The sequence below is a fragment of the Kitasatospora sp. NBC_00458 genome, from assembly GCF_036013975.1.
GTDB lineage: Bacteria > Actinomycetota > Actinomycetes > Streptomycetales > Streptomycetaceae > Kitasatospora.
Map to the genome: position 1 here is coordinate 4,842,081 of NZ_CP107904.1, position 53,055 is coordinate 4,895,135.

The 53,055-nt window shown below is 72.6% G+C and carries 71 protein-coding genes and 2 tRNA genes (2 of these 73 running past the window's edge); 14 read left to right on the top strand and 59 right to left on the bottom strand.

Annotation, left to right across the window (positions count from 1 at the left end; all coding sequences use genetic code 11):
* Positions 1-195 carry the 5' portion of a hypothetical protein gene (locus OG550_RS19995; protein WP_327679439.1) on the bottom strand. The gene continues 141 nt to the left of window position 1, outside the view, so 195 of the gene's 336 nt are visible here — the first part of the coding sequence; it begins with the start codon at positions 193-195; the stop codon falls past the left edge of the window.
* 167 nt (positions 196-362) lie between these two features.
* A complete protein-coding gene (locus tag OG550_RS20000; protein ID WP_327679441.1) occupies positions 363-1,520 on the bottom strand; it encodes a hypothetical protein in 1,158 nt (385 codons plus the stop codon).
* 189 nt (positions 1,521-1,709) lie between these two features.
* On the opposite strand from OG550_RS20000, the gene OG550_RS20005 reads away from it, so the two are divergent.
* On the top strand, positions 1,710-2,921 hold the full coding sequence (locus tag OG550_RS20005; RefSeq protein ID WP_327679442.1) for a low temperature requirement protein A: 1,212 nt from the start codon (positions 1,710-1,712) through the stop codon (positions 2,919-2,921).
* A gap of 12 nt (positions 2,922-2,933) precedes the next feature.
* Positions 2,934-3,392: an RICIN domain-containing protein gene (locus OG550_RS20010; protein ID WP_327679444.1), complete on the top strand. Its 459-nt coding sequence runs from the start codon at positions 2,934-2,936 to the stop codon at positions 3,390-3,392.
* Positions 3,393-3,426: 34 nt separating this feature from the next.
* On the opposite strand, the gene OG550_RS20015 is transcribed toward OG550_RS20010, so the two are convergent.
* From OG550_RS20015 to OG550_RS20025, 3 genes are all read right to left on the bottom strand, one after another.
* Complete coding sequence (locus tag OG550_RS20015; protein ID WP_327679446.1) at positions 3,427-4,407, bottom strand: phosphorothioated DNA-binding restriction endonuclease; 981 nt, start codon at positions 4,405-4,407, stop codon at positions 3,427-3,429.
* Between the two features lie 70 nt (positions 4,408-4,477).
* The gene (locus tag OG550_RS20020) at positions 4,478-5,206 is read right to left on the bottom strand and encodes a tyrosine-protein phosphatase (RefSeq protein WP_327679448.1); all 729 of its coding nucleotides are present in this window, start codon (positions 5,204-5,206) and stop codon (positions 4,478-4,480) included.
* Positions 5,207-5,313: 107 nt separating this feature from the next.
* Positions 5,314-6,093, bottom strand: a complete 780-nt coding sequence (locus OG550_RS20025; RefSeq protein ID WP_327679450.1) for an SDR family oxidoreductase — start codon at positions 6,091-6,093, stop codon at positions 5,314-5,316.
* A 287-nt stretch (positions 6,094-6,380) separates the two neighbouring features.
* Between OG550_RS20025 and OG550_RS20030 the strand changes: the two genes are divergently transcribed.
* Both OG550_RS20030 and OG550_RS20035 read left to right on the top strand, forming a co-directional pair.
* The gene (locus tag OG550_RS20030; RefSeq protein WP_327679452.1) at positions 6,381-7,136 is read left to right on the top strand and encodes a nucleotidyltransferase domain-containing protein; all 756 of its coding nucleotides are present in this window, start codon (positions 6,381-6,383) and stop codon (positions 7,134-7,136) included.
* Positions 7,137-7,223: 87 nt separating this feature from the next.
* Positions 7,224-7,299, top strand: a tRNA-Lys gene (locus tag OG550_RS20035).
* 113 nt (positions 7,300-7,412) lie between these two features.
* On the opposite strand, the gene OG550_RS20040 is transcribed toward OG550_RS20035, so the two are convergent.
* From OG550_RS20040 to OG550_RS20050, 3 genes are all read right to left on the bottom strand, one after another.
* The gene (locus OG550_RS20040; protein ID WP_327679454.1) at positions 7,413-7,544 is read right to left on the bottom strand and encodes a hypothetical protein; all 132 of its coding nucleotides are present in this window, start codon (positions 7,542-7,544) and stop codon (positions 7,413-7,415) included.
* 245 nt (positions 7,545-7,789) lie between these two features.
* Positions 7,790-8,017 (bottom strand): hypothetical protein, encoded by a 228-nt coding sequence (locus tag OG550_RS20045; RefSeq protein ID WP_327679456.1) that lies wholly within the window; start codon positions 8,015-8,017, stop codon positions 7,790-7,792.
* Positions 8,014-8,538, bottom strand: a complete 525-nt coding sequence (locus OG550_RS20050; RefSeq protein WP_327679457.1) for a hypothetical protein — start codon at positions 8,536-8,538, stop codon at positions 8,014-8,016. Before OG550_RS20050 ends, OG550_RS20045 begins: the two co-directional genes overlap by 4 nt.
* A 179-nt stretch (positions 8,539-8,717) precedes the next feature.
* Here OG550_RS20050 and OG550_RS20055 point away from each other — a divergent pair, with 179 nt between their 5' ends.
* From OG550_RS20055 to OG550_RS20065, 3 genes are all read left to right on the top strand, one after another.
* On the top strand, positions 8,718-10,034 hold the full coding sequence (locus tag OG550_RS20055; protein WP_327679459.1) for a transcriptional regulator: 1,317 nt from the start codon (positions 8,718-8,720) through the stop codon (positions 10,032-10,034).
* A gap of 52 nt (positions 10,035-10,086) precedes the next feature.
* On the top strand, positions 10,087-10,620 hold the full coding sequence (locus tag OG550_RS20060; RefSeq protein ID WP_327679461.1) for an NUDIX hydrolase: 534 nt from the start codon (positions 10,087-10,089) through the stop codon (positions 10,618-10,620).
* A 64-nt stretch (positions 10,621-10,684) separates the two neighbouring features.
* Complete coding sequence (locus OG550_RS20065) at positions 10,685-11,176, top strand: DUF732 domain-containing protein (RefSeq protein ID WP_327679462.1); 492 nt, start codon at positions 10,685-10,687, stop codon at positions 11,174-11,176.
* Between the two features lie 4 nt (positions 11,177-11,180).
* Here OG550_RS20065 and OG550_RS20070 read toward each other — a convergent pair whose 3' ends face one another.
* The 35 genes from OG550_RS20070 to OG550_RS20240 form a co-directional block, all read right to left on the bottom strand.
* Positions 11,181-11,393: a hypothetical protein gene (locus OG550_RS20070; protein WP_327679464.1), complete on the bottom strand. Its 213-nt coding sequence runs from the start codon at positions 11,391-11,393 to the stop codon at positions 11,181-11,183.
* Between the two features lie 85 nt (positions 11,394-11,478).
* Entirely contained in the window at positions 11,479-11,784 is a 306-nt protein-coding gene (locus tag OG550_RS20075; protein ID WP_327679466.1) for a hypothetical protein, read from the bottom strand.
* Positions 11,781-12,023: a hypothetical protein gene (locus OG550_RS20080; protein ID WP_327679468.1), complete on the bottom strand. Its 243-nt coding sequence runs from the start codon at positions 12,021-12,023 to the stop codon at positions 11,781-11,783. The genes OG550_RS20075 and OG550_RS20080 overlap by 4 nt, the downstream gene beginning before the upstream one ends.
* Positions 12,024-12,038: 15 nt before the next feature.
* On the bottom strand, positions 12,039-13,154 hold the full coding sequence (locus OG550_RS20085; RefSeq protein ID WP_327679470.1) for an N-acetylmuramoyl-L-alanine amidase: 1,116 nt from the start codon (positions 13,152-13,154) through the stop codon (positions 12,039-12,041).
* 63 nt (positions 13,155-13,217) lie between these two features.
* Entirely contained in the window at positions 13,218-13,721 is a 504-nt protein-coding gene (locus tag OG550_RS20090) for a hypothetical protein (RefSeq protein ID WP_327679472.1), read from the bottom strand.
* 9 nt (positions 13,722-13,730) lie between these two features.
* Positions 13,731-16,475 (bottom strand): hypothetical protein, encoded by a 2,745-nt coding sequence (locus OG550_RS20095; RefSeq protein ID WP_327679474.1) that lies wholly within the window; start codon positions 16,473-16,475, stop codon positions 13,731-13,733.
* 19 nt (positions 16,476-16,494) lie between these two features.
* Complete coding sequence (locus OG550_RS20100) at positions 16,495-18,408, bottom strand: phage tail tape measure protein (RefSeq protein ID WP_327679475.1); 1,914 nt, start codon at positions 18,406-18,408, stop codon at positions 16,495-16,497.
* A 164-nt stretch (positions 18,409-18,572) separates the two neighbouring features.
* Positions 18,573-18,977: a hypothetical protein gene (locus OG550_RS20105; RefSeq protein ID WP_327679477.1), complete on the bottom strand. Its 405-nt coding sequence runs from the start codon at positions 18,975-18,977 to the stop codon at positions 18,573-18,575.
* Positions 18,978-18,991: 14 nt separating this feature from the next.
* A complete protein-coding gene (locus tag OG550_RS20110; protein ID WP_327679479.1) occupies positions 18,992-19,492 on the bottom strand; it encodes a hypothetical protein in 501 nt (166 codons plus the stop codon).
* Positions 19,492-19,902, bottom strand: coding sequence for a hypothetical protein (locus tag OG550_RS20115; RefSeq protein WP_327679481.1), 411 nt, complete (start codon positions 19,900-19,902; stop codon positions 19,492-19,494). The genes OG550_RS20110 and OG550_RS20115 overlap by 1 nt, the downstream gene beginning before the upstream one ends.
* Before the next feature lie 15 nt (positions 19,903-19,917).
* Positions 19,918-20,646 carry a hypothetical protein gene (locus OG550_RS20120; RefSeq protein ID WP_327679483.1) on the bottom strand — a complete coding sequence of 243 codons (729 nt, stop codon included), beginning with the start codon at positions 20,644-20,646 and terminating at the stop codon, positions 19,918-19,920.
* Between the two features lies 1 nt (position 20,647).
* Entirely contained in the window at positions 20,648-21,097 is a 450-nt protein-coding gene (locus OG550_RS20125) for a hypothetical protein (protein WP_327679485.1), read from the bottom strand.
* Positions 21,098-21,117: 20 nt separating this feature from the next.
* On the bottom strand, positions 21,118-21,720 hold the full coding sequence (locus tag OG550_RS20130; RefSeq protein ID WP_327679487.1) for a phage gp6-like head-tail connector protein: 603 nt from the start codon (positions 21,718-21,720) through the stop codon (positions 21,118-21,120).
* Complete coding sequence (locus tag OG550_RS20135; RefSeq protein WP_327679489.1) at positions 21,720-22,022, bottom strand: hypothetical protein; 303 nt, start codon at positions 22,020-22,022, stop codon at positions 21,720-21,722. The genes OG550_RS20130 and OG550_RS20135 overlap by 1 nt, the downstream gene beginning before the upstream one ends.
* A gap of 13 nt (positions 22,023-22,035) precedes the next feature.
* Positions 22,036-22,386 (bottom strand): hypothetical protein, encoded by a 351-nt coding sequence (locus OG550_RS20140; RefSeq protein WP_327679491.1) that lies wholly within the window; start codon positions 22,384-22,386, stop codon positions 22,036-22,038.
* 56 nt (positions 22,387-22,442) lie between these two features.
* Positions 22,443-23,861: a hypothetical protein gene (locus OG550_RS20145; protein WP_327679493.1), complete on the bottom strand. Its 1,419-nt coding sequence runs from the start codon at positions 23,859-23,861 to the stop codon at positions 22,443-22,445.
* 121 nt (positions 23,862-23,982) lie between these two features.
* The gene (locus OG550_RS20150) at positions 23,983-24,804 is read right to left on the bottom strand and encodes an HK97 family phage prohead protease (RefSeq protein WP_327679495.1); all 822 of its coding nucleotides are present in this window, start codon (positions 24,802-24,804) and stop codon (positions 23,983-23,985) included.
* The gene (locus tag OG550_RS20155) at positions 24,801-25,985 is read right to left on the bottom strand and encodes a phage portal protein (RefSeq protein ID WP_327679496.1); all 1,185 of its coding nucleotides are present in this window, start codon (positions 25,983-25,985) and stop codon (positions 24,801-24,803) included. Before OG550_RS20155 ends, OG550_RS20150 begins: the two co-directional genes overlap by 4 nt.
* On the bottom strand, positions 25,982-26,161 hold the full coding sequence (locus OG550_RS20160) for a hypothetical protein (protein WP_327679498.1): 180 nt from the start codon (positions 26,159-26,161) through the stop codon (positions 25,982-25,984). Before OG550_RS20160 ends, OG550_RS20155 begins: the two co-directional genes overlap by 4 nt.
* Before the next feature lie 13 nt (positions 26,162-26,174).
* Positions 26,175-27,680: a terminase gene (locus tag OG550_RS20165; protein WP_327679500.1), complete on the bottom strand. Its 1,506-nt coding sequence runs from the start codon at positions 27,678-27,680 to the stop codon at positions 26,175-26,177.
* Positions 27,592-27,867, bottom strand: a complete 276-nt coding sequence (locus OG550_RS20170; protein ID WP_327679502.1) for a hypothetical protein — start codon at positions 27,865-27,867, stop codon at positions 27,592-27,594. The genes OG550_RS20165 and OG550_RS20170 overlap by 89 nt, the downstream gene beginning before the upstream one ends.
* Before the next feature lie 115 nt (positions 27,868-27,982).
* Positions 27,983-28,267, bottom strand: a complete 285-nt coding sequence (locus OG550_RS20175) for a hypothetical protein (RefSeq protein ID WP_327679503.1) — start codon at positions 28,265-28,267, stop codon at positions 27,983-27,985.
* Between the two features lie 71 nt (positions 28,268-28,338).
* Positions 28,339-28,971 carry a hypothetical protein gene (locus OG550_RS20180; RefSeq protein WP_327679505.1) on the bottom strand — a complete coding sequence of 211 codons (633 nt, stop codon included), beginning with the start codon at positions 28,969-28,971 and terminating at the stop codon, positions 28,339-28,341.
* A gap of 1 nt (position 28,972) precedes the next feature.
* On the bottom strand, positions 28,973-29,107 hold the full coding sequence (locus OG550_RS20185) for a hypothetical protein (protein WP_327679507.1): 135 nt from the start codon (positions 29,105-29,107) through the stop codon (positions 28,973-28,975).
* Between the two features lie 8 nt (positions 29,108-29,115).
* Positions 29,116-29,511: a hypothetical protein gene (locus tag OG550_RS20190; protein ID WP_266269543.1), complete on the bottom strand. Its 396-nt coding sequence runs from the start codon at positions 29,509-29,511 to the stop codon at positions 29,116-29,118.
* A gap of 123 nt (positions 29,512-29,634) precedes the next feature.
* Positions 29,635-29,847, bottom strand: coding sequence for a hypothetical protein (locus OG550_RS20195; RefSeq protein ID WP_327679509.1), 213 nt, complete (start codon positions 29,845-29,847; stop codon positions 29,635-29,637).
* Between the two features lie 45 nt (positions 29,848-29,892).
* The gene (locus OG550_RS20200) at positions 29,893-30,168 is read right to left on the bottom strand and encodes a hypothetical protein (protein WP_327679511.1); all 276 of its coding nucleotides are present in this window, start codon (positions 30,166-30,168) and stop codon (positions 29,893-29,895) included.
* 116 nt (positions 30,169-30,284) lie between these two features.
* Positions 30,285-31,298, bottom strand: a complete 1,014-nt coding sequence (locus OG550_RS20205; RefSeq protein WP_327679513.1) for a hypothetical protein — start codon at positions 31,296-31,298, stop codon at positions 30,285-30,287.
* On the bottom strand, positions 31,298-31,822 hold the full coding sequence (locus tag OG550_RS20210; RefSeq protein WP_327679515.1) for a hypothetical protein: 525 nt from the start codon (positions 31,820-31,822) through the stop codon (positions 31,298-31,300). Before OG550_RS20210 ends, OG550_RS20205 begins: the two co-directional genes overlap by 1 nt.
* On the bottom strand, positions 31,822-32,187 hold the full coding sequence (locus OG550_RS20215; RefSeq protein ID WP_327679517.1) for a hypothetical protein: 366 nt from the start codon (positions 32,185-32,187) through the stop codon (positions 31,822-31,824). Before OG550_RS20215 ends, OG550_RS20210 begins: the two co-directional genes overlap by 1 nt.
* Before the next feature lie 2 nt (positions 32,188-32,189).
* Positions 32,190-32,351, bottom strand: a complete 162-nt coding sequence (locus tag OG550_RS20220) for a hypothetical protein (RefSeq protein ID WP_327679519.1) — start codon at positions 32,349-32,351, stop codon at positions 32,190-32,192.
* Between the two features lie 2 nt (positions 32,352-32,353).
* Entirely contained in the window at positions 32,354-32,503 is a 150-nt protein-coding gene (locus OG550_RS20225; RefSeq protein ID WP_327679521.1) for a hypothetical protein, read from the bottom strand.
* 11 nt (positions 32,504-32,514) lie between these two features.
* Positions 32,515-33,543: a hypothetical protein gene (locus tag OG550_RS20230; RefSeq protein ID WP_327679523.1), complete on the bottom strand. Its 1,029-nt coding sequence runs from the start codon at positions 33,541-33,543 to the stop codon at positions 32,515-32,517.
* Between the two features lie 188 nt (positions 33,544-33,731).
* Entirely contained in the window at positions 33,732-34,043 is a 312-nt protein-coding gene (locus OG550_RS20235) for a hypothetical protein (protein ID WP_327679526.1), read from the bottom strand.
* Positions 34,040-34,753 (bottom strand): RNA polymerase sigma factor, encoded by a 714-nt coding sequence (locus tag OG550_RS20240; protein ID WP_327679529.1) that lies wholly within the window; start codon positions 34,751-34,753, stop codon positions 34,040-34,042. Before OG550_RS20240 ends, OG550_RS20235 begins: the two co-directional genes overlap by 4 nt.
* A gap of 155 nt (positions 34,754-34,908) precedes the next feature.
* Between OG550_RS20240 and OG550_RS20245 the strand changes: the two genes are divergently transcribed.
* Positions 34,909-35,100: a hypothetical protein gene (locus OG550_RS20245; RefSeq protein WP_327679531.1), complete on the top strand. Its 192-nt coding sequence runs from the start codon at positions 34,909-34,911 to the stop codon at positions 35,098-35,100.
* 7 nt (positions 35,101-35,107) lie between these two features.
* Here the strand turns inward: OG550_RS20245 and OG550_RS20250 are convergent, their stop codons facing one another.
* The 12 genes from OG550_RS20250 to OG550_RS20305 form a co-directional block, all read right to left on the bottom strand.
* Positions 35,108-35,719, bottom strand: a complete 612-nt coding sequence (locus OG550_RS20250) for a hypothetical protein (protein ID WP_327679533.1) — start codon at positions 35,717-35,719, stop codon at positions 35,108-35,110.
* Between the two features lie 4 nt (positions 35,720-35,723).
* Positions 35,724-35,927 carry a LuxR C-terminal-related transcriptional regulator gene (locus OG550_RS20255; protein ID WP_327679535.1) on the bottom strand — a complete coding sequence of 68 codons (204 nt, stop codon included), beginning with the start codon at positions 35,925-35,927 and terminating at the stop codon, positions 35,724-35,726.
* Entirely contained in the window at positions 35,924-36,370 is a 447-nt protein-coding gene (locus OG550_RS20260) for a hypothetical protein (RefSeq protein ID WP_327679537.1), read from the bottom strand. Before OG550_RS20260 ends, OG550_RS20255 begins: the two co-directional genes overlap by 4 nt.
* A gap of 61 nt (positions 36,371-36,431) precedes the next feature.
* The gene (locus tag OG550_RS20265) at positions 36,432-36,782 is read right to left on the bottom strand and encodes a hypothetical protein (RefSeq protein ID WP_327679539.1); all 351 of its coding nucleotides are present in this window, start codon (positions 36,780-36,782) and stop codon (positions 36,432-36,434) included.
* 56 nt (positions 36,783-36,838) lie between these two features.
* On the bottom strand, positions 36,839-37,033 hold the full coding sequence (locus tag OG550_RS20270; protein ID WP_327679541.1) for a hypothetical protein: 195 nt from the start codon (positions 37,031-37,033) through the stop codon (positions 36,839-36,841).
* 139 nt (positions 37,034-37,172) lie between these two features.
* Positions 37,173-37,406 carry a hypothetical protein gene (locus OG550_RS20275; RefSeq protein ID WP_327679542.1) on the bottom strand — a complete coding sequence of 78 codons (234 nt, stop codon included), beginning with the start codon at positions 37,404-37,406 and terminating at the stop codon, positions 37,173-37,175.
* 10 nt (positions 37,407-37,416) lie between these two features.
* A complete protein-coding gene (locus OG550_RS20280) occupies positions 37,417-38,073 on the bottom strand; it encodes a hypothetical protein (RefSeq protein WP_327679543.1) in 657 nt (218 codons plus the stop codon).
* 235 nt (positions 38,074-38,308) lie between these two features.
* Positions 38,309-38,578 (bottom strand): WhiB family transcriptional regulator, encoded by a 270-nt coding sequence (locus OG550_RS20285; RefSeq protein WP_327679545.1) that lies wholly within the window; start codon positions 38,576-38,578, stop codon positions 38,309-38,311.
* A gap of 66 nt (positions 38,579-38,644) precedes the next feature.
* Entirely contained in the window at positions 38,645-40,264 is a 1,620-nt protein-coding gene (locus OG550_RS20290; RefSeq protein WP_327679547.1) for a DEAD/DEAH box helicase, read from the bottom strand.
* Between the two features lie 360 nt (positions 40,265-40,624).
* On the bottom strand, positions 40,625-43,279 hold the full coding sequence (locus OG550_RS20295; RefSeq protein WP_327679548.1) for a bifunctional DNA primase/polymerase: 2,655 nt from the start codon (positions 43,277-43,279) through the stop codon (positions 40,625-40,627).
* Between the two features lie 73 nt (positions 43,280-43,352).
* A complete protein-coding gene (locus OG550_RS20300; protein ID WP_327679550.1) occupies positions 43,353-43,586 on the bottom strand; it encodes a helix-turn-helix domain-containing protein in 234 nt (77 codons plus the stop codon).
* Positions 43,587-43,621: 35 nt separating this feature from the next.
* A complete protein-coding gene (locus OG550_RS20305; protein WP_327679552.1) occupies positions 43,622-43,876 on the bottom strand; it encodes a helix-turn-helix domain-containing protein in 255 nt (84 codons plus the stop codon).
* 194 nt (positions 43,877-44,070) lie between these two features.
* Between OG550_RS20305 and OG550_RS20310 the strand changes: the two genes are divergently transcribed.
* The 4 genes from OG550_RS20310 to OG550_RS20325 all read left to right on the top strand — a co-directional run bounded on the left by OG550_RS20310 (position 44,071) and on the right by OG550_RS20325 (position 46,873).
* Positions 44,071-44,490, top strand: a complete 420-nt coding sequence (locus tag OG550_RS20310; protein WP_327679554.1) for a helix-turn-helix domain-containing protein — start codon at positions 44,071-44,073, stop codon at positions 44,488-44,490.
* A gap of 35 nt (positions 44,491-44,525) precedes the next feature.
* Complete coding sequence (locus tag OG550_RS20315; RefSeq protein WP_327679556.1) at positions 44,526-44,957, top strand: hypothetical protein; 432 nt, start codon at positions 44,526-44,528, stop codon at positions 44,955-44,957.
* A gap of 254 nt (positions 44,958-45,211) precedes the next feature.
* Positions 45,212-46,609 (top strand): site-specific integrase, encoded by a 1,398-nt coding sequence (locus OG550_RS20320; RefSeq protein ID WP_327679558.1) that lies wholly within the window; start codon positions 45,212-45,214, stop codon positions 46,607-46,609.
* Positions 46,610-46,788: 179 nt separating this feature from the next.
* Positions 46,789-46,873 (top strand) — tRNA-Ser (locus OG550_RS20325).
* A 301-nt stretch (positions 46,874-47,174) separates the two neighbouring features.
* On the opposite strand, the gene OG550_RS20330 is transcribed toward OG550_RS20325, so the two are convergent.
* Both OG550_RS20330 and OG550_RS20335 read right to left on the bottom strand, forming a co-directional pair.
* Positions 47,175-47,873 (bottom strand): permease prefix domain 1-containing protein, encoded by a 699-nt coding sequence (locus tag OG550_RS20330; RefSeq protein ID WP_327679560.1) that lies wholly within the window; start codon positions 47,871-47,873, stop codon positions 47,175-47,177.
* Positions 47,870-48,211, bottom strand: coding sequence for a helix-turn-helix transcriptional regulator (locus tag OG550_RS20335; RefSeq protein WP_327679563.1), 342 nt, complete (start codon positions 48,209-48,211; stop codon positions 47,870-47,872). The genes OG550_RS20330 and OG550_RS20335 overlap by 4 nt, the downstream gene beginning before the upstream one ends.
* Before the next feature lie 86 nt (positions 48,212-48,297).
* Between OG550_RS20335 and OG550_RS20340 the strand changes: the two genes are divergently transcribed.
* Together OG550_RS20340 and OG550_RS20345 are read left to right on the top strand one after the other, a co-directional pair.
* A complete protein-coding gene (locus OG550_RS20340; protein ID WP_327679565.1) occupies positions 48,298-48,855 on the top strand; it encodes a hypothetical protein in 558 nt (185 codons plus the stop codon).
* A gap of 4 nt (positions 48,856-48,859) precedes the next feature.
* Positions 48,860-49,126: a hypothetical protein gene (locus OG550_RS20345; protein WP_327679567.1), complete on the top strand. Its 267-nt coding sequence runs from the start codon at positions 48,860-48,862 to the stop codon at positions 49,124-49,126.
* Between the two features lie 230 nt (positions 49,127-49,356).
* On the opposite strand, the gene OG550_RS20350 is transcribed toward OG550_RS20345, so the two are convergent.
* Complete coding sequence (locus OG550_RS20350) at positions 49,357-50,220, bottom strand: immunity 49 family protein (RefSeq protein WP_327679569.1); 864 nt, start codon at positions 50,218-50,220, stop codon at positions 49,357-49,359.
* Positions 50,217-53,055 carry the 3' portion of a hypothetical protein gene (locus OG550_RS20355; protein ID WP_327679571.1) on the bottom strand. 68 nt of this gene lie beyond the right edge of the window, so only the last 2,839 of its 2,907 coding nucleotides appear in the window; its start codon lies beyond the right edge, outside the window; the stop codon is at positions 50,217-50,219. Before OG550_RS20355 ends, OG550_RS20350 begins: the two co-directional genes overlap by 4 nt.

Genomic DNA, 53,055 nt, shown 5'->3' on the forward strand with positions numbered 1-53,055 from the left:
CAGGGCGGCCGCGGTGGCCGCACCGGAACGCCGGTGCCACTGCGTGGCGGCGCCCGCGCCGGCCACGGCCAGGACGGCGCCGCCCAGTTGGCGCTTGCCGGTCCAGCGGGCCACGCCGTAGCCGCCGACCAGACCGCCCGCCGCGGTCAGCGCGGCCGGCGCGGCGGACGTGAGCGCGTTCGGGATCCTCGCCATCGTCGACTCCACTCCTCAAGCAGACTCCTCGGGCCTCCGACCATAACCCGGCCGCACCGCCCGCCCGCCTTCGGCCGTTCCCCGCCTACCGCCTACCGCCTACCGCCTACCGCCTGCCGCCTGGCCCGGGGCGGCTCCGGACCGGACCGCTGCCCGCCCGCCGTCCGCTACCGGACCGCCTGCCCGAAGCCTTGCGCCGGGGCGGCCGAGGCGAGCCGCGACGCGGCCTCGGCCGGGGCCAGCACCCGCTCCAGCCGGAGCTCCCCGGGCACCTCCTCGACGAACCGCCCGGCCGCCCAGCTCCGTTCGTACGGCTGCGGGTCCAGGACGAGGGTGCGGACACCGTCCACCACCGGGACGTCCTCCGGCATGCCCTCGTTCCAGATCCAGCCGCCGTCCGGTGCGACCAGGTTGAACGCGCCGGTGGCGGTGACCCGGTGCCGCCCGTCCACCCGCCCGGTCCGGCTGAGCGTGACGACCTCCGGGGCCGGCCGGGTGCCGGGCAGGTGGCCGCCGCCGATCAGCACCTCGGCGAGCAGCGTGTGCAGCTGGAAGTTGTCGGTCAGCCCGTCCATCCGGAGCAGGTAGCCGGTGCCGGTCGGGCGGTGCAGGACCAGCAGCGGCTCGTCGTCGAGCGCGGCCGCGAGGTACCGCAGGCCCTTGAGGTCGTGCCGGTCGCCGGAGTACCGGTCGATCAGCCCGGTCAGGACGTCCGTCACGCCGGACTCCCGGGCCGTGCGGCGGACGGCGGCGTGGGTGTAGAGCGCGAACGCGGCCCGCTGCCACAGCGAGAGCGTCCACCAGCCGATCACGGCCCGGTGGGCGTGCCACTCGTCCAGCCGCCCCGGTTCCTCGATCCGGGCGTGGGCGCGGCCGGGGCTGTCCCGGTCCGGGTCGTCCCCGTCCGGGTCGGGCAGGTCGTCCGGGCCGCCGTCGCCGGTCTCCTTCCAGCGCTCCAGGAGCAGCAGCGCGCCGGTCAGCGCCTCGCGCAGCCCGGCCAGGATGTGGTCGGCGCAGGCCACCGGGTCGGCGCCGCGCTCCACGCAGGCGCCCACCATCATCGCCAGGTGGGCGCGCTGGAACGGCGGGGTGTCCGGCAGCAGCGAGGCCAGCCGCGGGCCGACCGCCGCCGACTCCTGCTCCCCGGCCGGTCCGAGCAGTCCGCCGAGCCGCCGCAGCGCCGCGTCGAACCGCTCGCCGCCGCCGGCGTCGTGCAGCGTCGCGACGGCTGTCTCGAACTCGGCCACCGCCCCTGCGAGGGAGGTCGGCTGACGGTCCGACGGCCCGGTGCGGCCGTCCTGCGGGGTATGAGGGTCGAACACCATTCGCGGCAGCATAGAGGCCCGCCCGCGCGGAGCCGTCGTCGGGTCCGGGCCGTCCGCTGGTCCGGGCCGTCTCCCGGCCCGGCCTCGACCGCCGCCCGGCCGACGGCCCCTGGGCGGGCCCGTCCACCGCCCCGTCCGTCCGGTGGAATCCCCCGCGCGGCCCGACGCCGGTGCCCCATACTCTCGCGAGTGACCGCGACCCCAGCCCGTAGCCACCCCGCCGGTGCCCCCGCCGCCACGGCCGCCACGGCCCGCACCGGACCGGCCGCCGCCTTCGCCGCTCCCGGACCGGCCGCCGCCACCGGCGGCGAACCGGCGCTGCGCGCGAGCCCGTTGGAGCTCTTCCTCGACCTCGTCTTCGTCTTCACCGTCACCCAGCTCACCGACAGCCTCGCCCACCACCTCACCCCGGGCGGCCTCACCCAGGTCCTGGTGATGCTGGCGGTGATCTGGTGGATGTACGACGCGTTCATCTGGCTGACCAACGCCATGCCGCCGCGCACCCACGGCCGGCGGAGCCTGCTGCTGCTGGCGATGGCGGGCTTCCTGCTGATCTCGCTCGCCGTCCCGCACGCCTTCGAGGGCAGCGGGGTCGTCTTCGGCTGGGCGTACCTCCTGGTGGTGGCCGTGCACACCGGCATGTTCGCGGTGTCCGGCGTGGCCCTGGAGCCGGTGCTGCGGATGGGCGGGCTCAACCTGGTCAACACCGCGATGGTGGTGACCGGCGGCTACCTCACCGGCTCCGGCCAGCTCGTCCTCTGGGCGGCGGCCTTCGCCCTGCAGTTCGCCATACCCCGGCTGGTCGACCTGCCCAGCTTCCAGCTGCGCGCCGACCACTTCGTCGAGCGGCACGGACTGATCGTGATCATCGCGTTCGGTGAGTCGGTGATCGCCATCGGCGTCGGCGCGGGCACCGCCGACCTGACCGCCCCGCTGGTCGCCGTCGCCGTGCTGAGCCTCGCCGTCTGCGTCGGCCTCTGGTGGGCGTACTTCGGCCACGACGACGACGTGCGCGCCGAGCACCACATGGCCGGGGTGCCCTCGGAGGAGCGCAACCGGCTCGCCATCAGCGTCTACAACCTGGGCCACTACGGGCTGTTGCTCGGCGTGCTGCTGTTCGCCGCCGGGGTGAAGTCCGCCGTCGCCCACCCGGGTGCGCCGGTCACCGCCGCCCAGGCCGGGGCGCTGGCCGGCGGCGTCGCCGTCTTCCTCGTCGCCAACGCCGCCGGCCGCCGCACCTTCGGCCTCGGTCCGAACCTGCCGCGGCTGCTGGCCGCCGCCCTGGTGACGGCCACCGTGCCGCTCGGCACCAGCGCCTCCGCCCTGGTGCAGGTCGGCGCCGTCGTCCTCGTCCTGGCCGCCGCGTTCGCCTGGGAGCACCGGGCTGTCACAGCCCGGTGAGAGACTCCACCCGTGACTGACCACGCGATCACCGACGGCCTCTACCGGATCCGGAACGCCGCCGGCGGCCTGCTGCTGGAGATCGCCGGCGGCAGCCGCCGCAGCGGCGCCAAGGCGGTGCTCGGCGCGGAGGACGGCTCCGACGCGCAACTCTGGCGGCTGAGCGCCGTCCACCCCGGCGGCGCGCTGTTCCACGTCGAGAACGTGGCCGGCGGCAAGCGCCTGGACGTCACCGGGGCCTCCCCGGAGAACGGCGTCCCGGTCCAGCAGTGGTCCGCCAACGCGTTCGGCGCCCAGGAGTGGCTGGTCGAGCACCACCTCGACGACCCCGGCACGTACACCCTCACCAGCTTCGTCAGCGGCAAGGCCCTGACCGCCCCGGACGGCCCGGCCACCGAGCCGCCCACCCCCGTCCACCAGTGGGAGGACACCGACTCGCCCACCCAGTGGTGGCGCCTGGAACGGCAGTAGCCGGCCGTGGCGGCCCGTGGCGGCCCGTGGCCGGTCAGTCGGGGACGAAGCCGCCGTGCTTGAAGACCGACCGGTCGTGCCAGCCCAGGAAGTCGTACGCGCGCGCCGAGAGCGGGCGGTCGGGGAGGGCCACCGGGAGGTCGACGAGGGCCAGCACGGCCCGGCCGGCGGGTGAGTCGGTCCGGTAGTGCGGGGAGACGCGGACGGTCCGGTCCTCCGTCACCCCGAGCACGCCGAAGTCGAACAGGGCGTGGTGCAGGGAGCAGAGGGCGAGCGCGTTGTCGACCACGTCCGGGCCGCCCTGGCTGTGCCACCGGACGTGGGCGGCCTCGATCCCCACGGTGGCGCGGCCGAGCCGGCCGTCGTACCCGCAGACCGCGCAGGCGTGGCCGAACGCCCGCAGGACGTCGGCGGCGAAGCCGGCGGCCCGGACCCGCCGCCGGGTGATCCGGTACGCCGGCCCGTCCGGGTCGGGGAGTTCCAGGTCGGGGAGCTCCGGGCCGGGGAGCTCCAGGTCGGCGACGTCCAGCTCGGGCAGGGCGACGTCCGCCTGTCCGCAGATCGCCGCCTCCAGGGTTGGGGTGAAGTGCCGGTCCAGCAGGAGCCGGACGGCGACGGCGAGGGCCGACGGGTCCTCGGCGAGCAGCCGCTCGACCTCCGGCCGCAGCCGGCCCACCGCCCCGACCCGCCGCAGCGCGGCACCGCTGCCCCCGACGTCGTTCGGGTCGAGCGCCCGCCCGGCGGCGTCCCGCAGCGTCCAGAGGCCGCGTTCCAGGTGGACGAACGGCATGGCGGCACGCTGGACGGCGGTGGCGCGGCCGACGGCGGGCCCGTAGTCGTTGATCAGCCGGCTGACCGGCTCCTCGGCCTCCGCGTACGTCACCTCGCTGGTGCCGAGGCGGGCGTGGCGGCCGAGCAGCCAGAGCAGCAGCAGCGGTTTGTGCGGGGCCCGGACGCCGCCGCTCCGCGCCTGCCTGATGCCGGACAGGGCGGTGAGCAGTTCGCCGCGCCTCACGCCCCTGCCTCCCTCCCCGGCCGCTTCGTCCTCCCCTGTGTCCCGGTCCGACGGGACTTCGCCGACACGCCTAGCCCAAGAGGTTGGACCGGAGGGCGTCGAGGTCCTCGTCGGTGGCGCCGTGGGCGTGCAGGTAGGCGGTGAGGGAGCCGTGGTGGGCGCGGATCCACTCGAAGGACGAGACGAGCAGTTCCTCCGAGATGGGCCGGGAGACGCGCTCGGTGCCGGTCTCGTCGAGGTAGGGGGTGGGCCCGTCGAGGAGGCCGAGCCCGGCGTTGGAGCGCAGGAAGTCGGCGAGGACGTCGGCCTCGGAGGCGCCCAGCAGCTCCTGGACGACGGCGATGGTGAGCCCGGTGCGGTCCTTGCCGACGGCGCAGTGGACGACGGCGGGCAGGGCGCCGGGGGTGCCGAGCCGGCGGATCGCGGCGACCAGCGAGGGGCCGGCGGTCGCGGCCATGAACGGGTACAGCTCCGCCTGGCCCTCCGGCCAGGGCCGGTCGGTGTCCTCCCGGTTGGCGGGCAGGGTGGGGAGGCTGTGCGCCTCGTGGTCCAGCCCGTGCCGCAGGTCGGGCCAGACCTCCAGCTCGAACGGGCTGCGCAGGTCGATCACGGTGCGCAGGCCGAGCGCCTTGAGCCGCTGGGCGCCCTCGGGGGCGAGGGTGTGGAACGAGCCGGAGCGGTAGAGCACTCCGCGCCGGAGCGAGCCGACGCCTCCGGCGTCACGGAAGTTGCGCACCCCGGGGATGTCGATGAAGGCGGACGGCAGGTCGGGTTCACGGTCCGGCAGGTCGTCGGTCATGGCCCTTACCGTACGGGCGCGGACGGCGCAGGGGGAAGGAATCCGGGACACTGCGGTCACCCCCCCCGGCCCGCCGCCCGTCGCGCCGATCGGCGCCGCGGTACCGGTCAGCGGCCGCCGGACACGTCCAGGAAAGCCCCGGTGGTGTACGAGGAGGCCGGCGACAGCAGGAACAGGATCGCCTCGGCGACCTCCTCCGCCTCCCCGCCCCGCCGCATCGGCAGGTTCGGGGCGACCCGGTCGACCCGGCCGGGTTCGCCGCCCAGCGCGTGGATCCCGGTGTGGATCAGCCCCGGGCGGACCGCGTTGACCCGGATGCCCTCGGCGGCCACCTCCAGGGAGAGCCCGCGGGTCATCGTGTCGACGGCGGCCTTGGCGGCCGCGTAGTCCACGTACTCGTTGGGCGAGCCGAGCCGGGCCGCCGCCGAGGAGACGTTGACGATCGCGCCGCCGTGCCCGCCGTGCCGGGTGGACATCCGGCGGACGGCCTGGGCGGCGCACAGGAAGGGGCCGGTGATGTTCGCGGCCCAGATCCGGTTGAGGCGCTCCTCGTCGATGTCCTCCAGCCGGCCCTGCTTCTCCAGTGTCCCGGCGTTGTTCACCAGTGCGGTGAGCGGGCCGAGTTCGGCGTCGACGACGGCGAACAGCCGCTCCACCTCGGCGCTGCGGGTGACGTCGGCCCGGACGGCGAGCGCCGTGCCGCCCTCGGCCCGGACCGCGTCCACCACGGCGGCGGCGGACGCCTCGTCGGAGCGGTAGTTGACGCAGACGCGGTAGCCGCGGCGGCCGGCCAGCAGCGCGGTGGCGGCGCCGATGCCGCGCCCGGCACCGGTGATCAGGACGACGTCGGGGCGGTCGGTCTGCTCGGAAGCGGTAACGGTCGACATGCTCCGCACCCTACCCTTCTCCGCGCCCCGCCCCGCACAGCCGCCGTCGGCGCAGGCCCGGTCCCAACTCGGCGGCGGTGCAGCGATCTTGGACGCCCGGCAGGGGCCGGATCCGGACGGTGCCGCAGGTCCCGTCCGGCCCGGGCCGACCGCGGCCGCTCCGTTCGGGGGCTGCCGCCGCTCCGGTCCCGCTCCGGTCCCGGTCCCGGCCCTGGTCCCGGAAACCGCTCGCCCGGCGGGTCCCCGTCGGGGGAGACTGCGGGCCGGGAGCCGACGAAGGGAACCCCATGTCCGCCACCTCCGACACCGTCCTGCCGTCCGGTACCGCCTTGTCGTCCGCCAGCGCCCTGCCGTCCGGCACCGTCCTGCTGTCCGGCATCGTCGGCTCGACCGCGTACGGGCTGGCCCACGCCGGTTCCGACATCGACCGCCTCGGCCTGTTCGCCGCGCCGACCGAGGGCTTCCACGGCCTGCACCGCCCGGCCGAGTCGCACGTCACCACCGCGCCCGACCGGACCCTGCACGAGGCGGCCAAGTGGTGCCGCCTCGCGCTGAGCTGCAATCCCACCGCCTCCGAACTCGTCTGGCTGCCCGAGGAGCTGTACGAGGTCCGCACCCCGCTGGGCGACGAACTGATCGGCATACGCCGCTCCTTCCTGAGTGCCCGGGCCGTCCGCAACGCCTACCTCGGTTACGCCACCCAGCAGTTCAGGAAGCTGCTGACCCGGGACACCACCGACCCGGCGACCCGGGCCCGGGCCGCCAAGCACGCCCGCCACCTGGTCCGGCTGCTCGAACAGGCCGTCCACCTCCACGAGACCGGCCACAACCTCGTCCGCCTCCCCGATCCGGAGCGCGTGCGCGGCCTCGGCGAACGCATCGCCGACGAACCCGCCGTCGCCGAACGCCTGCTCGCGGACACCGCCGACCGCCTCGACCGCCCCGGCATGCTGCCCGACCGCCCCGACGAGCGCCCCGCCGACGCCTGGCTCCACCGCGTCCGCGCGGCCCACTACACCTCGCCGGTCACGTCGGCCCCCTGACCCCGGCGCGCCTCCGCAATCCACTGGCGGAGCCCCTCCCCCCACCGGGTAGGATCGCCGTGGCCTGCTCCACCCGGCGCGGGCCGCGGGGCGCTAGCTCAATTGGCAGAGCTGCGGACTTTTAATCCGTAGGTTCAGGGTTCGAGCCCCTGGCGCCCCACCACGTGCGACCGCCCCTCTACCTGCTGAGTAGCTAGCAAGCGGAGGGGCGGTCGCTTTCATGTTTGGGTCTGGCGGCGCCTCTGCTGGCTCGCTGCTGGCCCGGAGGACTTGTGCCTACCGGGCGGCGCGCTGCCGGATGTCCTCGCCGAGGCGGCCGACCAGTTCGGCGAGTAGGCGCTGGTACTCCAGTGCTTCGACCTGGCGTCCGTCCCGCAGGCGCGCCCGTACTGTCGCCGCAGTGACCATGACGTCATCGCACGCGTCCGCTGGATCGAAGGTGCGGGTCCTGAGGCTCCATCCGGGAGGCTTCAGCTGAGACGAGTCGGTCATTCCGGTGCTCCTCGGGGGAATCCTGATGCAGGGATTCGGCAGCGTGTAGCGTACACGGCCGATCGAATATGAGTTCGAGATATTGATCCCCCCCCCAGTTGTGCTGATCATTCGCTGCCGCGCGACCCTGGCCAGCGCACCGCCGTACGCCAGCCAGGGAGTCAGTGCCAGATGGTCAGCAGTAGCACGCACAGCAGCACGAGGGCCGCGACCGAGACTGCTGCGGCAGCCGTCAGCTGGGGCGAGTCCCGACGCGGCGGACAGTGCTCCACCACTGCGGTGTACGGGGTGAGGTCGTACAGCCACCGGCCCCGCCCGTACCTGCCGCAGATGGCGCACCTGCCGTACCCGGTCCGAGCGGGCACCGGCTTGCCGCCGGCCAGGCTCACCGGGCGTCCGCGTGGGTCGCGGTCGGTGCCGGTACAGCGGCATGGCCGGCCTTCCCCTGGTAGTCGCCGCGGGCCAGCTCTCTGCCGATCCAGGACTGCGCGCTCGCCGCGATGCCCCACCGCAGGACGTGTCCGTCCTCGCGGACCGGCTCGCCCGTCGTGGTGTCGTGCACCACCCACAGCCCCGGATTCCGTCCCTGCCGGGGCTGCTGCACCACGCGGTACCGCTCGCCGTGCCGCTGCCTGGCAGTCCGACCGTCGCCGCGGCGGACACGGATGATGATCCGCCGGTTCGAGAAGACGACCGGAAAGTCGAGCACCCCGCCATCGAGCGACGCCTCCACCATCTCAGTCGCGCCGGTGCCGAAGAGCAAGCGCACGGCGGCGCACTGCTGCTCCCCGAGGTCCAGCTTCCGGACAGCCTGCCAGACCGCGGTCAGAGCAGCCATCGGCGGCAGCGTTGTCGGGTCCAAGAGGCCGTCGACACTCACGGTCCAGTTCTCGTCCGCGGTCAGGCCCACGTACCCCTCCTCAACTCCATGGCGGCAAGGGCGACCTGGCCGCACTCATGGAGCCAGCGTGCCGACGGCGGCCGACGCAGGGCAGCGTGTGCGCGGGCCGTGTCCGCGCACTCCAGTTCACACCCCGTGTGAACCGCGGTGCCCTACCCTGCTGACACAGCATCAGCAGGAGGTGCCTGGTGGAGCCGAATCCGCTGCTCGACGCACTCATCGATGAGTCTGGCATGTCGCATGCTGGCCTCGCTGCCCGCATCAACGCGTGCGCCGGGTCTGGCTATGACCACACAGCCATCGCCCGGTGGATCAAGGGGCAGGTGCCCCGCGGTGCCGTGCCCGATGCGGTCTGCGCCGTGCTCGGCGAGAAGCTCGGTCGTCCCCTCACCCTCGACGACATCGGGATGGGACGCCCCGGGTCGGCGGCCCCACCAGCGCTCGCCGGGTACCTCGATCGGGCGACAGCCTTATGGAGGTCGGACGGACAGGCGCGCCCAGAGGTGCAGGCTGTCCAGGCGGTCACCGGCACTGCTGCGATTACGCCTGTCTGGGAGTGGGAGAACCCTCCGCATGATCGGGACGTCTCCCGAGCGGGCACCCTGCACGTCGGCGCGTCGGATGTGCAGATGCTGCGGGCTGCCCGCAGCCGGTACGAACAGATGTACCGAGGTGCCGGCGGAGTCGCTACCAAAGCGCGCGTCGTCGCATTCCTCACCGAGCACACCGCCCCGCTTGTACGGGGCACCTACACCGACGCCGTCGGCCGGGACCTACTCCGCGCGGCTGGGGGTCTCGCTGCGGTCGCGGGGATCTGTTCGTACGACGCGGACGCCCAGGGACTGGCCCAGCGCTACTTCCACCAGGCACTCCGGCTTGCCAAGGCCTCTGGAGACCGTGCCTTCGGTGGGTACGTGATAGCCCTGCTCGTCAACCAGGCGCTGTTCCTCAGGGACTACCGCCAGGCCGTCGCCTTTGCCGAGGCCGGCATCCGGTCCGCCGGACCGCACATCAGTCCGGCCCTGGCCACCGACCTGCACGCGATGCAGGCCAAGAGCTACGCGCGCATGGGCGACGTCGTGGCGGCTCATGCGGCGATGAGCCGGGCCGAGAGTGCCGCCAGCCGGATCCGGCGTGACGAGGAGCCGCCGGAGACCGGCTATGTCCAGCCCGGCCTGGTCGAGGCGCAGCTGGCCGAGACCTTGATCAGTCTCGGGGACTGGAGGTCAGCACAGAAGTACGCCGAGGAGGCCGTGCAGACGCAGGCGCACGCCCGCGGCCGGGTTCACCGGCTCGCTACCCTGACCACCGTCGACCTCGGGCGGGGAGATGCCGAACAGGCCGCCGCCCACGCGGTCGGCGCGCTGGGCCTCGCCACCGGAATGGAGAGCCGGCGGCTGCGCGATCGGTTCGTGGCGCTCCGGCGGCAGCTGGCTATTCACCACACCGCGGCGACACGCGATGCAGTCGACCGGATCGACGACGCGCTCTCGGTACCCCTGTGACGGGGCTGGGATACTGCCCCGGACGGCGGCCAGCAGGACAGAGGAGCACAGGGTGTCGGTGTGGCGGAATCTGAGCGAGCGCACAGTCTATGAGAACCCGTGGCTGCGGGTGAATCTCGCGGACGTCGAGCTGCCCGACGGGCGCCACCTCGACCACTATGTCCTCCGTCAGCGCCCGGTTGCCCTCGCCACCGCCGTCAACGAACAGGGCGAGGTGCTGCTGCTCTGGAGGCACCGCTTCATCACCGACAGCTGGGGATGGGAGCTGGCCGCCGGCGTCGTCGAGGACGGCGAGAGCCTAGAGGAGGCCGCCGCGCGGGAGATGCTCGAAGAAACCGGCTGGCGGCCGGGCCCTCTCCAACACCTTCTCACCGTGGAGCCATCGAACGGCCTCGCAGACGGTCGACACCACATCTACTGGGCCGACCGGGCCGAGTACGTCGGGCACCCTGAGGACGATTTCGAGTCTGAGCGGCGCGAGTGGGTGCCGCTGTCCGCCGTCCCGGGCCTTGTGGCCAAGGGCGAGATCCGGTCCGCAAACGCCGTCGCGGGACTCTTGATGCTGCACCAGATCCGAGGATCCTGACTCCTTCGGCGCTGGCACGCCGGTAGGGTCCCGCCATCACACACCCAGCGTCCCAGGGGGGACCATGCGCACCCGTACCACCGGCCTCGCCCTCGCGGCGGCCCTGCTCGTCGCCGGCCTGACCGCGTGCTCCAGCTCGGCACCGAGTACCGACGCGAAGTCCAGCACGCCGGCCGCGACGTCGGCGCCGCCCGCTGCGGCCGTGCCCGAGACCACCGCGCCCGCTCAGGCCCCGGCGCCCGCCGGGACGACGGCGGCCGCGCCCGCATCGGCCGGGCCGGGCGGGCTCCCACCGAAGCCGGACGCCGCCACCCAGGCGAAGTACCTCGCGGCCCTGGCCGCCATCGACCCGGAGATCGTAGACGGCAAGCCGGACCGGGCCGTATCCAGGGGCCGGGACCAGTGCAGCTCCGTGGCACAGGGCAAGGACCAGGCCGCGCTCATCGAGCTGACCAGCAAGCGCTTCACCAGCGCGGGCCACCCCGGGGGCTTCGGGCCTGAGAAGAGCACGAAGATTTTGGAGGCCGTGCGCAAGCACATCTGCCCGGCGCCTTAACCGGCTACATCCCGTCGAGGCCGGCCGCGCGGAGCTTCTCCCACAGTGCGGCCACCGTCTCCACGGTAGGCGCTTCCAGGACCCGCTTGGCCGCATCGTCGACCGCGGCCCGCTCCTCCGGCGGCAGGTCCCGGGCCCGGGCTGAGATCTGGTCGAGGTGCGCGGTGTAGCCCGGCAGCGGGGAGTCCGGCAGTGAGGTCCAGTGGTCGTCGTCCATGCGGCCATGATGGCCCCGCCCGGTGTCCGGTCGGGCCAGAACGCAGCAATGCGCCCCGCCCGGCATGCCGGGCGGGGCGCGTGGCTTATCGGTCCTGGAGGTCTTTGACGGCGTCCTCGATGCGGTCGACCGCGTCCCGAAGCGACTTACCTGAGTTGCGACCCAGCTCGTGCTCGATGGCCGCGATGCGCTCCATCACACCCGGCCGGGCAGGTACGCCCGGACGGGCCGGGGTCCCCTGCCAGTCCTCGGACCAGGCATCCAGGGCAGCGTGCAGACGCCGGACGGTACGCCAGAGCACGGCGAGCAGCGCCAGCACGGCACCGAGCGCGGTGGCCCAGGCCGCGAGCGCGTCGACCTGGAGAACACCAGTCTCGGCGAGGCCGGTCACCGGCGGCTCGCCGGGTCGTGCCGGGCCGGCAGCAGCGAAGCCGTCTCCGGATGGCCGAGGAAGCGTCCAAGGGCGCCCTTGACGACGGAAAGGCCGGCGGGGACGGCCGCGACGGCGGCGGCCTGGACGCTGGACAGCCCGGTGATCCCGCCGACCAGCAGCAGACCGATGGCGCTCTCCAGGTAGGTGGCGGCGGTGCGCTCGGCGAGGTCGACCGCGTAGCGGGGTATGCGGATCATGATGGTGCTCTCCGATCAGTCGGTGACGTTGAAGCGGCCCGGCGCGAGCCGCTCCAGGGAGCGGCGGCCGGGGATCCCGTCCGCCGCGGTGCCGGTGTAGCCGAGGGAGCGCTGGAACGCGGCGTACGCCTGCACCGTCCGGCTGCCGAAGCTGCCTTCCACCCACCGAGGGTCGAGGAACCCGTCGTCGGCCAGGGCCCGCTCGACGACCAACGCCTCGGCGCCGTACGTCTGGTGGCCCTGCGCCGCTCCCGGGTCGGTCCTCGCGGCGGCGATGATGTGGGCGAGGGAGACGGCCGGCGTGCCGGGCAGGTGGCCTAGCAGCAGCTGGAGGGTGACGATGCCGGGCACGCCGTCCGCGGCGTCGCCGGTGTAGCCGAGACTCTGCTGGTAGGCCTGGTAGTTGAGGGTGTCCGGGTCCCGCCAGTCCTGATCCGGACCGACCTGGTACGCCGCTCCGTAGCCCTGCCGGACGAGGGCCTGCCCGACCTCCAGGACCTGCGGGCCGTGCGCTCCGTAGCCGTACTCCAGGCCGTTGATGGTCGTCCGGTAGCGGACCGGGCCCGGTCCGGCGGGCGGGGCGGGCGCCGGCGGCGGGGTGGTGCCGGTCGCGGCCGCGATGATGCTGGGCATCACGACGTCGTGGAACTGCCGGAGCCGGACGGGCCCGGGGCAGGCCGTCCCGCCGTCCGACCACTCCGGGAACATCCGGTGCACCCCGAAGCCGGGCGCGTCCCAGGACGGGCAGACCCGCAGCGGGATGCCGTGCCGCTGGTGGAGCCAGACCCCGAGGGCGATCAGCGCGGCGATCTGGGCGTCGGTCCACGGGTCGGTGGCCTGGTCGTCGCTGGCGGTCTCGACGCTCACGGCGCCGGTGCCGTCGGCGCGCCGGTTGGCGTGCATGTTGGCGTCGGCGCGGGTCTCGGTGCCGACGAACTGCCCGACGCTGCCGTCGTATCCGACACCGAAGTGCGACTCCAGGCGGGTGGAGTCCCGCCAGTACTCGAACATCCGCCGGGGCCTCCACGGCGCGGCGACGCTGTGGAAGATCGCCTGTGTCGGCGTGATCGCGGGCTGCTCGTCCGACTCGGGTTGGAGTTCCATCTTCTCGGCCGGCTCGTACCAGGCCATGGGTGCCTCCTGGGCATGGGAAAGCCCCCGGGCCAGAAGGCGCCGGGGGCGATGGATTGGTCGTCAGGCGATGCGCTGAAGCCGCAGCCAGGACAGGGGGTGGAGGGTCGTGGGAGTCGCGTGGGCCGTGCGCTGCGCCCAGCGAAGGCGCATCAGGCCGCCGCTGCTGGCGGTCACCAGGTGTCCGACGGGGTGTAGGGAGGTCAGGGCGCCGCCGACGCCGTACGTGCCGGCTTCGAGCGGCGTGCCGACCACCGTGCTGTTGGAGGCGTAGGCGGCGGCGCCGCCGGGCGCGGCCCCGTTGATGGCCCAGCGCATCGCGGCACCGCCGGGAATACCCCAGTCGGCCCGCAGGTCGCCGGCGTTGTACTGGCCGGCGTAGAAGACCGCGCCGTCGAGAACGTAGGTCGCGTTGGCCTCGACGGGCAGGAAGAGGTGGGTGTCGTCCACCAGCACGGTCGAGTTGGTGACCGACTGGGCTGCGGCCTTCACGACCACGGCAGGGATCATGCTCGCGAGCCGTGCGGCGGTGATGCGCTCACCGGCTCGCCATTGGGGGTACGGCACGGGGGGCTCCTACAGGGCGAGGATGGCCGGCTGCCACAGCCGCACGTCGGCGTCGGCGGGCAAGGCCTTGACGACGCCGTTGACGTGGCGGGTGACGGTGGCGGTCTGCGGGCTGGTGGTGCCGGACATCGCGGTGACGGTGACGCGCTCGCCCGCGATCGCGAGGTCCAGCGGGTACTCGGCCGGGTCGGTCGTCCACAGCGGCCCGGCGGCCGTGGCGATGGACAGTGAGGTGGCGGTGGAGGAGACACCGGCGCCGAGCGTGCTGCCGTTGGTGTCTGCCCGGCCGACGACCAGGTCGTCGAGGACCGCGACCGCCCACGGCCCGGCCGGGGTGCAGTTGAACTCGATGATCCAGTCGTAGGCGCCGAGGGTCTCGGTGTAGCCCTGGACGAGGAGGTCGACCTCGCCGGGGCCGTCGGCCAGCGGGAGGCCGGTGAGGCGGATGAGGTCGCCGATGTCGACCGCGCTGGCTGCCGCGAGCAGGTGCGGCGCGGCGGCGAGGTCGACGCGCACCACCGGGTAGCGGGCCGCGTCCCACGTGCCGACGTGCAGCCTCCAGGAGGCGATGTCCTCCAGTTGGGTGTCCCGGTAGAGGCCGAGCTCGGGGCTGTCGGAGTACCTCCCCACGCCGCCGGGCGGGGGGAGGACGGACAGGGGGCCGGTGGCCTCGGTCGCTCGCGCGGAGGAGCCGCCGCGCCTGGACACCGTGATGTCGTTGCGGGTGGCCTGGTCGTCGTCCACGGGCTCCAGCGGCGGTGCGATCTCGCCTGCCCCGTAGTCCAGGACCAGGGCCGGGGCCTGGTTGTAGCTCAGGGAAGCCGGGCGGTAGTGCAGGGCCACGGCGTCGCGGCTCTCGGTGAGGTAGCCGCCGTCGACCTCGGCGGCCTCCTCCAGCAGGGCGAGCAGCGGCGCCGGTTGCTGGGGGCCGAGTGCGACCTGGTCCTCGACCCGCCCGACGACGCTGGCCGGCACCCCCTCCTCCGCGCACAGCCGCGCGACCCGCTGAGACGGCCGGTCGCCGTCGAAACCGTTGTCGGCGCCGGCGTAGCGGTCGGTGGCGCCGGCGGGCATCACGCTCAGGTGGCCGAGCTGCATGTCCCCCAGGACCGCCTCGAACTGCGTGTCGATGCTCACCGGCCGGCCGATGCTGCCGGTGAACACGTCGCTCATGAAGCCGACCGCGGCGACATCGGTCGCGCCGATCTGGAACCAGGTCAGGCTCCACGCAACGGTGGGTCCGGCCTGGCTGACCTCCAGGCGGAGCCGGGTCCACGCGCCGACGGCGAAGTCCGGGCTGGCGCCCTTGTTGACGACGACCGTGCCGTCCGAGGCCGTGCCGTAGACGACCATGTACGCCGAGTCGACGCTGATGGTCCAGGTCGTGACGCTGCCGGTACTGGCGATGCGCAGCAGGTCCGGGAAGGACGACGGGGCGGCGAGGGCGGGCAGGTAGTAGACCATCTCGATCCGCCACCCGCCTGCGAGGGCGGCCGAGGCGGGGATGGGCCCGACCAGGGTGGCGTTCTCGGTGACGCGCGGCAGGGGGAGGGATCCGGTGGGGCCGTCGTCCGCGGCGAACTCCAGGCCGGTGGCGCGCAGCGGCTGGACGCCGGGCAGCGGGGAGTAGGCCTGGGTGGATCCGCGGGCGTCCTCAAGGGGCCAGTACGCTACGGCGCCGCTCGCTCCGAGCGAGCGGCGCAGCGGGGAGGCGAGCGGGTCCGCGCCCTGGCCCAGCCGGCGCTTGATGCCAGCGGCCTCGGTGGGGATCCACGCGTCGGTGCCGGAGACGTCGCGGCGGGTCGGCCAGGACGAGATCTCGCCGGTGAGGCGGGTGTGGCGCGTCTGCGGGATCAGGGCGGCGCCGTAGAGGGTCCAGGTGCGGCCGGCGGAGTCGGTGAAGACGCCGGTGCCGGGGGCCTGGGCGGTGAAGTCCGGTGAGGCCACCAGGGTTCCGCCGATGCCGGAGCGGACCTCGGCTCCGTGGGCCCGGCCGGACAGGGCGGTCTGGGTCTGCCCGGGGTTGTCGCCGACGACGAGGGGCGCGGTGCCGGCGTAGATGCTGGTGGTGCCGGCGGCGGTGATCGGGTCGCCCAGCTGCGCCCACGGTCCGGCCAGGGTCGCCGCGGTCCAGAACGTGACCGTGTGCCGGCCCGCGCCGTCGTCGACGTCGAGTGCGGCGCGGATGGCCACCCGTCCGGACGTCGACGCCGGGACGGGCAGGGTCGCGGTGCGCTCGGTGATCGCGGTTCCGTCGGTGCTCCACCGCAGGGCCGGCCGGTCCTCGATCAGGGTGAGCTGCCAGGACCGCTGGGCGCCCGTGAGGTACTCGTACTTGGAGATGAGCTCGATGGGGCCGCCGGCGGTGAGGACGGTGACGTCGACCCGGACGTCGAGGTCGCCGGTGATGTCGAGCGCGGCGGTGTCGGGCGTGCCGGCGCCGCTTCCGGCGCCGGGCAGCTCGAGGTAGGTCGGCAGGGGGCCGAGCGCGGCCGCGCCGGCGGAGATCCGGACCGGGACGTTGCGGCCGATGCGCCCGTAGTAGGGGCCCATGGCGTTGCGGGGGCTGTACGCCCCGGTCCGGTTGTCGATGGTCAGTGCGCACCTGCCGGGGTCGATGCGGGAGCCTTCGTCGTGGCGGCCGCGCTCGATGGTGACCGGGTCGCGTAGGTAGACGTCGCCGGTGATGTCCACCCACGTTCCCCCCAGCTGCACTTCGACCTGGACGTCGAGCGGTGTGTCCGGGAACGCCATGGTGGCTCCCCCTTCCTGGTCAGGTGAACGCGGCCTGGGCGGACCCGCCGCCGTCGAGGCGGACGATGCTGCGCATGAGCCGTCGGAGCTGGGAGTCGGCGCCGGTCACGTCGATGACGACGCGTACGGTGCCGCCTCCTCCTCCGGCGACCGCGCGGGTCAGAGGGGTGACCGTCGCGCCGCCCGGCAGGGAGAGCAGCTCGGGGCCGGCCTCGCCGACCAGCACGGTGCCGGACCCGGTGATGTGGCCGCCCTTGGCGAGCATCGGGATCCTGGGCATGGAGAAACCGCTGCCGCCGACGCCGGGGATCCAGTCCGGCAGCGTGAAGCTGAGCCGTCCGGCCGTTCGATTCCAGAGCGAGGCGATCTGGTTGAACCCCCAGCGGAAGGGGGAGACGAGGATTTCGCCGAGGGCCGTGAAACCGGAGGCGATCCGGCCGGGCATGCCGGTGATGTAGTCGAGCACGGCCGACGCGCCGCTCTTGATCGAATCCCAGTTCCGGGTGATCGCGAGGACGGCCCACCCGATCGGGCCGGTGAGGATCCCGAGCAGCAGCGGCCAGTTCTGGGACACCCAGTCCCAGACCCACTTGATCCCTGACCAGACGACTTGCCAGCAGGAGGTGACGATGTCGCGGAAGGTCTCGGACTTCTGCCAGAGGAGGACGACGGCGGCGACCAGGGCGACGACCGCGATGATGATCAAGCCCACGGGGTTGGCGGACAGGGCGGCGTTCCAGGCCCACTGTGCGACGGTCGCCGCGGTCTGGATGCCGGTCCAGACGGCCTGGGCTGCGGCCCAGGCCATGGTGGCGCCCTGGACGATGAGGATGGCGCCGGCGATGACGCCGAGGGTGATCGCGATCGGCTGGAGCCAGGATGAGTGCTCCTGGCCGAAGGTGATCAGCGTGGCGCCGACCTCGGCCAGCTTCACGGTCGCCTCCCTCTTGAAGCGCTCGATGGCGGCGCTGGGGTTGTCGCCGACGGTCTTCGCCATCTGGTCTGCGGCGCCCGCGACTTGGCCGATCGCGGAGGTCGCCGTGGACGGGTCGAGCGCGAACAGGGCTTTCTGCATGTCCTCGGCCTTGGTGCCGAACAGGCTCAGGGCGATGCTGCTCTGATCGACCGGGTTCTTGACCGCGCGGAGCTTGTCGAAGACCTGGTCGAGCGCGGTGGCGGCGGCCGGGCCGCCGTCGATGAACGCGCGCTGCATGGCCTTGGCGTTCAGGCCCAGCGCCTGGAATCCCTCGGCGGACGCCTTGCTGCCGCTCTGGGCGATCAGCGTGAATTCCTTCAGGGAGTCGGCGACGGTGTCGGCGTCGCGGGCGCCGGCCTTGAGTCCCTGGGAGAGGAGGCCGGTGGCGGTCGCGCCGTCCAGGCCGAGCTGCCGGAACTGGGTGCTGTACTCCGTGATCGTGTCCAGGAAGTCGCCCGACTTGTCGACGCCGCCCTGATACCCGGCGGTGATGATGTCGAACGCCTCGTCGGCGTTCTTCGCCAGGCCCGTCTTCATGAGCTGACCGGCGGCCGCGGTGGATCCGGCGACGTCGGCGTCCATCGCCTTGCCGAGGGCGAGTGCCTTGGTGGTGATCCGCTCCAGGCCGGCGGCGGCGGCATCCCCGCCTATGTTCTGGGTGACGCCCCGGATCGCCTCGTTGACGTCGGCCGCGCTCTCGCCCCACGCGTCCTTGTAGACGTTCGCGCTCACCTTGCCCAGCTCGGCGGCGCGCTCGGCGCCGACGCCGAGCTGGGCGGCCAGCTTGCTGCTGGCGGCGGACATGTCGAGGGACTCGGCGACACCGACGCCGAGCGCCCCGGCGACGCCGGCGGAGATGCCGGTTGCCGCGGTGGCCAACTTCTCCTTCAGCTGCCCGAGGACCGCCGATGCCTTGTCCTTCGCGACGAGGTTGAAGACCAGTGAGGTGTCCGACACGGGATCACCTCCTCATCGTCTGCGGCCTGCGGCCTGGTTGGCCTCGGTGACGTACTTCTCGTAGGCGTCGAGCCAGTCGTGCAGTCGATCGACCTCCTCGGCGGTGAGGAGCTGCCACTCCCAGGGGCGGACGCCGAGCAGGTGGGCAGCGTCGCCGAGTCGCCTTAGCCGGCGATCGGCGGCAGGACTTTTCCCTCGGGCTCCTCGTAGGCCTCGGCGATTTCCTTGTCGAGCTGCGCGAGGACGGCGGCCCTCTGGTCGGCCGGGGCGTTGTCGGCGGCCTCCGCGCGGATTTCCTCCAGCTCGGCCTTGCTGTGCTCCAGCGTCAGCTCGTCCCAGGCGAAGTCGACGTCGTCGAATTTGAGGGTCGGGTGCTCGCGCTTGAGGAGGATGAACAGCAGGGCCCTGCGGCACAGGGCGTTGCCCCGGACGACGCCATGGGTGAAGTCGGAGAAGTCGCGGCCGGTGAGCTTCTCCAGGCGCTCGCGCTCGGCGGACATGAGCTTGGTGGGCTGGTACTTGAAGCGGCGGGGTTCGTCGGAGCCCTCGGGCTGGTAGACGAGGTACATGGGCGGGGTGTCTCCTATCGGGCCCGGTCGGCGATGCGCCGGGCCATCTCTTCCATCGCTTCGTGGACGGCCCGGCGGTAGCGGTCGCTGCCCGGCTCCATGGCCCGGTCGAACCAGTCCGTCTTGCCCTGCTGCGTGCGCCAGGTGCCGCGGCCGAAGATCTGCACGCGCCAGCCGCTGGAGGCCTGGGTGCGCTTCGCCGCGTTGGCGAAGCCGCGGATGCCCGGGGTCTTGCGGGCCTTGACGCGGGCGCCGGTCCACCGGCCGCCCAGCTTCACCTCGGGGCGGATGCGCTTGGCGATGGCCGAGCGCAGCGCGGGCGCCTCGGTCATGGCCGCGGACATCGACATGATGCCGGTCCTGGCCTGGTCGGACGCCGGCTTGAGCGCGTCGCGCATGCCCTTCGCGAGGTCCTTGCGTAGCTGCTTGCCGTCCTCCTCGGCGCGCAGCGCGGCGGTGAGCGCGTCGAAGCCCTCGAAGCTGACGGAGACGTCGACGGGGGGTTGGCCGGTCATCAGCTGGTGGCGCGGACGACCGCGCCCGAGGTGGGGTAGGTGACGCCGACGCTGGCCTCGTCGCCGACGCTTCCGGAGATCGACCCCCACTCCTTGACCAGCACGCTCCCGGTGTACTTGGGGTTGGAGGTGCTGACGGCGGCCTGGTCGGGCCGGATCTCGAACGGGACGACGGTGCCGATCAGCGGCCACATGATCGAGTCGAGCTTGGTGGCGGCGAAGTCGTTCAGGAGCTCAAGCGCGAGGGACCCGGACTTGAGGCCGCCGATGACCAGCTTCCATCCAGCCGAGATGTAGGTCGTGACGTCCTTCTCCTCGACCTCGACCGCGACTTCGGCTTTCCGCGCGTACTCGTTGAGGACGTTGGCGTTGAGGCTGAGGTACACGCCGGTGAGGACCATGGTGGGCATGCGGGGGTGCTCCTTTCAGGCAAGGCCGAGGGCGGCGACGAAGGTGAACGAGGGGGTGGTGCCGGCCACCGTCCAGGCGACGCGCCACCAGTCATCTGCGACCGGGCCGGGGACGGCGAGGGCCTGGCCGCCGAGGCCGGTCACAGCGGTGAACGTCGCCCTGGTGGTCGCCGAGGTGAAGCCCGCGTTGTCGTCGGACTCGACGCGGGCGGTGAGGGACGGGGTGGTGCCGGCCGCGGAGAGGACGTGCAGCGTGGCGTAGAGGCTGCGGCCGGCCGGGACGGCGCCGAGCTGGAGCGCGGTACCGGCGCCGCTGCTGGAGCGGGCGGTGCCCGGTGGGTGGGCGATCTGCCCGCGCGCGGTGACTCCGCTGCCGGAGCCGTTGCCGCTCCAGGGGGCGAGGTCGCCGACGGTCCCGCCGAGCGAGTAGTCGGTACTCAGGGCCTGGGTGAGGTAGGCGAGGGATCCGGCGGTCGCGAGGTGGGGGCAGACGGTCCAGGGGCCGGTGCCGCCGAGCCGGGCCCACGTGGCGTCGTCGACCATGCCGGGGTCCCCGGCCTCCCAGAAACCGGAGGCGGTGATCTTGCTGGTACGCAGGCCTCCCTGGACCTGCTTCCAGCCGCCGGAGCCGTAGGTCGTGCGGTCCTTCTCCTCGGCCTCGCTGGACAGCTCGACCTTGTTGGAGGTGCTGGTGAGGTCGGCGCCGACGACGAACAGGCGTACATCGGTGAGCACTTGGGGCATGTCAGCTCCTCCCGTCGCCGATGACGCGGATGATGAGCTCGGCGCCGACGTACTGGACGCCGGCGTGCTCGTACCAGCGGTAGCCCTGGACGCGTTCGAGCCTCAGGTCGTGCGCGAGGCCGCCGAGGGCGGGCTCTCCCGGGCCGCCGCGGGCGGCCTCGATCGCGGCCTTGAGGCTGGCCGGTCCGGCGCCGGACAGCAGCGCGTCGAGCAGCTGCTGGGCGGCGCGGTCGTCGCCGCGTCCGACCAGCACGCGACAGGTGATCTCCAGCTCGTCGAGCGCCCGGCCCATCGCCTTGTCGAAGTCGACGCTCACCTCGCCGGTGAAGAAGTGCGGCTCACTGACGGAGTCGGGGGTGTAGCCGGTGGCGGTGAGCTTGCGGACGCCGGCCGGGAGTTGGACGGTGCGGGCGGCGTCGGCGAGGGCGGCGCGGACGGCGGCGATCTGCATCGGCGCGGTCTCCTCTCGGGTCAGCCCATGCCGGGCAGTTGGAGGCGCTCGACCAGGGCGGCGACGTCCGGGTCGACCCGGGACAGGCGCACGACGCCCCACTCGGCGGAGCCGGTGACCCCGTCGGGGCTGTCCTTGCGCCGGTACAGGCGCAGGGCCTGGATCTGGGCGGCCTGGGCCACTTCGACGGGGACGGCCGGCCAGCCGAAGCGGGCTGTGACCCGCACGCGGGTGCCACGGGTGCCCCAGCGGCCGGAGGGCAGGACGAGGGAGGTGATCGGGGCGCCGTCGAGGTGCGCGTTGTCGGGCGCGGTGAGGTAGCCGGTGACCGGGCTCCAGGTGGCGCCGCTGCCGGTCTCGACGGCCAGGCCGTCGAGGGCGCCGATGTCGTCGACGACCAGGCGGTCGCCGTCGTCGTCGGCGGCCACGCGCCCGGTGAGGCTGTAGACGCGCTGGACCGGCGCCGGGTCGAGCCAGAACCGGCGGCCGGTGAGGCGCTCGATACCTCGGCTCGCGGCGCCGAGGGCCTGGGTGAGCAGTGCGTCCGAGGTCGCGTCGGCGTCCGCCAGGTTCAGCATCGCCTTGACCGTGGCGAGGTCGGCGTACTCGTGGGCCACGGTCATCAGCCCTTCGCACTGCCGCCGCCCGCGCCGGAGCGGGCACCGCCGCGGGCGGCCTTGGCGGCGGGCGTGCTCGGGGCGGCGGCCGAAGCGGGCCCGGGTTGGGCGGCGATCTGCAGGCCGCTGTCGGCGGTACGGCCGGCCGGGCCGGTCTCGTCGACGACGGGCGGCGTGAGCTCCTCCGCGTCGGGTTCGTAGCCGAGCTGGATCAGCTGCTCGTCGACCTGGGCGACGCGGTCGTCCAGGCCCCGCCTCTCGTAGCCGTCCCGCTCGCGGCGCAGGGCAGCGATCATCCGGTCGCTCATGGTGGGGGCCTCCTCAGTTCGGCAGGACGTAGACGGCGGCGGAGAAGGTGAAGCTGGGGGTGGTGCCAGCGATCACCGCTGCGACCCGGACGTAGTTCTTGGTGACCGTCGCGAAGGCGGTGCGGGTGCCGGCGGCGGTGAGCTGCGCGGCGCCGCTGCCCGTCACGGCCGTCCAGGAAGAGCCGTCGGCGGACTCCTCCAGGGCGACGTCGAGGGTGGGGGTGGTGCCGGTGGCGGTGGTGCAGTGGACGCCGAGCAGCACGGTGGTGGCCTGGCCGGCGGCGGCGACGGGGCCGCTGGTGACCGAGGCCGTCCGGGCGGCGGGGGCGAGGGCGAGATCGGCAAGGACGGGGCGAAGGGCCATGGCCGGTTCCAGTCTGGGCGGGGCGGCCGGGCCGGGAGGGCCCGGCCGCCGGGGGATCAGAAGGTGGGGGCGACCAGGCCGGTGCCGGTGACCTTCTGCGTGCCGCCGGTGTAGCGGCCGAAGGTGTAGGCGAAGTAGGAGTAAGCGACCAGCAGCACGCCGAGGTTGGCGGCCTTGGGCTGCTCGGCGCGGATGAACAGCGGCGCGTTGGGGTCCTCCCACAGGTGGCACTCGGCGGCGGGGACGACGTACAGCTCGTCCTCGTTCGTGCCGGCCCCGAGGTTGGTGGCGACGTTGTTGTCGACGATCACCTCCAGGCCGCAGGGCAGGACGCCGCGCGGGCCGGAGCCGTAGGAGCTGGCCGCGTTCGCCTGCCCGGCGACCTGCACCGGCAGGTTGGTCCAGTTGACCATCGGCCAGACCGAGGACATCTGACTGGTCAGCCAGTACCAGCGGCGGGAGTTCATCACCGCGTGGGTGGGCTTGCCCATCGCGAGGAGCGCGGCCTCCACGCCGGCCGCCGCGCCGAGGATCTTCGGGTACAGCTCGGCGCCGGTGGGCGAGGCGTCGGTGTAGGTCACGGCGCCCGCCATGGCGGACAGGCCGGTGCTGGCCTGGTTGATGAGCGTGTTGTCGAGGGTGGTGGCGACCCGGTTGAACAGATCCTGGAGGGTGACGTCCTCGATGCCGGTCCCGCGGTCGATGGCCTGGCGGGAGACGGTCTGCTGGCCGGAGGCGGTCTGCACCGGGATGGGCAGCTCGGTGTCGTCCATGTTCGTCTCGGACACCGCGTCGTTCTGGTTCGCCTGGAGGGCGGCCGAGGAGGCGGTGGTGATCCGGGAGATCGTCACCGACATGCCCTGCTCGGGCAGCGGGTGGGTGTTGCAGATGTCGGCGAAGGGCCTCAGCGCGGCGGTGGCCGGGGCGTAGAGGTCGGTGAGGTACTGCGGGACGGTCAGGCCGGCGAAGTTGCCGGTGCCGACCGCGCGCTGGAGGTACTGGGCGCGCTCGACGCGCTCCTCGCGCATGTGCTGGGCCAGGCGGGCGCTCGCCTCGACGTCCTGGAACATGAACTGCCGGGAGATGTCCATCAGGAACCCCTTGCCGTAGGGGTCCTGGTCGCGGCGGTAGGTGCGCTCCTCGGAGCCGATGCGGGCGGCCTGGTCGTAGGCCGGCTTGCGGGTCTGGGTGGGTTGGACGTTGCGCTGGGCCTCGGCGCGCTCCTGCTCGTCGGCCTTGACCTTGCGGGCGTTGGCCAGCTTCACGTTGATGCCGGCCTCGTCGGCCTTGGCCTGGTCGCGGGCGGCGAAGCACTGGCTGACGCGCTCGTCCTCCTCCGGGGTGAGGTTGGAGCGGCCCTCCTGCCCGGCCTTGGAGATGATCAGCTCCACCTCCTTGATGGCCTTGGTGCCGCGCTTCTGCGCGGCCTCCAGCTCGACCTCGATGCCGGCGATGAGATCGTCGATGACGGGCATGGTGGTGTCCTTCGGTCAGATCGGGTGTGGGTGTGGGCGGCCGCGGGCCGGGCGATCTGCCGGGTGCGGGCCGGTGCCTCCGGGCGATCTGCCGGACGGCGGGGGTGGTCAGGGAGGCCGGTCAGTCCGTGGCCTTGGCGACCAGGAGCTGGGTGGTCAGCAGGGACAGCGACCGGCCCTGCGGCACTGCGGCCGGAGCCAGGCCTGGCGCGGGGGCGGGCGCCGGCGGCGGGCCGGCGGGTGCGGGCTGGGTGCGGGCATCGGCGAGGTCGGGCCGCTGGCCGAGCAGCGTGTAGGCCTCGCGGGCCACCAGCGGCGGGAGGTTGGGGATGGACGCGAGGAACTCGCCCGACCTGCTCGCCACGCTGGTGTGCGGGTTGGCGCCGTAGGTGACGGGGCCGACGTCGCCGCGGTCGAGGTCGAACTCCTCGATGCGGTACTCGGTGTAGTCCGGTGACCAGACGCCGCGGGTGATGCGGAACTGGAAGCTCTGCTCCCTGACGTCGTCGTCCTCGATCGCCTGGACGAGTAGCTGCACGTCCGCGCGCTTCGGGTTGAGCCAGGCGCGTTGGCCCAGGCCCTGGTCGTCCTCCCAGAGTTCGAGCCGGCCGTTGCGGGTGCCGGCCATCGGGGTGCCGGCGTGGTTGAAGCGGAACACGACCTCGGGGTTCGCGCCGAGGGTCTTCTCGGCGGCGCCGGCGGAGACGACCTCGGTGTAGGGGCCGTACCAGTCCCACATCTCGTAGCCGCGCTCGTACGCCGAGGCGTACCCCTCGACCTGGTAGTACTCCAGGCCGTCGGCGCGGATCGTCTTCTTCGCCCGCAGTTGCGAGCCGAAGCGGACGTCGGCGGCCTCGGGCCGGTCGCGCGGCGTGTCGCGCTGGGCGAGGCCAGCCTGGGCCCGGGACTGGGCGGCGGCGGCCCGCAGGGCCTGCGGGTTCATGGGGTACCTCCGGGCGGGACGGCAGGCGCGGGCGCCTGGGTGGGCGGCGGGTTGCGGCTGCCGAACAGCCGGTCGAACTCGGCGTACTGGGCGGCGGTGAACGGCGCGCGGTCTTCGAGCGCGCGGGCCTCGGACGGGGCGAGGATCCTCGCCTCGATCTGGGTACGCAGGGTCTGCGAGCGGGTGGCCGGGTCCATGCGCAGCAGCGCGCCGGCGTTCAGCTTCACGAACCTGGGCCGGGAGGAGAGGCGGCTGAGCGCGTTCTCGCGGCGCACGACGGCGGGCCCGAGGTTCATGATCAGGAACTGCAGGTTGCGCTGGCTGATGTTGGCGTAGGTCAGCGAGGTGCCGCCGACCGCCGCGTCGATCAGGTCACCGGGGCAGTCGAAGAACCGCGCGGTGTCCGCGATGCCGAACTGCTTGGCCTCCACCCAGGCGCCGCCGGCCTGTTCGGCCTGGATCATCCTGTACTCCCAGTCCGCCCCGGCGACGAACAGGTCGCGGTTCGCGGTGGCGGCCTTGAACCGGCTCTTCACCTCGGCGGCCTGCTGCGGGTTGATGGCCTTGGCGGTGTTCTTCAGCATCGCGGCTGGCATGCCGCCGGTGCCGAACCAGTCGAGGGCGAAGTCCTGGATGGACAGGTACTCGGCGATCGACCAGGCCGCGTACGCGACCGGGGACAGGCCGAGGGGGAAGCCGGCGACGGTGTACTGCCGCTCGTGCCAGACCTCGTGCGGCTCGTAGTCGGTGCCGCCGATCCGGTACTTGGTGATCTCGCCGCCGCGGCCTTTCACGCTGACCTCGCCGAGCGGCACGAGGTCGATGCGGGCTGGGAAGCCCAGGCCGTCGAGGGCGGTGATCAGCCCGAAGGCGTTGCCCGCCCGGTCGAGGTCGAACTGGCTGGAGTAGAGCCATTCCTGCATGTCGACCTTCTCGCCGCCGGGGTTGACCAGCACCGGTGGCTTGGTGACCTCGACCTGGATGCCGTTCACCTTGCGGTAGAGGTCGACGGGCATGCTGCTGATCATGTTGGCGCGCAGGCGCAGGCACGCCCACACCGCGGAGTGCCGCAGCGCGGTCTCGTTCGTCACCCGGGCCGTGCCGCGCGCGGCGTCCGGCCGGGGCGGGACCAGCTGGGAGGCGCTCGTGCCCGGGGCGGACCTGCGGTGGAACAGGCTCACGCGCCGCCACCTCCGTCCTGGTCGGTGCGGCGGGCGGCCAGCCAGGAACCGGTGAGCACCACCGCGCCGGCCGCGCCGAGTGCCGCCGGTCCGGCCAGCGGCCACAGGGCGGCGGCCGCGGCGGCCGCCAGGAGCAGCAGGCCCAGGGCGTCGAGCAGGGTGGTGATGTGCCGCATCGCGGCCTCCTTCTCAGAACACGCTGTCCATCACGTCGTAGTCGGCGGTCACCAGGTGGGCCCGCGCTTCGTACGCCCAGCGGGCGAGGGTGACGGCGACCAGCGGGGAGATGTCGACCGTCGAGATCCGTCGGCCCCAGGCCCACGCGTCGCCGAGCGGCCGGGTCTTGGCGCCCCGGATCGCGGCCACCACAGCGTCCTGGCCGATGTGCCGCAGGGTGCTCTGCTTCACCGCGTCGACCAGTTGGCCGCAGCTGGCCGCGACGTCCTGGGCGAGCGGCAGAGCGAGCTGCCCGCGCTCGGGGTGCTCCGGGTCGTCCGGCGCCTCGATGCCGCGCTTGCTCAGCTCGACCAGCAGCGATCCGGCCGGGCCCTTGGCGTCGAGGCCGATCGCCACCGGCTTGTGCCGCTCGCGCAGCTGGACCAGGCGGTCGACCAGCCAGTCGGTGCCGGGGCGGCGGTCGACGAGCTCGGCGTGGCCGAGGCCGTCCTCGCGCAGCCCGTACATCGCGATCGACGCGAAGTCCCGTGAGGGGGTGATGTCGACGGCGAACGCGACGTCGCCCGACCGGCGCGAGGCCGGGTCGGCCAGCGCCTCCCAGGCCTCCGGGGCCAGCGGCCCCGCGGCCCCGTCGGCGACCCGTGGCAGCCAACCGCCCAGGCGCTCGACCATGAACTTCTCGCCGAGGCCGGACGGCAGGGACTCGCCCCGGACGAACTCCTCGCTCATGCGCCGGCCCATGGACGGATTGCACCGGTACCAGAGGTCGACGTCCCGGGCGGCCGCCTTGCGGTGCTCCGGGTCGGTCGGGTCGAGGTCGGTGCCCCAGTCCATGTGCATCATCCGCGGGTCCACACCGGCCTCGCCGTCCTCGCGCAGTCCGTAGCACCACGCGTCCGGGGTCAGCGGCGGCGTGCCGAAGAACCACAGCTGCGGGTCGGGCCGCGCGGCCATCGTCGGCAGCTGGGCGGCCATCTGCTCGGCCGTGATCGCCTGGGCCTCGTCCATCACGTTCTTGTCGCCGGAGAAGCCGCGGCCGGACCCCTGGCTGCGGGCGAGGAACCGAAGCCGACCGCCGCCCGCCGCCCGGGTCAGCTCGATGCCCTGCTCGCCGTTGGCCTGCCAGTACCGGTTGACCCGGCGGTCGAGGTCCGGCGTGTTCTGGACCAGCTCCTTGATCCGCAGGAAGCCTTCCTGCGCGGTCTTGTACTCGTGCGCCGAGTGGAGGATCAGCCGCTCCTTGGTGAGGAACAGCCACCCGAGCTCCAGCGCCTCGATGATGCCGCCCTTGCCGTTCTGGCGCGGCACCCAGACGGAGTTCTTGAACGACGCCTGGGTGCCGCCCTCCCGCTCGCCCAAGCCGTGGGTGAGGACGAACTGCTGCCAGGGGTCGAGGATCAGGCCGGCCGACGCGGCGAGGTCGATGAACTCAGGGGCCGCGCTGCTGACCGCCGGCGGGTAGGTCGCCACCCTGGGCGTCTGCACGCCGTGCCGCACGGCGGGCGGAGAGGTCGTCAACGGCGCTCACCTCCTTGCCTCCGGGCAGGGACTCCAGCTCGGCGAGTGTGGCCCGGAGCTCCTTCGAGAGCTGGGCGACCACGGGGCCCGAGGACTCCTCCAGCTCGGCGGCCAGCCTGTCGCGGACCGCTTCCAGCGCGGCCCGCCGGTCACCCGATGTGACAGCTCCGAGCACGTCGCCGCTCATGATCACCTCGGTTCGAATCAGCGGGGAGAGAGGCGGGGGAATGGGCGCGGGGCCTCCCGGCCGCCCCTGGCTAAAAACCCGGCGGCCCCGAGGCCCGACCACGCGTCACGTCTCGTCACCATGGCTCTGACGTCGTCATCGGCCTGGTGACGGGGCCCGTCCCTCGCTCCTGGTTGCAGTGCCTGCCGCAGGTCGGGCACGGAGTCAGCGCGCCGTGAGCGGGGCGCATCAGGTGCGGGTCGACCGGCTGGTCGGGGTGCAGCGAGACCGGGCCGAGGTGGTCCGCCTCACCCGCCCCGGGGTGCCCGCACAGGTGGCAGACGGTGCCGTAGATCGCGAACATCTGAGCGCGGGCCCGCCGGTAAGGGCGGCCCTTGCGGTGGCGGGTGGGTCCGGCCAAGGGGTGCCTCCTCCCGGCAGGGGGGTGGGGGGTGCCTCGGAGGGGGGTGGGGGTGTAGCCGCGCGGGCGGGCTACGGCGTCTCCAGCGCGGTGACACGGGCCTCCACCGCAGTCATCCGTGACTCCAGGCTGGCCACCCGGTTGAGCGCGTCGGTGATGTAGGCGTTCACGGTCGTGAACCCCGACTCGACGGCGGACACCCGCGCGGCAAGCGCGTCGTAGGAGGCCTGCGTCCCCCACCCGTCGGCGCCCGCGGGCCCGCGCTCGCCCTGCGGCCCCTGTGCCCCCTGCTGGCCCTGGAGCCCTTGCTCGCCCTGCGGGCCGCGGGGCCCGGTGACGACCGTGTACTCCCCGGCAGCCGGCGCGGTCGGGGTGATGGCCGCGAGGTAGACCACCGGCGTGGCCGCGGGAAGGGCGAGCGGGTAGCTGCGGCCGGGGGCGTCGTGCCAGTGCTCGGTGACGCGGTAGGTCCAGCCGGTGGGCTGGATACCGGTGGAGTCGACGGCGAGCAGGGTGATGGGGGCGGGGGTCGTGCCGTCGTAGTGGACGACGACGGGCCCGGCGATCAGGGCGCCAGCCGTCGCTGCGGTGATGACGGCCGGCTCGGGCTCGAACAGGATGCTTCCGCGCCGGGGGGTGCCGTCGCCCCGGATGCCGGAGGGAAGGTGGACTGTGACGGACTGGAGGCCGGCGGGGAGTGGCACGTCAGCTCCTCCAAGCCGAGTACCAGCGTGCGAGCCGGAGGACGAGGCGCCCGCGCCAGGTGCGGCCGAGCGCGGTCTCCAGGTCTCGCTGAACCCGGGCGAGGGCGAGCTCGGCGCCCGCCCACCTGATGCCCACCGGGGCGCTCACTGTTCGTCCGATCCGGCGGCCGGGGCGCCGGAGGCGGCGGCAGGCCTGACAGGGCCGACCATCTGGACGTCGCTCGGCACGCAGCCGTTGAGCAGCAGGCGGACGGACGTCCGTACCGGCCAAGCCCAGGTGCCGGGCTCGGTGCCCTCGGCGCGGCTGGTCACCCACAGTCCGTCGGCGCCGTCGAGGGCGACCTGGAGGTTGCACAGGTCCCTGGGCCCGACGCGGACGACGGTCGCGGGGAAGACGTCGCCGGCGGCGGCGCGGTTGCCGAGCGAGGCGACGTCGAGACGCTCGCGGATCGCGCGTCCGGCTCGGCGGCGGTTGACCGTGTTGGCGTCGTCCTGGGTGAGCGTGTAGTGGACGATGCGTCCGATGGTGGGCTGCTGCACGCGGTGCCTCCCGGGCATGACGAAGGGCCCCGCGGCGGTTGCCGTGGGGCCCTCGGTGTCTGTGGTCCGCGTGCGTCTGGGCATGCGGCGTCGCTCAAAGCGTGGCGCACCTGTTCGATCTTGTCAACGGGCCCGTTGGCCAGGGCGGCTGGGTTTGGCCGCGTGGCGGGCGTCCAGGACATCGGTCACGCGGTAGATCGGGCGCATCGGGGTGCCGCCACACCTTGTGAGGATGCCGCGTCGGACCCAGTCGCGGATGGTGGCGGGGTCCACGCCGACGGCGAGGGCGGCGAGGCTGGTGGTGAGGTAGCCGGGGGGTAGTGAGAGGTACTCCACTCGACCAGTGTGCCTGGTGGGCGGGTTGGCCACCCTAGGGTGCGGTCAGAGCGTGCATCCCTCCGCGTGCCGCTTGGCGCCGCTCAGGGTCTGCCGCTGCACGCTGGTGGTGAGCTTGCCGCTGGTGTCGTGGGTGTCGGCGCCCTCCCCGCCGCAGAGCTCGCATTCCCAGGTGAACATCCGTCGCCCGGTTCGGGGGTCGGTGTAGCTGTAGGCGATGACGTTGAGCACGGTCCCGGTTCCGGCGTCGCCAGCGGCGACGGGGAAGCTGGAGATCTTGGCTCCGCCTCGGTCGGTGCGCGTCGTGGGCTTGATGTACATGGTGTCTCCTCGTGGGTCGTGTTCGTCGGCTCGCCCTTGATCCACATCCCCTCTCGGGGAGCGTTAAACGGGGCGGTAAACGGTAAGCGGTAAACGCGTGACCTGCGGATTTACCGCTACCCGGCGGCGGCGCGAGGGGCGGGGGAGGGGTACTCCCCCGGGCCCGCCTCGTCGTCGGCGGTGATGTCCGGGACCAGGTGGGCGGGCAGCCGCGGCTGGTGGCCGAGGGCGGCGGCGAGCCTGTCGTAGCGGACGCCGAGGGCGGATGGGGGGACGGCGCTCTTGAGCTTGACGACGTCGGTGGGGACCCCGGCGTCACGGAGCGTACTGGGGAAGGTCTTGGTGGTGGCGCCGATGAACCGGCCGTCCCGCTGGAGGGCGACCAGGATGTCGGCGACGTGGACGCCGGTGCGGCCGTCGAGGTCGGCGAGGGCGACCAGCTGCTCGACGTACAGACGGAGTTCCTCGCGCCAGGCGCCGGCGTCGACCGCGACCGGCTTGGGGACGACCTCGGCCGGGGCGTCGGCCAGGACGTGCGGGGTGGCGGCGATCAGCTCAGCCGGGACGGGACGGACGGTCAACTCGAAGGGCCGATCGCCGCGGGCGAGGCACGCGCCGACGGCGCCGACGACGGAGAACAGGAACACGCTGCCCGACCACATCCAGGACCCGGCGACGACGGCGGTCGGCGGCAGGGTGAGGACCAGGCACCGCACGGCGGCGGTGCGGTGGCGGCGGTGGCGGATCTGCCCGGGGTCGAGGACCGGGGCGGTGAACTCCGCCAGCGCGCTGATCGCGGCGTCGTGCCGCTGCGCCTCCTGGTCGGCGGCGACGAGTGCGGTCTGGTCGGCGGGGACCAGGCCGCCGTTCAGCTCGGCGCGCTGGCGGAGGCGGCGGCCCCTCTTGTGGGCGGCGCGGGCCTGGCGGGCGTGCTCGGCAACCGCGGCTGCGTGGGCCTCGGCACGGGCCTTGACGATGCGCCGGGTGATCTCCTCCGGCCCGATGGTGTGGCCACCGGCCCAGTGGGCCAGGGCGACGGCGATGTGTCCGGCGCCGGCGCCCGTGCGGGCCAGGGTCGGCGGGGTCCCGGTCCTGGGGGCGGGCTGCTGGGTGTCGGGTGCGGTGGACATCAGCCGATCACCGAGTCTCCGAGCCAGGAGACGAGCGGGATGCTGACCTTGGCGGTCCAGCCGCCGACAGAGGAAGCGATGCCCCAGGTGGCGCCGGTGACGCAGCCGGAGACGGCGAGCAGGCGGGGCTGCCAGCCCTTGGCGAACCAGATGGACAGGCCGAGGCCGAAGACGGCGGTCAGGGCGAGCCAGGAGCCGGAGTAGGAGAGCACCTCAGTGACGGCGATCGGCGTCTTGGCGGCGTCGTTCGTGCCGAGGGCGACACTGCCGATGTCCTGGCCGGTCCTGTTGCCCGAGCCGGTGAGGGCACCGGCGGCCTTGTTGACGGCGCCGCCGGTGACGGCGGAGGCCAGGACCATGGTCACGGCCGCGCCGGCCCAGGGCATCCACACGGCCCGGGGCCTGAGCGCCTGGAGGGTGTGCCCGTTCTTGAAGTACAAAACCATGCCGGTGCCCAGGGCGGTGCAGAGTCCGAACGCGGAGCCGGCACGGTTGACGGTGTCGGTGACGGTGAAGAGGTCCATCAGTTCTCCAGGAGCCAGGCGATGATCGCGTTGCGGACGGGGGCGGCGTAGAGGGTGCCGGTGACGGCGGCGACCAGGACGGCGGCCGCGGCGCGGCGGACGAGGGGCCGCACCTTGCCGTTGGTGGCGACGACGCCGGCGTAGATGCCGGTCATGAAGGCGAGGCCGATCGGGGCCTGCGGGCCGTAGAGGCCGAGCAGGGGGAGCGCGGCGTTCGTGGTCCACCAGGGGCCGAGGGCCGCGCCGGCGGCGGCGGTTGCGGTGGTCTTCAGCGGGTGCCGGAGGAGCGTCGCCCGCCGGACGCGGGCCCAGTCGACGGCGTGGTGGTGGTCGGTCGGGAGCTGGGGGATGTTCTCGGTGCTCACGGTCAGCGGTCCCTTCGGTGGCCGACGCCGCCGGTGCGGAGCCAGGCGGCGGTGCCGGCGTCGATGCGGCGGATCTCGCGTTCGCGTCGGCGGCGGGCGGCCGCGGTTCGGCCGGGCGGGGGCTCGGCGGGCGGGGTGCCGGTGAGCTTGGACCAGAGGCCCATGGCTATCTCCAGGTGATGATCAAGGCGAGGAAGGCGGCCCAGAGGGCGAGGGCTCCGGCGAAGCGGAGCGTGTGCCGGACCGGGTGCTCGGCGATGCGGTAGACCCCGGCGAAGGCGAGGGCGGCGGTGCCCGCGAAGAGGAGCTGGAGCACGGGGCGCCCCTTCAACCGGCGACGCGGTCGATGGTCCGGCGGACGGTGTCGCGCTTCACGTCGGGTCCGTGGACTCGTCGGACAGCGGACAGGACAGCGTCGAGGTCCGGTCCGGTGGTCCGGACAGCGGCCTTGACGGTGTCCGTGATGGTGTCGTCCGCGGCGTGGGGAACGAGCGCGAGCACGTCCCCTGAGCTGCTGTCCGTACTGTCCGCCTGCTGTCCGGACAGCAGACGGACAGTGTCCGCGTCGGTCTCGATGCCGATACGGGCGAGCTGCTCGACGATGTCCTCGGGCCAGGCGCCCGGGCTGACCGAGATCGCCGCGCGGACAGCGGAGCGGACCGTCGGCGAGACGGGGACGGGCTGTCCGGACGGCCTGTCCGGGTCTGGGACGGGCTCGATGGCCGGGGCAGCGGTGTAAGCGGCGCGGTACGCGGCAGCCTGGGCACGGGAGCGCAGCAGTTCGACGTCGAGGCGGGCGTCGAGGAGCTCGGCGTCGGCGCTCTCGCGGCGCTCGCGCACCCAGGCCTGGGCCCCGGGCGACAGCGGCTTCGTCGTGTGGGCGATGACGAGGCTCCACACGACCTTGGCGATCGCGGAGACGCTGGCGCCGATGATGCCGGTGGCGAAGGCGTGCTCGACGGCCGACAGCCAGCCGTGGACGCAGACGGCGGCCATCGCGAGGACCAGGGCGATCCAGCCGAAGGTGCGGGGCGCGCGGGCCTTCTCCGGGTCGTCACGGGCGAGCCATTCCAGGATCATGCAGATGATCCACGCGGCGTCGAACGCAACGGCGGCGCTGTAGCCGATGACGGGGTCGACGGCGCCAGCGAGGAGGTCGCCGATGCTGGCGGTGGACCACGCCACGGCGACGGCCAGGAGGACGCCGGTGCCGGTGCTGGCGGTGGCGAGGCCGCCGCGGCGCCAGTCGCGGGGGACCGGAACCGGGTAGGTCTCGGTGTCGGTGCGGGTGGTGCCGTCGGGGGCGGTCCAGGTGATGGGGCGTTCGCACAGGACGGTACGGGTGAGGATGGGCACGGTGGCTCCGAGCGTGGTGATGTGGTGGCCCGGGGCCGAGGGGATGTCTGCACCTCGGCCCCGGGCGGTGGAAGGGGCGGTGACCACGGCGCCTTCGCGCTGGCACTTCCGCCGGGTGGGGCTACGTCAGCGGACCGGGGTGTGCTTGCGCCAGGGGTTGCCGCAGCCGCACGGGCAGGTCGGGGCGGTCACTGGCCGACGTTCGGCGGGTCGGTGATCGTCCAGCCCTCGACGAGAATGCCGTCGACCTCGGCGGTCAGGATCCAGTGCACCCGCTCGCCCTCGTGCCGCTGGGGGACCAGGTCGCCGCCGATGGTCTCCGCCCAGGACTTCAGCGCCGCGAGGTCCAGGTGGGCGTAGAGGTTGATCGTCGGCTGGTCCGGGGACCACGTGGGGCAGCTGACCTGAATCCGGGCCGGCAGCGGCGTGAGGACGGTGAGCAGGTGGCCGGCCAGAGCGTGCCCGGCCTGGTAGGCCGCGCGGCGGGGGTCGGTACTCATGCGGCGACCGCCGTCCGGGCCGGGACGGGCTTCGGCCGGCCGACGGTCGCCGGGGTCCGGCGCAGCGTGTCGCCCGGCTCGCGCTTCGGCAGCGGCTCGGCGGCGGCCAGCGCGGCCTCGCCGTTCCACTCGGCCCGGGCCCGGGCGGCCGCGAGCGCCGCGGCCTCGAACTCGGCGAGCGCGGCCCGGCGGAGCAGCGCGGCGCGGTCGCGGCGGATCGCCGCCCGGGTGAGCACCTCGGGCGCCTTCGCGCTGGCCAGCGCGCCGCACGCGGCGACGTACCGCTGGGTGAGGACCTTGTAGGCGGTACACGCCTCGGTCAGGGCCTGCTCGGCCTGCTCGACCTCGGCCAGCAGTGCGGCGAGGTGCGGCGAGGCGAAGGAGGGAGCGGCGATGGCGCTCACGGCGGCCGCGGTGAAGTCGGTGACCGACTCCCAGGCGGAGCGCTTGCGGAAGTGGGCGGCGATGGCGCGCTCGGCGATGGTCTGGAGCAGCGCCCGGGGGTGCTCGATCCGAAGCCCGTTCTCCAGGCTGCGCCAGAGGCTGAGGAACGTCTCGCTGGTGAGGTCCTCGGCGAGGTGGCGGTCGGTGCGGAAGAGGTGCGCCGCGATGTACGTGGTGATCTGCCGGGAGTGGGCCCGGTAGAGCTCCTCGAACTGCTCGCGGGGGGTGAGCGTCGGCACGGCCGACAGCATGGGAGCATTGCTCACAGCTGGGTCTCCTTGTTTGCGCAAGGGGGTCTGGTCAGGCCCGGCAGGGGAGGTCGAAGACCCCTGTCGGGCCGTTTGTTGCACCACTGGGTGGCTAGCCACCACTCTAGGCGCGGCTATGGACCGGTGGCAAGCCACCGTGAGAGGATTTCTGCATGCCGTCAGTCCACAAGTTCCCCGCGAAGACGTTCCGGCCCGAGCCGGAGCTCTACGACAAGGCCAAGGCGGCCGTCGCCGAGGTCGGGTCGGACATGAACGCGCACCTGGTCAGCTTCCTCCGGTGGCTGACTCACGAGACGGACCAGCTGCCGGCCCGGCCGGACGGGCCGACCAGACCGAAGAGCTGAGCTCCGGTCAGGCGGCCTTCGCCAGGTCCAGCCACGCCGACGGCGGGTAGGCCGTCGAGCACCACGTACACCGGATCTCCGGCACCCCCGGCGTCGCCCGCAGGACCGCGCCGCACGCATCGCCGTCCACCACCGCAGTGCAGGTGCCAGCACGCACCGACCGCGCCCGCGGGTCCACGATGCTGAGCGCGGCACCGTGGTGCGCCCGGACCTCGGCCGCGAACACGCCGGCCTCCGGCCAGCTGGCCGCCATGGCGGGCAGCTGCTCGCGCAGGGACCGAACCGCGCGAAGCAGGCGCCCCCGGTAGTCCCCGAACGGGGCGGGCCACCGGATCCCGGCGTCCTCGCACCAGGCCTGCCGCCACTCCTCCAGCACGGTCACCATCCCACCCGGCCCCCGGATGTCCAACACCTCCTCCGACACCGGCATCGGCGCGTCCGGGCTGGCGCTGCGTGAACCGACTGCGGTGGACACCTGTGAAGACGGGCGCAGCCATTCCTCCAGGACCGCGTACAGGCCCGGCATCTCTCGCAGCCGGTCGTCGGTCCGGTCGGTGCAGGGCTGACACAGGTAGGCGCCGTACCGGGTCGGGTCGTCGCACGAGAGGCAGGTGTCCACGGGGTTACCTCCTGGTGGGGCTGGGTTGGTTGTGGATCTGGATAGCGTGGTGAAGGTCCCTGCCGCCGAGCTTGCGGATGGCGCGCTGGAGGGTGGCCCGGACGGCGCTGGTGGTGACGTCGAGGTGGAGGGCGATCTGTGCGGGGTCGAGGCCGGCGGTGGCGTAGCGCATCGCGTCGGCCTCGCGCTGGGTGAGGGGGCGGGTCACCGCGTGCCGCCGTCCTGGCCGAGCACCGCGCGGGCCACCGCGAGGGCGTGGTCCGGCCACTGGCGGGCGTTGAACTCGGCCTGCTGGGCCGGGTCGTCTGGCCAGACCTCGGCGGCACCCAGTTGGGCGGAGCGGAAGCGGTGAGCGGCGGCGTCCAGCCAGTCGGCGATCAGCAGCCCGAGGGCCGGGTCCATGGCGGCGATCCACTCGCCGTACGGGCGGATGATGCTGGGCACTCGGGTGCGACCGCCGATGGACGCGCGGGTGCCGGCGACGGTGTGGCCGTCCTCGGTGCGGACGGCGCCGGATCCTCCGCGCTCGGGGTGGTCGCGGTGCTGGGTGTAGGTCCAGTCGGGGGCGCCGTGGGCGGTGGCGGCGGTGTGGAGGTCTCGGAGCCGCTGGGCTGCGGCGGCGAGCAGGTCGGCGGGGGTCTGGTCGGGCATCGGGTGCTCCTCGGTCAGGGGTTGGGCCTGCCGCCCGGGCGGGGGCGGCAGGCGGGGCGGGTCAGCTCTGGGCAGCGATCAGCAGCCAGCCGGGCGCGCTCATCAGGCCCACGCCGCAGGCCTTCGCGGCGGCGTGCAGGTGCTCGTCCCAGAACGACGAGTGCAGCGGGTTGAGGTCGGCGGCGGTCAGACGCTCCGGGTCGTCGAGGTCGGCCTCGGCGCAGTACGTGACCAGGTAGAGCTTGTCGTTGTCGTAGCTGCCGGCTTCGAGGTGGCCGACGCTGTCGCGGTGCTGGTCGGGGTAGATAACGGCCGCGTTGTAGGTGGCGAGCGGCTTGTCGAGGTCGTCGCCGTAGCGGACGCCGGTGATGGGGGCGCCGTACGCGAGGTAGGCGCTGGTGTGGATGCCCATGGCGGTCTCCTTCGGGGTGGGGCCGCCCGCGGGGTGCGGGCGGCCGGTGACGGGCGTCAGTGGTGGTCAGCGGCGGCGTGCTCGGGGCAGAGGTCGCGGCGGCGGCCGAACCGCCAGCCGCGGGCCTTCAGGTGGCGGCGGAGTTCCCGGTGCGTGTCGACCCGGACCGGGTGGCTCCACTCGGTGGTGCACTGCTCGCCGTCGCCGCCGTGGTGGTCGCAGCGGATGGCGAGGTACGTCTCGGCGCTCACGTGGCGGCCCCGGCGGGCACGGGGGTGGGCAGGACGTGCTCAATGCGACGGATGGTGGTCTCGCGGCGGGTGTGGATGCCCATGGTGCTCTCCTTCGGGGTGGGGCCGCCCGCGGGGTGCGGGCAGCCGTTGACGGGCGTCAGACGAACAGGTCCAGCTGCAGTGGGACGTCGGTGCCCACCGGGGCCGGGCCGATCTCGCCGGCCAGGTGCCAGTCGATCAGGGCTTGGGCGTCGTCCTGGGTGCTGCACCAGCCGGTGTGGTTGGGGCGGGTGATGATGCTGCGGCAGCAGTGGGCCCACCACATGCCTGCGCAGGTGTAGGTGCTCTGCTGGATGAGGGGTTCGTGGTGAGTCCTCGCTGGGCCGTCCATGGCGGGCCTCTCAGCTGGCCGGGTTGTGGGCGCGGACCCAGTTGTTCATCTCGTTGCCGAGCTGGTGCAGGACGGCGAACGCCGGGTGGGTGTCCTCGCCGCCGTTGTCGTAGTGCCACTTGCGGCGATGGGCCTCGGCGGCAAAGTGGAGGATGCGGCCCAAGGCGATCTCGCGCTCCCGGCGCTCGGCGGCCAGCTCGGTCTCCAGTTGGCGGACGCGGGCCTCGGCGCGCTGGCGGGCCTCGTGCGGGGTGAGCGCGCCGGGCGCGTGCCGCTGCACGACGAGCGTGTAGACCTCCGGCGACTCGGCGATCTTGACGTCGAGCTCCAGCCGCGTCTCCGAGTAGTTCGGGGCGTCGCCGAGCAAGGCCCGGGCCGCGGCAACGTAGGCGGCGACGAAGTCACGGCCGCCCGCGAGGTCCATCTCCCAGCGGCCAGCGCGGAAGTCGGCCCACTTGATGCCGAGCTGCCTCTCCTGGTTCTGCATCCACCGTTCGCGAGCGGCCGCGTCCCGGCCGCCGAGCTCGGTGAGCAACTCCGCCTGCTGCTCGCGTAGCAGACGGACGCCGGCGCGGAGGAGTGCGTGCTCGTCCGGGGTGAGGGGGCGGTGGTCGGTGTGGCCGATGAGGTGGTCGAGCTGCTCGGCGGTCGGCGGGAGAGGGTTCATCGGAGGGTCCTTCCTACGCGGGCGAGGGCTCGGCGGCCGCGGCGAGTAAGCGGCGGCTCGACGGCGGTGGTGGAGTCGAAGAGGCGGACGATGACTGCGAAGTCCGCGTGGATGGCGGCCTGCGAGCGGAGCGGGCGGGCCTGGTACCCGTGAGCGGAGCGACACGCGTTGCGGAGCATCCACAGGCCGAGGGCCGAGGCAGGCCCGCAGACGGCGAGGACGAGCCAGGCGGTGTTCACGCGGCGGTCCTGGTGGAGAGGGCACGGCGGCGCTGGGCCTCGGTCTCGCCGCCGCACGCGCCGGCCTGGCCGGTGGCCCGGGCCCAGGCCCGGCAGGCGAGCATGTGCGGGCAGTCGTGGCAGAGGTCCGCCGCTCGCAGCTGCTCCGTGTAGACGCTCGACGTCCACAGGTCCGGATCGGTGGTGCGGCAGGGCAACGTCAGGTCGTCGACGTTCAGCGGCAGCGGGGACGCGGCGCGCGCCGATCCGGGAGTGATCGCGGCCATCGGGGTTCTCCTTTCGAGTGGTTGGATGGGAACCGGGCGGGCCTACTAGGGGTGGGCCCGCCCCGGTCAGGCGGCGACGGCGGACGCTCGGACCCACGGGTCGAGCAGGGCCGTGGCCTGGGCGATGTCGAGCGCATCGGAGACGTCGCCAGCGGTCCATCCGGGGCCGACCCGAACCCGCCGGTATCGGCACAGCTGCAGCTGCTTCGGAGAGGCCGGCCGGGCCCGCCAGGCGGAGGTGCGCAGCGTCAGAGCGCGTCCCTCGCGGCCGCGGGCGCCGATCTCGGCCCACCGCATCGCGTCGGCCTGGGTGAAGTCGCGGTCAAGGGCCGGAGGCTGGACGCCGCCGTCCTCGGACCAGCGGCGGATCCGGTAGAGGCTGGCCGCGCTCGGCACGAGGAAGTAGAACGCGCGGCCGGCCGGGATGAACCAGAGGCCGCCGCCGGTCCGGAGCCAACGCACCCGGGAGTGGTGGAACAGGTCGATGTCCTCCCAGCCGACCGCGAGCGCGGGCGCGGTGCCGGGCTTCGTAGACTCGGGCTCGGCGGGCTCAGCCGCGGCCTCGGCCAGCGACTGGTTCTCGCGCAGCGCGCCGACGTTCCGGCCGGTGAGGTCGACGATGGACGCGAGCTTGTGCCGGGTCGAGCTGCCCATCACGTCGAGGACCAGGGCGTCGACCTTGCCGGGCGACGGACGGAGCACACGGCCGACCATCTGGACGTACAGGCCAGGGGACTTGGTGGGCCGGGCGATCACCGCGCAGGACGCCCACGGCGCGTCGAACCCCTCGGTCAACACCATGCAGTTGGTGAGGACCTGCACGTCGCCCGCCTTGTAGCGGCCGAGGGTGGCGAGGCGGTCGTCGCGGGGCATGTCGCCCCAGACGGCGGCCGCGGTGATACCGGCGGCTGTGAGGGCCTCGGCCATGCCGTGGGCGGTGGCGACGGTCGGGGTGAACACCACCCCGGGGCGGTCGGCGGCGTGCTCGACGTAGGCGTCGGCGACGACCCGGGCGGCGCCGGAGTCCTCCAGGGCCTGGCCGAGCTGGCTGTCCTGGAGGTCGCCGGCACGGGTCTTCACCTTGTCGAGGTCGAGCCCACCGACCCGGACCCGCTTGCCCCGGACGTCGACGAGGTGGCCGTCGGCCATCAGGTCGAGGATGTCGAGCTGGAACACGATGTCCTGCCAGACGTCGGCCAAGCCCCCGTCGGTCCGCGTCATCGTCGCGGTGAAGCCAGCCACCGGCACGCTCGACCAGGCGCCGAAGTGGTCGAGCACCTCGACGTAGGAGTCGGCGGCGGCGTGGTGGCACTCGTCCACGACGACCAGGCCGACGCCGGTGATCGCGGCCCGCCGCTTCCGCACGGCCAGGGTCTGGATGCTCGCGACGATCACGTCCACGCCGCGGTGCTCGTCTCGGCCGGCCTTGACGACGCCGACCTTCAGGTGCGGGGCGATGGCACGGATCTTGGCGGCGGCCTGCTGGATGAGCTCCTCACGGTGGGCGATGACCAGGGCCCGGCGGCCGGTCTGCTGGTGCATGCGACTGATCAGGTGGGACAGGACGACGGTCTTCCCGGCGCCGGTCGGCAGGACGACGGCGAGCCGGTTCGCGTCGGCGGCCTGCCAGCCGTCGATGAGCTTGGAGATGGCCTCGCGCTGGTACGGGCGGAGGTCGAAGGACATGGGACACCTCGATTCGATGCTGGAGCTCTGCGGGGAGTGCGGGAAGTGCGGGAAGTGGTTGCGGGTGTTCCTCATTGGGACCGTCCGCGCTCTGACCTGGTGCTTTGCGGGTATGCGGGGAGTTGCGGGGAGTTCTCTCTAACCCCTTGTGCCGGAGGCTCTTTCGAGTCGCCGTGATCGGTATGGCGTATCTGTGATGCGCGACGGGTGTGTGTTGTACGTGCGGTAGAAGGAGCGGTGGTGACTCCCCGCAACTCCCCGCCTCCCCGCATCGGCGCTGGTCGCGGCCTTGCGGGATCCCTGCGCAACTCCCCGCAGGCATGGGCGAGACACCCGCACTCCCCGCATCGGCCGTCACGGTCAGGTCTCGTGCGTGGCGGTGCCGCGGCCGGTGTGGACGTCGACCCGCCAGAGGTTCTGCTTCTTGTGCGAGTCGTAGACCCGGGCCAGCTTGTGGGTGCCGAAGAACCGGCCTTCGCGGGCCTTGAGCCAGAGGCCGAGCTGCTTCGTTGACGGAGCCTCACCGTCCCGCAGGCGCGGGACGTGGTCGGGCAGGCCGCCGATCAGTCGGCCGACCTGGACCGGGTCGGTGCCGATCGTCTCGCGCCAGATCTCCAGGAACGCTGTCCACTCGGCTTCTTCGTCGTCCTGGTCGAGGGCGTTGTCCTGATCGGCGTTGAAGCCAGAGACGCCGAGGTAGCCGAGGAGGCCGGCCAGCATGGTTGCCCACTCGGAGTAGTCGCCCTTCCGGGTGCGGACGAGCGGGGCCCCAGCGGTGAGCCAGGCCCTCACGAGCGTCACCAGTGCGGCCACGAGCGTGGACGCGTGGGCGCGGAGCCAGGGACGGAGATCGCCGATCGTGAAGCCGTCGCGCTGGTCCGGATCCGGGCAGTTGGGGTTCAGGCGCACCCAGAAGACTCGGCGCCGGTTGTCGCCGCTGGTGCGAAGGGCGTTGCCGGTGGCAACCCACACCCGGTCGTTGCGCATGACCACCCTGCCGGTGGCGCCGAGGACTCGGTCGCCCCACTGCTCGTCGGTGAGCAGTGCGGACAGGACGGGGCTCTTCATGATGTGGCCGGTGGGCAGGTTGTCGAACGCCACCACGGGCTGGCCGGTGGTGTAGAGCTGCGTCGTGATCGACTTCCTCAGCTCGGTGTCGTTCTCGGGCCAGGGAGTACCCGCGACCCCGTAGCAGTGCCCCAGCAAGTCCTTCAACAGGGACTTTCCGGAGCCCGGGGCCGTTGCGGTGATGACGAACATGGGAGTAGGGCCGTGGAAGTACGGGCGCAGGATGGGCGTTAGGAGCGCGGCCAGGTAGTGGGCCCGGTCGGAGTCGGCAACCCACGGGAAGTCGGCGAGCACCTGGCCCAGGACGATCTCCCGGGCCCGGTCCAGGCTCTCGGTGGTGACGGTTGGCTGGAGCCGCCGGACCGGCACCCGAGGCTGGAGGTAGAGGCCGGTGACGCGGTCGTATCCGGGGTCAGTGACCAGGGTCCCGTCCGGCCGGACCACGGGCGACGTCACGATGCCGCGCAGGGGAGGTAGCGACCAGTCCTTCCGGCCGAGGATTGTGCCGCAGCTCTTCGGCATCAGGAGCTCGCGCTCCTCGGTCGGGACGCCGTCCGCGTCCTTCTTCACCACGTAGGTGGTGACGTGGTCCGCGAGGTAGGCACGCAGGTTGTCCGTCGCCAGCTGGTGGACGACGGGGTCGCCCATGTCGTCGAGGTGCACCCAGCACGGGCCCGACGACCGCTTGTAGAGGTCGGGCAGGCGGCCCGCAGCCATGAGCGCGAGGATCCCGTCGATCCCGTCGGCCTCGTTCGTGATGTCGAGCTGGGGCCGGTCCGGGACGGCGTGGAGGTGGCGGTCCTGTGCCTCCCCGCCCTCGGGCTCGTACGCGGGGTCGAGGGCGGCCGATCCGTCGGACCACATCTCGACCGGACGGGCCGGTGCGAGACGGCGGCGCTCCGGCTCGGACCCGTACCCCTGGCGCCGGAGCGCGCCCGCAGCGGCCCTGTGGTCGCCGTTGTGGTTGAGCAGGGCGTAGGCGCCGAACTTGGTGTAGGGCACCTCGGCCTGGAACTCGGAGGAGGTGGTGAAGACGTACAAGCGGTCGGCGGCCGGGTCGCGGCCGGTCGTGGCCTTCGCGCCGCGGGTTCCGTCGGCCCAACCCCAGTAGGTGGTACGGCCGCTGGTCCGGATCGGGCGGAAGATGCCATGAAGGATCTCCTCCCACAACGCGCGCTGCTCGAAGTCCTCGCCGGGCCGCAGCCCTCCGCCGGGCAGCGGGGGTCGGCTGCGGCCCGGTGCCGTCGATGCCGTCTCGGGCTTGGGCAGGGCGTCGACCATCCGGCAGACGTCGCGGACGGCCTCCATGTGGTCGGCGTCGACGGTGGGGATGGTGGCCGGCCCTCCGGCGATCCGGACGTACGGCAGGCCGGAGGCGTGAACGGTGCCGCCGGACGGCTCGGTGAGTCCGTACCCACCCTCGCCGCGCGTCTCGATGAGCACGCGCAGGATGCGGCTGTTCGGCTTCTCGGCGAGACGCTGCCGTTCTTCTGGGGTGTACTCGTCCTCGCGTGCCAGCCGTTGAGCCAACTTCGTGTTCGGGGGGACCAGCCCCCCCTCGACGCGGACCCGGTAGTGGATGCCGCCCGACGGCGACTCGGTTGCCCACCCCGTCCGGATCGCAGTCCAGACGTCGCCGAGGCCCGAGGCGTCCATGACCTCGTTGACCTCGTTGAGGACTCCTTCACGGACAGCGAGGCCCTCGAACTCGATCATCTCGACGCTGCCGGACACCCCGCCGTAGACGACGGCGATGCCGGCTGCCCTGTCCGGGGCGAACCAGCGGTCGTGCTCCTCCGGGGTGGAGCTGGTGGTCTTGTACGGCGTCCAGCTGCGAACGTCTGCGGCTTTGCTGCCGTCCGCCCTGATGGGCAGGACGCAAAGACCGACGTCGTGATACTCACGAGCGGCGTCGCGCAGGCTGATCTGCTGCTCGGTGTTGGGCAACGGGGCTCTCCGGTTGATCTTGGCGTGGGGAGGGCGCGGGGCCGAGGCGTCCTGCCCGGTCTGCGGGCGGGCGCTACTGGGCGGGGGCGTCGTGCTGTGTGACGGCGATCCCGTCGAGCCCGAGGAACGCCAGCAGGTCGCTGCGGCGGCAGAAGTAGCGGCCTTGGATGGGGACGACCTCGACCGGGAACTCGCCTGCGCGCGCCAACTTGTAGGCCGACGGGCGGGAGAGGCCGCCGCACGCGGCGGCTCCGGACGGCCAGACGGGGACGAGAGCGGGCAGCGCGAGGACCTGGTCGGTGGTCAACGGGTCGACCCGAGTGGCGGAGCTGCGGGCGGTGGTCACGAGGCGGCCCCCGCTTCGTCCGGGCCCGCGCTGCTGTCCGGGTCTGCCGAGACCAGCTCGTCGACCGTGGCGCCGTACACCTGGGCGAGGGCGATCAGGGAGGTCGTTGCGGGTTCGACGAGGCCACGGCGCAGCCGGGAGACGGTCGACTGGGCGAGGCCACTGCGCCGGGCGATGGCGTAGCCGGTCAGGTCGCCCTTCTCGGCCGCGAGCCGCATCAGGTGGTCGTCCCGTAGGTGGAACTTGGCCATGTACACGCTCCCTGGTCAGAGGTCATATTTCCTTCCTCGCAAGGAAGCTACGCCACTACTTCCTTATGAGCAAGTAGAAACATCCCAGCCATGCAGGGAGTCGTTGTCAGTCACGCGTGCCATGCTTGTTTGCGCGCAAGTACTTGCGCGCTACCGTGAGCATGGGAAGGGGCTCGATGAGAGGTGGATTGATCATGGAAGACGTTCAGAAGGAGGCCGCGAGGGCGGCGAGGGCCGTTGCGTTCGGCGACCTCGTTCGCAGCGGCGCCATCCGCGCCGGGTACGACCTCGCGCCCCGCGGCGGCGGGCGTACTGCGCTCGCCAATGACACGGGCATGCCACTTGCGACGGTCAGCAGGATGCTCTCCGGGCAAACGATCCCCGACCCACGGTTTATGGTCCCGCTCGCGGACGCGATCGACGTCGATGTTCTTGACCTGTTCATTGCCGCTGGCCTACTGCCACGCGGGACCGGGCCCGGGCGTCCACGACCATTCACAGCGACGGACGCAGCGCATAGTCTGGGGATCACCGAACCGGGCAAGGTCTCGGTTTTCAGTGCCATGGTGCAGGCGCTGCTGGGCGAAAAAGATACTGGCAAACCGGCAAAGTAGGTGGCGTGAAAGCAATACCCTCTAGATTTGCTGTAGTGCGCGGTGCGGTGCGCATGGACGATATTCCTGCTGCACGGCTGCGGGTTTACTTCGTTCTGGCTCTGGTCATTACGGGCAGCCAGTTCTCCGTGGCTCTCTTCAGTGATGTAGAGGGAGGCGGCGCGCTCAATATCATGTTCACAGTGACGTTTATTCTGTACGTCGCCCTCGCGATCCGTTTGGCTACCGCCCTGGCCAGGCGCCGTATGGTGAGCGAAGAGGAAGCACTTCGTCAGGGCATGCGGACCATGGATATCGAGCACGCCGTACAGCTCGCGAGCCTCCAGGCAGCGGCTCAGGATGAAATCGCGAAAGCTGCGGCCCGCGCTTTCGCGGAAGGCTACTTGGCTGGTCGCTCCGGGTCTTGGCTGATCGAGCTTGACCGCGAGCTCGATTCCCTCGACAGTCCGGACAGCGAGTTCCCGTAGGCAATCTGAGGAGTGACGTGGCTGGGTCTCGGCGTGGGGGTGGCGTCTATAAGCGGTGTGAATGCCGAGCTGAGGATGGGAAGCTTCTCGGGTCGGCTTGCACGAGGCTGTCGAGGAAGACCCACGGGTCGCCGGCCATTCGCCAGGAACTCCCGGCTGACCGTGACGGCCGGCGCCGTACCTTTCGCCGCACCGGCTATGACACCGTCACCAAGGCACAGGAAGCCCTCGACAAGGTCAGGGCGATCCTCGACATGGCCAAGGGCGACGAGGACGCCGAGCAGCGCGTCGCGGCCCTCCTCGTCGACATTGCGAAGAACCGCGCGCCCATCCCCGACACCGCCGAGGTCCAGCGCCGCCTCGGCGTCGGCATCCCCCTCGACGGCAAGACCACCGTCGGTGACTGGCTCGACACCTGGCTCGCGGGCAAGAAGACCCGCAAGACCACCACCAACGGCTACGAGTCACATATCCGAGTGCACCTCAAGCCCCACCTCGGGCACCTCCGGCTCGACCGCCTCAACGCCGGCCACCTGGTCGAGATGTTCGACGCCATCGCGGACGAGAACGAGACCATCGCCGCGGAGAACCAGGCCCGACGCGAACAGGCCGCCCGCTGCCGAGCCGGCCGTCCCGGGGTCCCCACCCCGGAGGAGAGGGCCCGGATCGCGGGGGAGCGCGCGAAGCTCGCCGAGATGAAGCCGTTCCGGCGCATCACCGGGCCGGCCACCCGCCAGCGCATCCGGTCCACCCTGCGGGCCGCGCTCAACACCGCCATCGTGCGCCAGCTCATCACGCACAACCCGGCCGAGCACCTGGAGATGACCTCCGGGAAGCGACCGAAAGCCGTCCTGTGGACCGAGCAGCACGTGCAGCGGTGGCAGCTGACCGGCGAGAAGCCGTCCCCGGTCATGGTGTGGACCCTCCCCCAACTCGGAGAGTTCCTCGACGCCGCCGAGGAAGACCGCCTCTACGCCTTCTTCCACCTGGTCGCCTTCCGAGGCCTTCGTCGTGGTGAAGGCGTTGGCCACGACTGGCACAACACCGACCTCGACCGCGCCGAGCTCACTGTCGCGAAGGAGATTGTCCAGGACGGGTGGACGCCCATGGAGACCGAGCCCAAGACCGACGGTAGCGCGGCGACGATCGCCCTCGACTCCGTCACCGTCCAGGTCCTCCGCGAGCACCGTGTGTGCCAACTCGCCGAGCGAGACCGCCAACTCGCTGCCCGGGCCGAGTTCCTTGCCGCCGGCGGAGATCTGGAGAAGGCGCCGTCCTGGACCGACACCGGGAAGGTGTTCATCCAGGAGGACGGGACCTGGTTGCACCCGCAGATGGTGACCGACGCGTTCCACCGAATCCGTAAGGCGGCCGGCCTGCCGCCGATCAACCTGCGCGACCTTCGTCACCAGGCGGCCACTGTGATCCACGCGGGCGGCGGCGACATCCACGTCATCAAGGAGACGTTGAGGCACTCGACGGTCACCTTGACGTCGGACACCTACACGACGTTGCTGCCGGAGGTCGACAAGGAGGTCGCCGAGCGCGCGGCCGGCATGGTGCCGCGGGCGCGCCGGAAGCCGGTGCGCGGCGAGGAAGGACAGGACCCGGACGCGGGAGCGGGAGAGGTTCCGGGGGCGCCCGCGGGGTAGGATCGGGAGCAGCGCGGTAGCTACTTCGGAGCCCTGTCGGCCAGGCGAAAGCCCAGCTCGGCAGGGCTCTTCTGCTGGCCCGCTGCTGGCCCGAACGCACTGTAACGGGGCATCACGAGGGTAGTCCGGAATGGACGAGTCGTCACGCCACACCCTCTCTGACCAGTAGTGCAAGGCACGGGGCGGTATGAGGAAGCACAGAGCATCACGGCCACATTCAGACTTTTAATCCGTAGGTTCAGGGTTCGAGCCCCTGGCGCCCCACCCTCCAGGCCCAGGTCGGACGGCATCCGACCTGGGCCTTCCGGCTTCCCCGGCCCGGGTGGGGGCACCTCGTCGGGCCGGCGGCGCGTCAGGCCGAGGGCGTCGATCGCCCCGGACGGTGCGGTGGCCGACGCGGCCGAGCACTGTCCGACGGAGACGATCACGGTGCGCGACACCGCGCCCCGGGGAGTCGTCGTGCCGCTGGACCGAGTCCAGCCCGGCCCGCCCCGCCCCGGCGCGTTCCGGGCCCACCCGCCCCGCCGCACCACCACGCCGCCGCCGTGGGCGCTCCGGGGCCGGATCAGGCGCTCGTGACCGGCAGCAGGGCGCACTCGCGGCACGCCCGCGCGGAGGCGGCCATTCTCGTGTGGAAGGCGATGGTGACCACGCCCGCGACGGTGGTCAGCAGCCAGCTCGTCGCCAGGACGGAGGCGACGGTGAGGGTCAGCGCGCTGAGGGCCAGGGCGGCCGCGGCGGTGGTGCCCGTCCAGGCGACCGCCAGCGGAAGCCGTTCCGGGGTGGGCAGCCGACGGGCGAGCACGCCGGTGGCGGCGAGGAAGCCGGCGGCCAGCAGCGCGGTGAGTGCGGCGACGCCGCCCAGGTGGAGGACCACGAGCTGCGCCGGGTCCGGCAGCGGTCGGCCCGCCCGGCGGCCGTGGGCCTCCACGAAGTACCAGCACAGGAACAGGAACGGGACGATCAGGACCACCGTGCGCGCGGTGTGGCGGGCCTGGGCGATGGTCAGCTCCCGTTGGAAGTCGGGCGCGATCTCGGCGACCGTGCCGAACTCGTCGACCGCCTGGCGGGCGGCGGCCGGGTCGGGCCCGGGGCCGGGTGACAGGTCGCGGACGGCGTCGAGCAGGCCCTCGCGCAGCTCGGCCACCATCCTGGCCTTGACCCGGGCGGGGCCGTGCAGGGCGGCCGTCAGGTCCGCGAGGTGGGCCTCGACGGGGTCCGCGGCCGTGACCGCCGCGACGGCGTCGGCCCCGGGGGCCTTCACGTCGCGTGCCCGGGGGCCCGTACGGGTTCGAGTACCGAGCCGATCGCGGTGGTGAACTCCCGCCACAGCGTCCGCTCGGCGTCGAGGCCGCGCCGGCCGGCGTCGGTGAGTTCGTAGCAGCGCCGCCGCCGCTCGCCCGACGACTCCCACGCGCTGCGCAGCAGTCCGAGGCGCTCCAGGCGGTTGAGTGCCGGGTAGATGGTGCCCTTGCGCAGCTCCAGGGCGCCGTTGCTGCGCTCCTGGACCGCGGTGATGATCGCGTAGCCGTGCAGTGGGCCGGTCTCCAGGACGGACAGCAGCAGTCCGTCCAGATGCCCGCGTACCGCATCCGTCTTCATAGTCAGGCAGCCTACCCAAGCGGCGCGCCGGTGTGCTAGTTATGGATTGGTAGCCAACCTATTGCCAGCCGATCCAAGGACACCCGGTGACCAAGCTGCTGCTCTCGCTCCACGTCCTGGCCGCGATCCTCGCCATCGGCCCGATCGCCGTGGCGGCCTCGATGTTCCCCCGCTTCGCCCGGCCCTCGGGCCCCGACGCCGAGGGGCCCCCGGAGCGCAGCGGCGCGATCGCCGGGATCCTCCATCGGATCTGCCGGGGCTACACCGTCGTCGGCGTCGCCGTCCCCGTCTTCGGGATCGCGACCGGCGCCCGGCTCGGCGTCCTGACCGACGCCTGGCTGCTCACCTCGATCGCGCTCACGGCCGTCGCCGCGGCGCTGCTGCTGATGTCGATCATCCCCGGACAGGCGCGACTGCTCGCCGCCCCCGGCGGGCCGGCCGCCCCCGTCACCGGCGCCCCCGAGGGAACCGGTGGCGCCGAGGGCGCGGGCGGGGCCGAGGGCGCGGCGACCGGCTCCGGCACGGCGCGGGAACTCCGCTCGGCGGCGACCCGGCTGGGCATGACGACCGGGATCTTCAACCTGCTGTGGGCGGCCGTCGTCGTCCTGATGATCGTCCGCCCCGGCTCCACCACGGGGGCCTGACACCGTGCGGACCCTCCGGATCGCGGCCGCCGTCGAAGCCGCCTCGCTGACCCTCCTGTTGCTCAACCTCCTCACCGTGCACACCAAGGCGATCACCTCGATGGGTGGCCCGGTCCACGGCACGGCCTACCTGGCCACCGTCCTGTCCGTGTGGCTCACCCCCGCCCTGGCCCTCCCTGGCGCCAAGTGGCGGGCGTTCGTCCCCGGCTTCGGGGGACTGCTCGTCCTGCGGCTGCTGAGCCGCCCGGCGACCGGCGCACCGACCCACTGACGCGAAGCCGGCGACAAGGAGCGGCACGGCCACCCCCGACGCAGCAGTCGGAGCGGCCACCCCGGCCGAGGCCCTGAAGGTCGGGCGGCCTCCAGCAGCCGCCCGACCTGGTGGTCGGTGCCCGCGACGCCGCCGACCGGCAGCCCGTCGCCGACTCCCGGGCCGCCCCCTTCATCTGGTACCGGCAGACCCTCCACCGAGCCCCGTCCCGGTCACGGCTTCCACCGGGATCAGGTGGGGAATTCGCCGACCCAGAAGCGGTCGAGGATGTACTTGGGGAGGTAGCCGGACTCGACGTCGATGGGGAACCTGCCGTCGTAGGCGAGGCAGGCCATGGCGAACGGGCCGAGGGGGAGGGCGCCGTCGATGTCGGTGGCGCGGTCCTCGTCCAGGGTCCAGTAGGCCTTGTGGAGTTCGAGGGCCTTGGCGAGAGCGGGGCCGAACTCGTCCTGGCGTCCGCGCACGAAGTTGTAGAACACGTTGAGCGGGGGGTACATGATCCCCTGCAGCGCGTCGACCGGGGTGTTCGGCGAGGCTTCGGGGGTGGAGGTCTCGAAGGCGGCGGTCAGCTTCTCGACCAGGTCGTCGCGCTGGAGCCAGTAGGTCTGCTGGACGTCGACCCAGTGGAAGACGAACTCGTCGTAGGCGCTCTCGGCCGCGCGCAGCCGCTCCAGCGGGATCTCGGCGAGCCGGGTCATCCGCTGCCGATCACGGCAGATGACGGCCAGCCAGAACGCGCTGAACCAGTTCCCGGCGTTGGCGAACTTCCGCAGCCCGATCGCCGGGATGGTGCGCTCCTTGTCGAGCACGAAGCACGAGACGGTGCCACCCTCCTCCGCCCCGGTCGCGGCGAACAGGGCGTCGCCGATCTGCATCGCGGTGACGGCGGCTTCCCAGGTCTGCAGCCGGCTCCCCTCCGGATCGGCCGCGATGTGGGCCTGGAGCGCGAGGACGGCGTTGCTGAACGCATAGTCGATCATGTCGGCCGAGGTTTCGAGCTCGTCGACGTACCGGGCGACCTGCGTGCTGATCCGGTCGGCGAGTTCCTGGGCGTCGGGGCGGGGCACCAGATGCCGGGCAACGGTCACGGTCACGGAAGGGTCCCCTTGCTGATGTCGAACCTCCGGTACAGAAGGCCATTGTAGCTACCGGTGTTCTCGCCGCCCTTGACGACGACGTAGTCGAGCTTGCCGTCCCTGAGTGCCACGCGGATCTTCTCCGCGAGCACGGTCTCACCGCGCTTGTTCATCTCCCGCAGGATGTCGAGGAAGTACTCGCGGCTTCCCTGGGAAACGGCCTGGCCCTTGACGCCCGGCATGCCGGAGGGAGACGGGAGGTCGCGCTTGCCGAGATCCGTCTTGGGGCTGCTCTTGGCTTCGATGACCAGGACGCGGCCGTCCTCGTGGACCCACACCTGGTCGAACTGGTCGGCGCCACTCTTCGGGCCGAGGAGAGGCTGGCTCTCGAAGCCCTTGTAGTGCTCGGCGACGTAGTGGTGCTGGGCGGCGCCCTCGCCGAAGGCTTCGGTCGCGCCCCCCATCTCGGTGTGGGATGCCCGGTAGACGCCCTTGGAGTCCGGATGACCGGTGCGGTTCATCCAGTCCTCGACGAGATTGTCCCATTTGATGGCGTTCTGCTGCTTCAGCGCGAGGTCGTCGAGGATCTTGAGCCGGACCGGATCCGTGACCTTGTCCGGGCCCAGCGGGACGTAGTCAGGGTCGAGGTAGTGCGGGTCCGGAGCCTCGGGGGCGTCCTTCGCGCGGATCCAAGGGGCGTCCTCCGACAGCCTGGTGAGCTGCGGCGGCGGGAACCCGCTCTCGTCGATCGGCTTTCCGCTCAGGCGGCGGCCGAGGATGTTGTAGTGGTCCTCGAAGTAGCCGGGTTCCTCGTTCGCCCGGTAGACCTGGATCTCCTCGATCTGGCCCTTGTCGAGCCGGCCGCGCTCCCCGTACGGGTTCGGGCCGTCGAGCATGTGCGCCGGGCGGGGCACGGGCTGGCGCGGGGTCGCGGCGTTGTCGCCGGCGCCGGCCGCGTTGTCGGCCGTGCCGGCCGCGCCCGTACCGCCGCCCTCGCGGCCGCGGGCGAGACCGTCGAGCGCGTCCAGGCCCGGGGCGGTCGGACGGGTGCCGGGCGGGACGTCGTGGCCGCCGCCGCCGGGTCCGTCGTTGCCGTGCGAGCCGCCGCCGCCGGGCCCGTCGTTGCCGTGCGAGCCGCCGGTGCCCGGACCGTCGCCGCCGTGGGTGCCCGGGGTGACGGGGCCGTCGCCGCTGCCGCCGCGCGGCGCGTTGAGGTCGTTGGTGGGGCCGTGGCCGGCGTGGCCGCCGGGGAGGTTGTCGCCCGGGTTGACGCGGCCGGTGGGGAAGGTGTCCGCGGGGTTGACCCGTCCGGTCGGGAAGTCGCCGGGCTCGACCCGTCCGGTGGGGACGTGGTCGCCGACGTGGACGGGGTCGGAGATGCCGGAGGTGAGGCGGATGCCGTCGTCCCCGCCGCGGGCGCCGACACCGGCGAGCTCGCGGGTGTCGACCTTGACGGGGGGTTGGGTCTTGGGGGGTGTGTGGTTCTTGGCGGGTGTGTCGACGATGTCGGGTTTGGCGGCGTCGGCGTGTTGGGTGATGTTGCCGCCGGCGTCGTAGATGTTGCCCTTGGGGTCCATGAAGCGGGGTGGGCCGTCGACGGGGAGTTTGACGGTGCCGGTGGGCAGGGTGGTGGTGTTCTTGGGGAATTTGACGGTGTCGTCGCCGACTTTGAAGGCGCCGTCGGGGACGGCGAGGCCCTTGGGGATGCGGACGGTGCCGTCGGGGAGTTTGAGGGCGCCTTCGGGCAGGGCGATGGCTTTGTCGATGTTGATGGTGGGGACTTCGAACTTGCCGAGGCCTTTGAGGCCGGCCATGACGTCGCCGACTTTGACGATGCCGGCGCCGGCGCCCTTGAAGAGGTAGGTCATGGGGTCGATGACCTTGCCGGCTTTGCCGGCGAGGGAGATGGCCTTGGCGGCTGCGCCGGCTTTGCCGGCGCCGGAGGCGGCGCCGCCTGCGCCGCCGGTGAAGACGGTGGTGAGGACGTTGAAGGTGACGGCGCCGGCGGCGCGGGAGGGGTTGGAGCCCCATTGGTCCCAGGCGAGGAGGGCTTTGCCGGTTTCCTTCATGGCGGTGCGGGAGTCGCGTAGCCAGGAGGGGAGTTTGTCGTCGGGGACGGCGAGGAAGAGGGGTCCGACGCCGGGGACGGCGGTGATGGCGAGGCCGGTGGCGAGTTTGGCGAGGCCGGTCCAGGCTTGTCCGGCGGCGTCCCAGCCTTGGAAGCCGACGAGGGTGCCGAGGCCGACGAGGGTGCCCCAGACGCCGTCGACGATGACGCCTTTGCCGAATTCCCAGGCGTGTTCCCAGACCTGCCACCAGGGGATGGATTCCTCGACGGCTTCGCCCCAGGGGAGGGTTTTGGACTGCTTCAACGCTTCGGCGTCGTAGCCGTACATGTCCTTGGCGTTGGTGCCGTCGTTGACTTTGAGGGGGGTTCCGCCGACGAGGGCGACGATTTTGGCGTGGGCGGCGCGTTCGACGGCTTGGAACTGGGTCCAGACTTCGGCGATCTCGTTGCGGCGGTCGTTGTTCTCGTCGACGAGGTCGCCGTCCTCGCGCCATTTGTCGTCGGCGTTGGCCTTGTTGCGGAAGGTCTCGGCTTCGTGTTTGAGGTGTTCGAGTTTTTTGACGATGGGGGCGGCGTCGCGGCTGTAGGTGCCGAGGGCGCCGGCGATGGTGCACAGGTCGGTGGAGAGTTTGAGGCCGAGGTCGGCGACGGGTTTGGTGGTGGCGAAGAGTTGTTCGGCTTCGGGGGCCTGGTAGAAGGCGCGCAGGCCGCCGAAGCTGGTGTGGATGTTGCCGGTCGCGGTGGAGATCGCCGGGCCGCTGGTGGAGATGGCCTTGACGTTGGCG

Excerpts from the sequence above, each read along its gene's own strand:
- OG550_RS20110 (WP_327679479.1), bottom strand. The coding sequence starts at position 19,492 with ATGACCGGCCAACCCCCCGTCGACGTCTCCGTCAGCTTCGAGGGCTTC.
- OG550_RS20275 (WP_327679542.1), bottom strand. The coding sequence starts at position 37,406 with ATGGACGGCCCAGCGAGGACTCACCACGAACCCCTCATCCAGCAGAGC.
- OG550_RS20160 (WP_327679498.1), bottom strand. The coding sequence starts at position 26,161 with ATGCGGCACATCACCACCCTGCTCGACGCCCTGGGCCTGCTGCTCCTG.
- OG550_RS20070 (WP_327679464.1), bottom strand. The coding sequence starts at position 11,393 with ATGGACGACGACCACTGGACCTCACTGCCGGACTCCCCGCTGCCGGGC.
- OG550_RS20285 (WP_327679545.1), bottom strand. The coding sequence starts at position 38,578 with ATGGCCGCGATCACTCCCGGATCGGCGCGCGCCGCGTCCCCGCTGCCG.
- OG550_RS20260 (WP_327679537.1), bottom strand. The coding sequence starts at position 36,370 with ATGCCCGACCAGACCCCCGCCGACCTGCTCGCCGCCGCAGCCCAGCGG.
- OG550_RS20030 (WP_327679452.1), top strand. The coding sequence starts at position 6,381 with ATGTCCGCCACCTCCGACACCGTCCTGCCGTCCGGTACCGCCTTGTCG.
- OG550_RS20020 (WP_327679448.1), bottom strand. The coding sequence starts at position 5,206 with ATGACCGACGACCTGCCGGACCGTGAACCCGACCTGCCGTCCGCCTTC.
- OG550_RS20220 (WP_327679519.1), bottom strand. The coding sequence starts at position 32,351 with ATGGGCCTCTGGTCCAAGCTCACCGGCACCCCGCCCGCCGAGCCCCCG.
- OG550_RS20140 (WP_327679491.1), bottom strand. The coding sequence starts at position 22,386 with ATGGCCCTTCGCCCCGTCCTTGCCGATCTCGCCCTCGCCCCCGCCGCC.
- OG550_RS20170 (WP_327679502.1), bottom strand. The coding sequence starts at position 27,867 with ATGAGCGGCGACGTGCTCGGAGCTGTCACATCGGGTGACCGGCGGGCC.
- OG550_RS20095 (WP_327679474.1), bottom strand. The coding sequence starts at position 16,475 with ATGGCGTTCCCGGACACACCGCTCGACGTCCAGGTCGAAGTGCAGCTG.
- OG550_RS20200 (WP_327679511.1), bottom strand. The coding sequence starts at position 30,168 with ATGTACATCAAGCCCACGACGCGCACCGACCGAGGCGGAGCCAAGATC.
- OG550_RS20000 (WP_327679441.1), bottom strand. The coding sequence starts at position 1,520 with ATGGTGTTCGACCCTCATACCCCGCAGGACGGCCGCACCGGGCCGTCG.
- OG550_RS20205 (WP_327679513.1), bottom strand. The coding sequence starts at position 31,298 with ATGTCCACCGCACCCGACACCCAGCAGCCCGCCCCCAGGACCGGGACC.
- OG550_RS20310 (WP_327679554.1), top strand. The coding sequence starts at position 44,071 with ATGGAAGACGTTCAGAAGGAGGCCGCGAGGGCGGCGAGGGCCGTTGCG.
- OG550_RS20120 (WP_327679483.1), bottom strand. The coding sequence starts at position 20,646 with ATGCCCCAAGTGCTCACCGATGTACGCCTGTTCGTCGTCGGCGCCGAC.
- OG550_RS20290 (WP_327679547.1), bottom strand. The coding sequence starts at position 40,264 with ATGTCCTTCGACCTCCGCCCGTACCAGCGCGAGGCCATCTCCAAGCTC.
- OG550_RS20115 (WP_327679481.1), bottom strand. The coding sequence starts at position 19,902 with ATGCCCACCATGGTCCTCACCGGCGTGTACCTCAGCCTCAACGCCAAC.
- OG550_RS20335 (WP_327679563.1), bottom strand. The coding sequence starts at position 48,211 with ATGAAGACGGATGCGGTACGCGGGCATCTGGACGGACTGCTGCTGTCC.
- OG550_RS20280 (WP_327679543.1), bottom strand. The coding sequence starts at position 38,073 with ATGAACCCTCTCCCGCCGACCGCCGAGCAGCTCGACCACCTCATCGGC.
- OG550_RS20105 (WP_327679477.1), bottom strand. The coding sequence starts at position 18,977 with ATGTACCTCGTCTACCAGCCCGAGGGCTCCGACGAACCCCGCCGCTTC.
- OG550_RS20065 (WP_327679462.1), top strand. The coding sequence starts at position 10,685 with ATGCGCACCCGTACCACCGGCCTCGCCCTCGCGGCGGCCCTGCTCGTC.
- OG550_RS20085 (WP_327679470.1), bottom strand. The coding sequence starts at position 13,154 with ATGGCCTGGTACGAGCCGGCCGAGAAGATGGAACTCCAACCCGAGTCG.
- OG550_RS20235 (WP_327679526.1), bottom strand. The coding sequence starts at position 34,043 with ATGAGTACCGACCCCCGCCGCGCGGCCTACCAGGCCGGGCACGCTCTG.
- OG550_RS20025 (WP_327679450.1), bottom strand. The coding sequence starts at position 6,093 with ATGTCGACCGTTACCGCTTCCGAGCAGACCGACCGCCCCGACGTCGTC.
- OG550_RS20245 (WP_327679531.1), top strand. The coding sequence starts at position 34,909 with ATGCCGTCAGTCCACAAGTTCCCCGCGAAGACGTTCCGGCCCGAGCCG.
- OG550_RS20320 (WP_327679558.1), top strand. The coding sequence starts at position 45,212 with ATGGCCAAGGGCGACGAGGACGCCGAGCAGCGCGTCGCGGCCCTCCTC.
- OG550_RS20305 (WP_327679552.1), bottom strand. The coding sequence starts at position 43,876 with ATGGCCAAGTTCCACCTACGGGACGACCACCTGATGCGGCTCGCGGCC.
- OG550_RS20150 (WP_327679495.1), bottom strand. The coding sequence starts at position 24,804 with ATGAACCCGCAGGCCCTGCGGGCCGCCGCCGCCCAGTCCCGGGCCCAG.
- OG550_RS20135 (WP_327679489.1), bottom strand. The coding sequence starts at position 22,022 with ATGAGCGACCGGATGATCGCTGCCCTGCGCCGCGAGCGGGACGGCTAC.
- OG550_RS20080 (WP_327679468.1), bottom strand. The coding sequence starts at position 12,023 with ATGATCCGCATACCCCGCTACGCGGTCGACCTCGCCGAGCGCACCGCC.
- OG550_RS20130 (WP_327679487.1), bottom strand. The coding sequence starts at position 21,720 with ATGACCGTGGCCCACGAGTACGCCGACCTCGCCACGGTCAAGGCGATG.
- OG550_RS20040 (WP_327679454.1), bottom strand. The coding sequence starts at position 7,544 with ATGGTCACTGCGGCGACAGTACGGGCGCGCCTGCGGGACGGACGCCAG.
- OG550_RS20125 (WP_327679485.1), bottom strand. The coding sequence starts at position 21,097 with ATGCAGATCGCCGCCGTCCGCGCCGCCCTCGCCGACGCCGCCCGCACC.
- OG550_RS20265 (WP_327679539.1), bottom strand. The coding sequence starts at position 36,782 with ATGGGCATCCACACCAGCGCCTACCTCGCGTACGGCGCCCCCATCACC.
- OG550_RS20145 (WP_327679493.1), bottom strand. The coding sequence starts at position 23,861 with ATGCCCGTCATCGACGATCTCATCGCCGGCATCGAGGTCGAGCTGGAG.
- OG550_RS20210 (WP_327679515.1), bottom strand. The coding sequence starts at position 31,822 with ATGGACCTCTTCACCGTCACCGACACCGTCAACCGTGCCGGCTCCGCG.